Source organism: Mycoplana sp. MJR14 (assembly GCF_029210525.1).
GTDB lineage: Bacteria > Pseudomonadota > Alphaproteobacteria > Rhizobiales > Rhizobiaceae > Mycoplana.
Genome location: NZ_JARGEO010000001.1, coordinates 113,737 through 169,353, shown reverse-complemented (window position 1 = coordinate 169,353; position 55,617 = coordinate 113,737). Strand labels below are relative to the sequence as shown.

Below are 55,617 nucleotides of genomic sequence, written 5' to 3'. Positions count from 1 at the left end.
GCTTCTTCGACTGCCTGCACGACATGGGCGACCCGGTGGCTGCGGCGCGGCACGCGGCCGAGGCGCTTTCGCCGGACGGCACCGTGATGCTGGTGGAGCCCTTCGCCAACGACCGCGTCGAGGACAACGTCTCGCCGGTGGCACGGATGTACTATGCCGCCTCGACGACGATCTGCTGCGCCCACGCGATCTCCGATGGCGGGCACATGGTACTAGGCGCACAGGCGGGGCAGGCGCGGCTGGCGGACGTCTTCCGCAAGGCCGGCTTCACCCGCTTCCGGCGCGCCCTGCAGACGCCCTTCAACCTCATCCTCGAGGCGAAGCTGTGAACGGCGGGGAGAATGCGTGGAGGCGGCCTCAGGCCGCCTCGCTTTTCGCATAGGGATCGAAGCGGCCGTAGAAGGTCTCGCCCTTGGCGGCCATGTCGAGCAGCAACGGCGTCGGCTTGAAATGGTCGCCGTATTTCGAAGCGAGCTTCTCGCACAGCGCCACGAAGGTCGAGACCCCCATGCCGTCGATGTAGGAGAGGGTGCCGCCGGTGTACGGGGCAAAGCCGAAGCCGAGGATCGAGCCGACGTCGGCCTCGCGCGGATCGGTGACGATGCCCTCCTCGACCGTGCGCGCCGCCTCCAGCGCGATCGTCACCAGGAGCCGTTCCTTCAGCACGCCGACGTCGATCTCGTCTGGCCTCTGCTGCGGATAGAGGTCCTTCAGGCCGGGCCACAGCTTCTTTTTCTGCGGCTTCGGCGGATAGTCGTAGAACCCCTTGCCGGCCTTGCGGCCCAGGCGTCCGTCTTCGACCATCTTGGTCACCAGCGCCATATGACGCGGATCGACCGCCTGCGGGCCGAGATCGGCAAGGGCCGCCTTGAAGATCTTGTAGGACAGGTCGACGGCGACTTCGTCGTTCAGCGACAGCGGTCCGACCGGCATGCCGGCCATCTTCGCCGCATTCTCGATCATCGCCGCCGGCACGCCCTCGATCAGCATGTCGTAGGCCTCGCCGATATAGCGGAAGACGCAGCGGTTGACGTAGAAGCCGCGCGTGTCGTTGACGACGATCGGCGTCTTCCTGATCGCCGCGACGTAGTCCAGCGCGACGGCCAGCGCCTTCTCGCCGGTTTCCTTGCCGAGGATGACCTCGGTCAGCATCATTTTCTCGACCGGCGAGAAGAAGTGGATGCCGATGAACTGGTCCGGACGTTTCGTGTTCCGGGCAAGCCCGGTGATCGGCAGGGTCGAGGTGTTGGAGGCGAAGATCGCGCCGTCCGGCAGCACCGCCTCGATCTTCTCGGCGACCGCCTTCTTCACCTCGCGGTCTTCGAAGACGGCCTCGATGACGAGGTCCGCGTCGGACAGCGCCGCATAGTCGGTCGTCGGCGTGATCAGCGACAGCAGCTTCTCGCCGTCTTCCTTGCCGATGCGACCCTTCGAGACGCTGCCGGAGACGAGGCCTTCGCAGACCGCCTTGCCCTTGTCGGCCACCTCCTGGTCGCGGTCGATGAGGACGACGGGGATGCCGGCTGCCGCCGTCACGTAGCCGATCGAAGCGCCCATGAAGCCGGCGCCGACGATGCCGACCTTCCTGAACGCGGTCTTCGGCACGCCCGCCGGGCGCCGCGCCCCCTTGCCCAGCTCCTGCATCGAGATGAAGAGCGAGCGGATCATCGAGAAGGCCTCGGTGGTCTGCAGGATATGGGTGAAATAGCGCTGCTCGATCTTCAGGCCCGTGTCGAACGGCACCTGCAAGCCCTCATAGACGCATTTGAGGATCGCCAGCGCTGCCGGATAGTTGCCGGCGGTCTCGCGGCGCAGGATCGCGGGCGCTGCCGGCCACAGCTGGGCCGAAGCCGGCGTCCAGATGCCGCCGCCCGGAACCTTGAAGCCCTTCTCGTCCCACGGCGCGACCGGCTTCAGCCCGTCCTTGATCATCTGTTTCGCCGCCGGGATCAGCTCCTCGGGGGCAACGACCTGGTGCACGAGGTTCATCGCCTTGGCGCGCGCGCCGGTCAGCGACGATCCGGTCGTCATCATCTGCAGCGCATCCTGCGTGTTCGCCAGCCGCGGCACGCGCTGGGTGCCGCCGGCGCCGGGGAAGATGCCGACCTTCACTTCTGGCAGCGCGATCTTGACCGACTTTGCATTCGAGGCGACGCGGCCGTGGCAGGCAAGCGACAGCTCGAAGGCGCCGCCCATGCAGGTGCCGTTGATCGCCGACACCCAGGGCTTGCCGCAGGTCTCGAGCTTGCGGTACAGGCCGCCCATCCGTCCGGTCAGCGCGAACAGCTTCTCGACGGCCTGCGCCGGGTCCTTCGCCTTCTCCTCGGCCTGGAAGCCGAACATCGCCTTGATCATCGAAAGGTCGGCGCCGCCGGAGAAGGTCGACTTGCCGGAGGTGAAGACCACGCCCTTGACGGCGGCATCGGCGACGGTCGCATCGATGATGGCATCGAGCTCGTCCATCACCTCGACGGTCAGCACGTTCATCGACTTGCCCGGCATATCCCAGGTGACAAGCGCGATGCCGTCGGCATCGGTCTCGATGGTGAAGTTCCTGTAGTTCATGATGGGATTCCTCTTCCCTCAGAAATCTTGCAAATGCGGCTGGTTGCCCCTCATCCGCCTGCCGGCACCTTCTCCCCGTGAACGGGGAGAAGGAACAAGCCGCGACGTCGCTTACTCCCCTCGCCCCGCTTGCGGGGAGAGGGTGCGCCGAGCGAAGCGGAGGCGGGGTGAGGGGCTTTCATGCGCTTTCTACACCCGCTCGATGATCGTCGCCGTGCCCATGCCGGCGCCGATGCAGAGCGTCACCAGCGCGGTGTTGAGGTCGCGGCGTTCCAACTCGTCCAGCACCGTGCCGAGGATCATCGCGCCGGTCGCACCCAAGGGATGCCCCATGGCGATGGCGCCGCCGTTGACGTTGATCCTGTCGTGGCCGATCTCGAAGGCCTGCATGTAGCGCAGCACGACGGCGGCAAAGGCCTCGTTCAGTTCGAACAGGTCGATGTCGGACAGTTGCATCCCGGTGCGCTTCAGCAGCTTCTCGGTCACGTCCACCGGCCCGGTCAGCATCAGCGCCGGATCGGAGCCGATATTGGCGAAGGCGCGGACGCGGGCACGCGGCTTCCTGCCCAGGATCGCGCCGCCTTCCTTCGAACCGAGCAGGACGGCACCGGAACCGTCGACGATGCCGGAGGAGTTGCCGGCATGGTGGACATAGTTGATCGCCTCGATCTCCGGATGGGCCTGGATGGCGACGGCCTCGAAGCCGCCCATCTCGCCCGGCATCTGGAAGGAGGGGGTGAGTTGCGCCAGCGCCTGCATGTCGGTTCCGGGCCGCATATGCTCGTCGCGGTCGAGGATGGTGAGCCCGTTGATGTCCTTCACCGGAATGACGGAGCCTGCGAAGTAACCCTTCTCCCAGGCGTTCGCCGCGCGCCTCTGGCTCTCCACCGCGTAGGCGTCGACGTCGTCGCGGGAGAAGCCGTACTTCGTGGCGATCAGGTCGGCCGAGACGCCCTGCGGCATGAAGTAGGCGGGAAAGTTCACGGACGGATCCATGAACCAGGCGCCGCCGGACATGCCGAGGCCGACGCGCGACATGCTCTCCACGCCGCCGGCGATGACGATGTCGTCCGCCCCTTGCGCGATCTTGCCGGCGCCGAAGTTGACGGCATCGAGGCCGGAGGCGCAGAAGCGCGAGATCTGCATGCCGGGTGCCCTGGTCGAATAGCCGGCCTCGAAGGCGGCGGCCTTGGGAATGACGGCGCCGGCATCCATCACCGGGTCGACGCAGCCCATGATGATGTCGTCGACCCTCTCCGTGTCCAGCCCGTTGCGGTCGCGCAGCGCTTCCAGCACCTTCGCGGCGAGGCGGACGGACGGCACCTCGTGCAGCGCCCCGTCCTTCTTGCCGCGCCCCCGCGGGGTGCGCACGTGGTCGTAGATGAAGACGTCGGTCATGTTATTTCTCTTCTCCCTGGGCGACGCCGAAGCGTCGTCAATCATCTGTCTGCCGATCTCTTGGCGCGTCGGCCTGCCCCTCATCCGCCTGCCGGCACCTTCTCCCCGCAAGCGGGGCGAAGGGACGATGCCGCGGCGACTGTACTCCCTCTGCCCGCTTGCGGGGAGAGGGTAGGGGTGAGGGGCCATGTGCGACGTGCAAGACGCGGACCGCTCTCAGAACGCATCCGCCGCCATCGCCATCATCGTCTCCGCGCCGCTCTCGATCCGTGCCTTGCGCAGCGCCGTCTCCGGCATGATCCGCTCCATGAAGAAGCGGCCGGTGATCAGCTTGTTGCGCAGGAACGGCTCGCGCTCGCCGGCTCCGGCCGCGAGCCCGGCCTGGGCGGCCTTGGCCATGCGGGCCCACATGTAGCCGACCACGACGAGGCCGAAGAGGTGCATGTAGTCGGTCGACCCGGCGCCGGCATTGTCGGGCTTGGCCATGGCGTGCTGCATGAACCACATGGTGGCGGCCTGCAGGTCGTTCAGCCCCTTCTTCAGGTGCTTGGTGAAGAAGGACAGGCTCTCGTCGCCGCGGTTGTCCTCGCAGAAGTCGCCGATCTCCTTGAACAGCGCCATCACCGCGCGACCGCCGTTCATGCCGAGCTTGCGCCCGACCAGATCGAGCGCCTGGATGCCGTTGGCGCCCTCGTAGATCATGGCGATGCGGGCATCGCGCACGAACTGGCTCATGCCGTGCTCCTCGATATAGCCGTGCCCGCCATAGACCTGCTGCGCCATCACCGCATGGTCGAAGCCCTTGTCGGTCAGCACGCCCTTCAGGATGGGTGTCGCCAGCCCCAGGAGGTCGTCGGCCGTCTGCCGCTCCTTCTCGTCGGATGCGCGGTGGGCGATGTCGGACTGCAGGGCCGTCCAGAGCAGGAAGGCGCGCCCGCCCTCATTCCAGGCCTTGATCGTCAGCAGCGCCCGGCGGATGTCGGGATGGACGATGATCGGGTCGGCGCGCTGGTCGGGCGCCTTCGGCCCGGAGAGCGAGCGGCCCTGGATGCGTTCGCGGGCATAGTGTGCGGCGTTCTGGTAGGCCGCTTCGGCGACCGCGAGCCCCTGCAGGCCGACGCCCAGCCGCGCCTCGTTCATCATCACGAACATGGCGTTGAGGCCCTTGTTCTCCGCACCGATGAGAAAGCCGGTCGCCTCGTCGTAGTTCATCACGCAGGTGGCGTTGCCGTGGATGCCCATCTTGTGCTCGATCGCACCGCAAGACACGCCGTTGCGCTTGTCTGGCTCGCCATCGGCGCCCGGCAGGAATTTCGGCACGATGAAGAGCGAGATGCCCTTGGTGCCTTCCGGCGCGCCCTCGATGCGGGCCAGCACCAGGTGGACGATGTTCTCGGCCATGTCGTGTTCGCCGGCCGAGATGAAGATCTTCTGGCCCGAGATCCTGTAGGAGCCGTCCTTCTGCGGCACCGCCTTCGTCCGCAGCAGGCCGAGGTCGGTCCCGCAATGCGGCTCCGTCAGGTTCATCGTTCCGGTCCAGGTGCCGTCCACCATTTTCGGCAGGTACTCGCGCTTCTGCGCATCCGAGCCGTGCACCAGGATCGCCGCGATCGCGCCCTGGGTCAGGCCCGGATACATCATCAGCGACATGTTGGCAGACGACATGTATTCGCCGACGGCGGTGTGCAGCACGTAGGGCAGCCCCTGTCCGCCGAACGCCTCCGGCACCGCCAGGCCCAACCAGCCGCCTTCGCGGTAGAGGTTGAACGCCTCCTTGAAACCTTTCGGCACGCGGACCGAGCCGTCCTCGCCGCGCGTGCAGCCTTCCTGGTCGCCGGAAAGATTGACGGGGAAGAGCACCTCCTCCGAGAGCCTTGCCGCCTCGCCCGCGATCGCCTCGACCATGTCCGCCGTGGCATCGGCAAAGCCCGGCAGGTTGTTGTAGCGTTCCAGTCCGAGCACGTCGTTCAGCACGAACATGGTTTCGTTCACGGGGGCCTTGTAGATGGGCATAGTCTCGAGTTCCTCGCCTTCTCGATGGGACGACCGTCCAGTCAGTGGCCGTGATACTAGAAAACTTTGACGTTTGCGTAAACGTCAAAAAGCATTTCCGCGCGATTTTCCGCAGGCGGACGCCGATCGATCATACAGGTGGGGGCGGGCGGCGGAAAACCGGCCGCCCGTTGCGGGGTCCGGGTGCGTCAGCCTCGCGCCGCTTTGCCGCTGTATGAGCAAATCGTTAAAAAAGTTCGGCGCGGTTAACGGCTTGTTTACCATGTTACGTGAATTGTGGCGCCTGAGGGCAGTCCACGAAATAGTCTGATCGTTCCACTTTTCGCCTGCCAATCGTTTCGTCAGGGCCGGAGGAGATGCGCCGCATCGGTGTGTTCCCGGTCTGCACGTGACCACCGAACATGCCGGCGCGCGTCTTGCCGGCTCAATGCAGCAACAGGACGCCACGCCGCATGAGCGGCAGGCGTAGTGCGGGTTCTCCGGCGAGCCGACGGGCTCCCAAGCGAGGCGAAGAACATGAGCGGATCGCGAGAAAATCCTCCACGTTTTGGCGACAGGTCGTCGTTCGATGCACTCAACCGCACGATCGAGGGTCTCGAGGCCCGGATAGAGGGCCTGATGGGCAGCCGCGAACGCGGCCGCGACGGCACCTACGGGCGCGCCGAACCGCCGCGCTCCGAGCCGGCCCGCACCGGCGGCCTGCGCGACGACCCGGTCGGCGAGATCATGCAGCGCCAGCGGGCCATCGACAGCGTACGCGAACGCGCCGCAATCCGTGGCGAACGGCGCCCGCACGGCTTCGACCAGCCCGTCGCCGCTCAGCAGTCCGCCGCGCGCGGCACCCCCGATCATGCCGGAGCGGATTTTGCCGCCCGGGAGATCGCCCAGGCGCTCGTCGGCCTGCGTCAGGATCTCAAGCGCGACATCGCCGAAGGTCTCGGCCGGGAGATGGACGTGCTGCGCAGCGAGATGCGGGCCATCCGCCAGGCTGCGGAGGTCCGTGGCCACGACGACGACATCCGCGCCGACCTGCAGCGGCTGGCTCAAGGCATCAGCCAGCTCGGCCACCAGTCGGGCCGCCCGGAGACCGACAGCCTCCGGGTCGAGTTCGACGAACTGCGCTCGGTCCTCGACGGTCTTGCCCGCGAGGATTCGGTGCGCCGCATGGAAACCCGCTGGAGCGGCGTGGAGGAAAAGCTCGTCGCCGCCGACCAGAGCCGCGACGATGAACTGCTCGCCCTCGCCTATCGCCTGGACGAGCTGAAGGCGCAGATCCAGTCGGCGAGCCCGACGCCGGCGCTGCGCGACCTGGAAGACAAGCTGCATGCGATGGGCCAGGCCGTGGAAGCGCTCGGCCGCAGCGTCATGCCCGACGATCGCCGCCTCGCCGGCCAGTTCGAGGGCCTCGACCTGCGCCTCGACGAGATCAGCCGCGCGATCGCCGCAGGCGCCCGCAGCCAGGGATCCGCCGCCGATGCCGCCATGCTCCAGCGCCTGGAAGGCCGCATCGCCGATCTCGCCGGCCAGATCGACGCGATCTCGCACCGGCCGTCTCCCGAGCAGGGGCTCGGCCAGCGGCTCGAAATGCTCGCCTACCGCATCGAGGAGATGGCCAATGAGAAGGCGGCCGTCCGTCTCGAAGAGCGCCTCGACCAGTTGTCTTCCATGATCGAGCGGAGCCAGCGCGCGCCTGCCGCGGGCGCCGACCTGGCGAACTATCTCACCGACATTTCCCGCAAGATCGACGCCCTCGACCAGGGCGCCGTCAACGACGTGCTGGCCGAGCGCCTCGACCTGCTCGCCCGTCGCATCGAAGATCTGGACGTGCCGTCCGCAGCCCCGATGTCCGGCGAGCGCTTCTCCTCCATAGAGGGCCGGCTGCAGGCGATCGCCGACCGGCTCGACCGGACCAGTGCCGCGCCGGCGGGCGACAGCGCCGCCCTGCAGAGCCTCGAGGCCCAGATCGCCCATCTGTCGACCCTGATCAGTGCGCCGCAGGCGGCATCCGCCGCCGCCCTTCCCGCCGACTTCGACAGTCGCATGGCAACGATCGAAGACTACATGGCGACGAACGACGAATACATCATCGAGGCGGCCCGCCAGGCCGCGGAAGCGGTGATGCAGGCCTATCAGCGGGCCGAGACCGGCGGCGCATCCTCCTCCGACATGGCGGCGATCTCCGCCCTTGCCGAGGATCTGCGCACGCTGGAGGACATGATGCGGTCCAGCGAGGAGCGCACCGCGCGCACCTTCGACGCCCTGCACGACACGCTGGTGCAGATCGCCGGCCGCCTGGAACAGCTGGATGCGCCGCGGGACGGTTACCGTTCCGAAGAGCGGCAGGCATCGCCGGCGATGCCGCGCACGGCCGAGGTGGCCCTCCACGACGACGAGTATCCCTTCGTCGACGACGGCTTCGATGCCGGTGCGGCCGACTATCCGCAGCGCCCGGTCGAGGCGGATGCCGAGGCATCGGCCTTTGAAGACGAGGCCACGGCCGAAGGCGAGGGAGAATCGCCGCTCGTCGTCGCGGAAGCCGCCGGAACCGCAACCGTCGAGAAGAAGGCCAAGGGCGGGCTGATCTCGGGGCTCGCGCGCCGGTTCGCGCCGGCCCGGAAGGAAGCGCCGGCCCCCGTCGAGCGCCAGCACATCGATCCGGCGCCGTCGCTCGATCCGGGCGACGAGATCGCGCCCGAAGTGGCCAACCAGCTGCTCGAGCCGGGCTCCGGCGCCCCCGACGTGCGCAAGATCCTGGAACGGGTCCGGGCCAGCCAGGCCGCCGACGGCCGCGGCAAGCCGAGCGATGCCGGCAAGTCCGACTTCATCGCCGCCGCCCGCCGCGCCGCACGCATGGCGGCGGAGGAGACCGACACGCTCGCCCGCCTCGCCCCCGAGAAGAAGGCGACCGGCTCGGGCGCCGCCGCCTCGACGTTCGGCCGCCACCGCCGGCCGATCCTGATGGCCGTCGGCGCGATCCTCCTGGCCATCATGTCCTATCCGCTCGTTAACACGCTCGTGCGCGGCGACAAGGCGCCTTCGACCGCTCCCGTCGAGCAGGCCGGCATGGCAGCGCCGGCCACCGCGGCGCCGGCGCCGAGCGATGCCGTCGCACCGCAGGCCGCCCCTTCGGCACCCGCTGCCGCCACTGATGCCCCGGCCCGGACCGCCCAGGTCGAGGTGATCGAAGGCGACGAACCCTTGCCCGATGGGGTCACGGCACCCGCCGACGATATTCCCGCGCCGACCGTCGAGGACACCGGGCTCGATACCGGCGAGCCCGCTCTCGCCGTGACCGGTGCGGAGCAGATGACGCGCCCGGCCGATGCCGCGGCGGAGACCGGCGGCTTCGAGCCGATCGTGACGAACGAATCCGCCGAGGGCGCCAAGGACGTTCCGGTGACAGACGGCGGCACGACGGAATCGGTCGTCGGCGCCGGCGATCCCGGTCAGGACGTCACCGAGGCGATCGCCGTGCCGGCTGCGATCGAGCCGCCGTCGCTGACCAAGTCCGCAGGCGAGGGCGACCGCCTGGCGCTGTTCGAACTCGGCGCGCGCTTCACCGACGGCCGCGGCGTCGCGGTCGACATGACGGAAGCGGCGAAATGGTACCGGATGTCGGCCGACCGGGGCTTTGCGCCGGCGCAGTATCGTCTCGGCAGCCTCTACGAAAAGGGACAGGGCGTCGAGCGCGACCTCGACAAGGCGCGCGCGCTCTACGAGCAGGCCGCCAGGCAGGGCAATGCCAACGCCAGCCACAATCTCGCGGTCCTGCTTGCCACCGGCGGCGGCAAGGCGCCGGACTTTGCGGCCGCGGCCGAATGGTTCAAGAAGGCAGCCGAGCTCGGTGTCCGCGACAGCCAGTTCAATCTCGCCATTCTCTATGCCCGCGGCAACGGCGTGAAGCAGGACCTCGAAGAGTCCTACAAGTGGTTTGCGATCGCCGCCCGTGACGGCGACCGCGACGCGGCCGAGAAGCGCGACGAAGTCGCCAACGCCATGAAGCCGGAGCAGTTGGCCAGCGCCAAGGCGAAGCTCGAGCTGTGGAAGCCGCAGCCGCTCGACGACAAGGCGAACTCGACCGACCTGCCGGACGAATGGGTCGGCAAGGGCACGAAGACCGCCTCGGTCGACATGAAGAAGGCGATCCGCAACATCCAGGCGATCCTCAACAACAACGGCTTCAACGCCGGCAACCCGGACGGCGCGATGGGGCCGAAGACCGTCGAGGCGATCAAGGCCTTCCAGAAGTCCATCGGCCAGGCGGAGACCGGCAAGATCGACGACAAGCTGATCAACGAGTTGCTGAAGCGCAACAAGGGGCAGGGATGATCCCCGCCCGGCTTCGCCACGCCGCATAAAGCCCGAGCCAGAACCGTTCAGCTGTTGACGGGGCGCAACGCTTGAGGGCAAGACGGACCTTGAAAAAACCACAAGCCGCTCAGAATGATACGGGGCGGCGGGTCGGGCCGATCCAGGTTTGATCGGTCTGTCCGGCCCGATATTTTGGCGGTGTCCGCGGTCTTCCTGCGACCGTACGGGCTCACGCCGATGACGTGCTGAGGGACTGTCGAACGGGCATGCGATCCGCCTGCCTGGCGCTTACCCGTATGCCGAGCCTGAAGTGCCGGATCCGGCCAACCCGGGTCCGGGCGAGAGTTTGCTGAGAGGCGGCGACAGGGGCGCCGCGGATTCCGGGCCCGTGGCCCATCGGGGTAATGCCGTGACAGTGTATCTGCCGATCGCCGAGATTTCGGTGAACATCTTCATCATCCTGGGGATGGGCGCGGCCGTCGGCTTTCTGTCAGGCATGTTCGGGGTCGGCGGCGGCTTCCTCATCACCCCGCTCCTGATCTTCTACAACATCCCGCCGATCGTTGCCGTGGCGACGGGTGCCAACCAGGTCGTCGCCTCGTCGATTTCCGGCGCCATCACCCATTTCCGCCGCGGCTCGCTCGACATCAAGCTGGGGACGGTCCTCCTCATCGGCGGTCTGCTCGGGGCCTCGGCCGGCATATGGCTGTTCGCGCTGCTGCGCCGCGTCGGCCAGCTCGATCTCGTCATCTCGCTGCTCTATGTGATCCTGCTCGGCGTCGTCGGCGTGCTGATGCTGTTCGAAAGCGTCAAGGCGCTCAGGCGCGCGGCCAACAACCAGCCGGTCAGCCTGCGCAAGCCCGGCCACCACAACTGGGTGCACGGGCTGCCGCTGAAGATGCGGTTCAAGAAGTCCAAGATCTATCTGAGCGTCATTCCGGTCGTCGTGCTCGGCTTCTCGATCGGCATCCTGACCTCGATCATGGGCGTCGGCGGCGGCTTCATCATGGTGCCGGCGATGATCTACCTGCTGCGCATCCCGACCAACGTCGTCGTCGGAACCTCGCTGTTCCAGATCATCTTCGTCACCGCCTACACCACCGTCATGCAGGCGACGACCAACAATTCCGTCGACATCGTGCTGGCCTTCATCCTCATGGTGGCCGGCGTCATCGGCGCCCAGTACGGCGTGCGCGTCGGCCAGCGCCTGCGCGGCGAACAGCTCCGCGCGCTGCTGGCGCTGCTCGTGCTCGCAGTCGGCATGCGCCTTGCGGTGGACCTGGTGCTGACGCCCGACGAGGTCTACTCGATCGTCAGCGAGGGGGTACGGCGATGAGAGCCGTCCTGCATACGATCCTCGCCGCTTGCGTCCTGGCAACTGCTGCGCCGGTAGCGGCCCAGGAGGACCGGCGGCCCGAGATCAGCGAGCGGCTCGAGATCGGCATGTCCACCGACGAGATCGCCATCGCCTCCGATTTTCGCGGCGCCGACCTGACCATCTTCGGTGCCATCGAGGGCTACGATCCGAACCTGCTGGCTCAGGGCAAGTATGACGTGGTGGTGGCGCTGGAAGGGCCGAAGGACAACCAGACCGTCCGGCGCAAGGAGCGCGTGCTCGGCATCTGGGTCAACCGCCGTTCCATGACCTTCGAGCTCGCCCCGGAGTCCTATTCGCTGTCGAGCACGCGCGACGTCGAGGACATCGCCCCCGCGGCCGTCCTCAATAGCATCGGCGTCGGCCTGCAGCACATCCGGCTCGATCCCATCGGCTTCTTCGGCGACGGCAGCAACATCTCCGAGTTTCGCGAGGCCTTCCGCCGGCTGAAGGAAACCGGCGGCTACTATCAGCGGGATCCGGGCGGGGTGCAGTTCATCAGCGCCAGCCTGTTCAAGGCGACCGTGAAACTGCCGGCAAATGTTCCGAACGGCACCCATGTCGTGCGCGCCCAGCTCTTCCGCGACGGCGTCTTCATCAGCGAGAAGGCGATGCCGCTGCGGGTGGTCAAGACCGGTCTGGAGCAGATGATCTCGAACGCGGCCTTCAACAATCCGGTCTCCTACGGCATCCTTTCCGTCATCCTGGCCGTCCTCACCGGCTGGATCGCGAGCGTAGTCTTCCGCAAGGACTGAACACCGGGCCTTGCCGGCGCTGTCACCTATGCCGGCTGTCTCGCCTGCTGGCGCGCCAGCACGGCCTCATAGGCGGCCCGGAGTTCGCCGAAGACGGAGCGGGCCGGCCGTGGCGCGCCGAGATGGATGGCGCGCAGTTCCGCCATGAAGGCCTCCCACAGCGCCGGCCCGCCCTCTTCGAGCAGTTCGGCGCGGATGCTCAATTCCTCGCTCACCGGCAGGTGGCGCCGGCCCCAGGCGCCCATGTGGGCGAACAGCGGCACCAGCCCGATCGCCATGTCCGTCAGGCTGTAGACCGCCTTCTGCTTGTGGCTGGGGTCGTCCGCCCGCGTGATCAGCCCCTTTTCCAGGAGCCGCTTCAGCCTGTCGGCCAGGATGTTGGAGGCGATGCCTTCCTCGGACTGCGTCAGGAGCTCGCGGAAATGACGGCGATTGCCGAACATCATGTCGCGGATGATGATCAGGCTCCAGCGGTCGCCGAGAATTTCGAGCGTCAGGTTGATCGGGCAGCCCGAGCGGTGGTCTTCCTTCATCGCGGTCTCCGGAGAATCTGCTTGCATTTTGCCATCGGTTCTCATAGCCTTCAACCGCTTTCATTATGCAACTGGTTTGGCAAAGCATCGGGAGGATGAAATGAGCAAGGTGATCGTCTGGAATCTCGTCACCCTCGACGGCTTTTTCGAAGGGACGCAAAAGTGGGATCTCGCGTTTCACGGCGACGCCTGGGGCGAGGATCTGGAGCGGATGAGCGAGGCCTTCGGCGACCGCGCGAGGATGCTCGTCTTCGGCCGTGTGACCTACGAGGGCATGAAGGCCTACTGGACGACCGCCGAGGGCGAGACCGTGGTCAAGGGTTTCATGAACGCGCTTCCGAAGCTGGTCGCCTCGCGCACGCTTCGGAGCTCGGACTGGAACAACACGCAGGTGACGGCCGATATCGCCGGCGAACTGCGCCGGCTGAAGCAGGAGCCGGGCAAGGACATCTTCGTCTTCGGCAGCGCCGAGCTCACGGATTCGCTGCTGAGGGAGGGGCTGGTCGACGAGGTGATGCTCGGTCTCGTGCCGACCCGGCTCGGCCAGGGCACGCCTTTCTTCAAGGACAGCGCCGCACAGCAGCGCTTCGAACTGCTCGAGGCGCGGCCGCTTTCGAACGGTACGGTCATCCTGCGCTACGCGCCCAGGGCCGCCTGATCCGCCCGGTCAGGCCAGAAGGTTGGCGAAACGCACCGAATAGACCCGGTCGCGGCCGAGCAGGTGGGCGACGAGGGTCTCGCGCTCGAACAGACCCGCCATCGCGCGGTGGCGCAGGTCCAGCCCGCCGGTCGTGACGCCGAAGGCCGGCATCAGGAGGCGTCTGCCGTCGGTGGCAAAGCAGGGCCGGCGCACGGATTTGTCCCGCCGCCGCACCGTCGCCGACGGGTGCAGGTGTCCGGCGATCTCGCCCGGCGCCGCCTTCGCCGAAGGCTCGTGGCGGAAGGCGAGCCCGCCATAGTGCAATTCGTCGGCGGACTGGCCGGGCAGGCCGACGGTGCCGTCCGGATCATGATTGCCGTTGATCCAGATCCAGTCGCGACCGCGCGCCATCTGCTCGATCCGGGCGCGGAAACTCTCCGGCAGATGCGCCGAGCCGACACGGTCGTGGAAGTTGTCGCCGAGGCTGACGACGATGGCCGGGTCGTGCCGGGCGATCACCGCCTCGAGGATCTTCAGCGTCGCCAGCGTGTCGTAGGGCGGCAGCAGCATGCCCCGCCTGGCAAAGGCCGCCCCCTTCTCCAGGTGCAGGTCGGAGACGACGAGGAGCCGCATGGCCGGCAGGTAGAGCGCGCCGAACGGATCGCACACGGCCTCGACGCCGGCGATGACCGTCCGGGCCGACAGCGCGCCGAAATCCTCGATCTCCATCGCGGCGAGCGCGAGCCTGTTCATCGACACTCCATTCTCATTCCTGGTCGCGGCCGTCGATCGCGCGGCGGCCGGCTTCGGCCTCGCGCATCGCCGCCTCGCCCATGGCCTCGGCGATCAGGTCTTCCGCCGCTTCGGCCAGGACCTGGTCGTGCGCCTCGCCCGAGACCGGTTCCTTGCCGATCTCCAGCATCACCGGCACGGCGAGCGGCGAGATCCGGTCGAGCGCGCGGTGGGTGATATGGCCCCTGATTCGTTCCAGCATAGCGCCGAGCCGGGCGATGTCCAAAAGTCCGGCCGCCGCATCCTCCCGCGTCGCCTGCAGGAGGATATGATCCGGTTCGTGGCTGCGCAGCACGTCGTAGATCAGGTCGGCCGACACCGTCACCTGCCGCCCGGTCTTCTCGCGGCCCGGATGGCGCTGGTCGATAAGCCCGGCGATCACGGCGCAATTGCGGAAGGTGCGCTTCAGCATCCAGCTTTCGTCCAGCCAGGCCTCCAGGTCGTCCCCGAGCATGTCCTCGTCGAAGAGGTCGGAAAGCGACGGGCGCCCTCGTTTGAATGCCGCGCCGAGGTCGTCCAGCGCCCAGACGGCCAGCGAGTAGTCTGTCGCCACGAAGCCGAGCGGCTTCAGGCCCGCCCGCTCCAGCCGTCGGGTCAGCAGCATGCCGAGCGTCTGGTGCGCCAGCCGCCCCTCGAAGGCATAGGCGACCATGTAGTGCCGGCTGCCGCGCGGGAAGGACTCGATCAGAAGTTCGTCGCGCTTCGGCAGCGTCGAGACGTCGTGCTGGATCGACAGCCAGTCGCGCACCTGCGGCGGCAGCGCCCGCCAGCGCTCCGGATCGGCCAGCATCGCCCGCACCTGATCGGCGAGGTAGGTCGACAGGGGAAACTTGCCGCCGGCATAGGTCGGCACCTTGGGATCCATCGAAAACGCCTGGCTGACGAGACATTCGTTCTCACGGATGCCTTCGAACCGCAGCACCTTGCCGGCAAAGAGAAACGTGTCGCCCTGCGTCATCGTCTCCAGGAAATATTCCTCGACCTTGCCGAGCGTCGCCCCGCCGCGGCCGAGCGAGCCGCGCGCATTGCGCTTGACGAGGCGCAGGTTCAGCATCGGCATCTCGACGATCGTGCCGAGGTTCATCCGGTATTGCTGGGCGACCTGCGGATTGGACACGCGCCACAGCCCGTCCTTCGTCTTGCGGATCTTGGCGTAGCGCTCGTAGGTGCGCAGCGCATAGCCGCCGGTGGCGACGAAATCGACGACGCGGGAAAAGGTCTGGCGCGACAGGCGCGCATAGGGCGCTGCCGACGTGATCTCGGCAAACAGCGCGTCCTCGTCGAACGGGTGCGCGCAGGCCATGCCGAGCACATGCTGGGCCAGCACGTCGAGCGCGCCGTCCGTCATCGGCGGCGTATCCTGCGCGCCGACATAGTTGGCGTCGAGGGCCGCCTGGCATTCCATCACCTCGAAGCGGTTGGCCGGCACCAGGATCGCCCGGCTGGGCTCGTCCATGCGGTGGTTGGCGCGGCCGATGCGCTGGGCGAGCCGCGAGGCGCCCTTCGGCGCACCGACATGGATGACGAGATCGACGTCGCCCCAGTCGATGCCGAGGTCGAGCGTCGAGGTGGCGACGACCGCGCGCAGCCGGTTCTGCGCCATCGCGGCCTCCACCTTGCGGCGCTGGGCGACGTCGAGCGAACCGTGGTGCAGCGCGATCGGCAGCGTCTCCTCGTTGATGTTCCAGAGCTCCTGGAAGAGCATCTCCGCCTGGCTGCGGGTGTTGACGAAGAGAAGGGCGGTGCGGTGTTCGCGGATCGCCTGGTAGACCTCCGGCATGGCGTAGCGTGCCGAATGCCCGGACCAGGGGATGCGGTCCTCGCTCTTCAGGATGGTGATGATCGGCCGCGCCCCTTCGGGCCCGAGCACCAGGCCCGCATGATGGTCCGTGCCCGGCACCTGTGCGACCAGCCATCGCCGCAGGTCCATCGGTTCGGCCACCGTCGCCGACAGCCCGATGGTGCGCAGGCCCGGTGCAAGCCTTCGCAGCCGCGCCAGCCCGAGCGAGAGCAGATGGCCGCGTTTGGAGGTGACGAGCGAGTGCAACTCGTCGAAGACGACGAACTTCAGGTCCTTGAAGAAGCGCTCCGCCTCGCCGTTGGCGATCAGCAGCGCCACTTGTTCCGGCGTGGTCAGCAGGATGTCGGGCGGATTGAGCTTCTGGCGCTGGCGCTTGGATTGCGGCGTGTCGCCCGTGCGCGTCTCGATCGTGACCTGCAGGCCCATCTCCTGCACGGGCACCGTCAGGTTGCGTTCGATGTCGACCGCGAGCGCCTTGAGCGGCGAGATGTAGAGCGTGTGGACACCGGTGAAGCCCGATCCCGGCGGGATCCGCCCGCGGGCGAAAAGATCGGTCAATGACGGCAGGAAGCCGGCCAGCGTCTTGCCGGCGCCGGTCGGCGCGATCAGGAGCAGGCTCTCGCCGGAGCGCGACCGGGCGAGCAGTTCCAGTTGATGCGCACGGGGCGCCCAGCCCCGCGCCGAAAACCAGGCGGCAAAGGGGCGGGGGAGGAGGGCATCTTGCCCCGGATCGGTGGAATCCGTCGCGCTCACGGCGCGAAGCTAACCCATATCACCGGCGGACGAAATCGATTTTCGCGTCGCAAGTGGCGCAGATTCAAGATGTTACGGCGATCCGGATCACAGCGCGTGCGACGCCTCCGAAGAATCGCTTGACGTGAAGGCTAATCATGGATAAAAAATATCCACGATTTAGGAGAGGCACCGTGAAGCTGAGCGAAGGCGTTGAACAGGCAATCCACAGCGTGGGGATGCTCGCAGGACTTTCCAGCGAGGGTGTGCTGTCGGCGGCGGCGCTTGCGGAATTCCACGGCGTCTCGACCAGCTATCTCCTGAAGCATCTGCAGGCGCTTTCCGGTGCCGGAATCCTGCAGACCGTTCCCGGACCGCGCGGCGGCTATCGGCTGGCGCGCAGGACCGACGAGATCACGCTTCTCGACATCGTTCTTGCGGTCGAAGGCCCCGAGCCGGCGTTCCGCTGCAAGGAGATCCGCCAGCGCGGCCCGAACCCGCTGCCGCAAACGGCCTTCACGCGCCCGTGCGGGATCAATGCGGCGATGCTGCGGGCCGAGAGGGCCTATCGCGCCGAACTGGCCAAGACCAGCATCGCCGACATCCTCGGCGGTCTGGCACAGGAAGACAGGGATGGCGCGATCGCAGCCCGCGGCTGCGCCTTCCTCGAGCACAACGAACGCAGACCCCACTGAAGTCACCAAACCGACCCCGAAAGGAAAGACCATGCAGCCGCGTTTCAACTTCTTCAAGGCCTCCCCGGACTCCTACAAGGCTGTCGTGGCGCTGGAGGAATTCGTGCAGAATTCGGGCCTCGAGCGTCGCTTCATCCATCTGATCAAGCTGCGCGCCTCGATCATCAACGGCTGCGCCTTCTGCGTCGACATGCATGTGAAGGAATCCCGCCATGACGGGCTTTCCGAGCAGTGGATCAACCTGATGTCGGTATGGCGGGAATCGCCGGTCTACGACGCCCGTGAACGGGCCCTGCTCGGCTGGGTGGACGCCGTCACGAACATCGCCCAGACCGGCGCACCGGACGCGGCCTACGAGGAACTGAAGGCACACTTCTCCGAAGAGGAGATGACCAAGATCACGGTGGCGATCGGCACCATCAACATCTGGAATCGCCTGGCCGTCGGCTTCCGCTCCCTGCATCCGCTCGACAAGCCCGCCCAGGCGGCCTGAGACGGACGACTGCTGTAGTTGCCAGCAAGGGGCGGCGGAAACGCCGCCCTTTCGCTATACGGCCACGTATCGGTCGGAGCGGTGGTTGATCGTCAGAAACAGGTTCAGCACCACAGCGCCGATCACCGAGCAGAGCACGATGAAGGGAGCGGCGACCGCGAAGGCGGCGGCCAGCACCACCATGTCGAAGGCCAGTTGCACCAGCCCGGCCCGCCAGCCGAACCGGTCCTGCAAATAGACCGCGAGAATGCCGAGCCCGCCGAGGCTCGCGCGGTGGCGGTAGAGCGCCAGCAGGCCGAAGCCGAGCAGGATGCCGGCGAGCAGCGCCGTCCAGACGGGATCGTGCGTCTCGATCTTCAGGTAGCGCGGCTGGATCTCCGTGATCAGCGACGTCAGGCCGACCGCGATGAAGGTCTTGAAGGTGAAGGCCTTGCCGAGCCGGCTCAGCGACAGCGCGTAGAAGGGCAGGTTCAGCACCGTGTAGAAGAAGCCGAAGCCGTAGCCGGTCAGGTACTGCAAGATGAAGGCCACGCCGGCGATCCCGCTCGTGACCAGTCCGGCGCTGCCGATCAGCGAGAGCCCGAGGGCGGCGACCATGCTGCCGGTGAAGATGCCCTGGGTATCCTCCAGTGGCGAATGGCGCGTAGGCGCAGGATTCCAGAACCCGAATCGACGCTTGTCGCCGCTCATCGACGTCTCCGCTGCAGAAGGAACCTCGTTCATATATTGCGCTGCAGCAAATGCAAGCGGGTCGGGCGAGGCATCCGGCCCGGCGGCTTCAAGGATCATCGGGACTTTGGTGTAGGCTCAGCCGAGCCGCCGTGCGAGGAACAGCCTGCCGGTCACCGGCGCGCCGGCATCCATGCGGATGACGGTTTGCCGGCTAGTCAGGACGGCGAATCCGGCTTCCGCCGCCCGTTCGCGCACATAGCCCTCGCCGTGGGCGTAGCGCAGCGACGGGCGCAGCACGTAGGTTTCTTCCGTTCCCACATCCTCGACCGAGAAGGCGAAATGCCCGCCGGCCGCGACGAGTTTCGCCGCGATGACGAAGACCGGCGTGAGATCGCCGAGATACATCAGTACGTCGGCCGCGCTGGCGAGATCGGCGCGGCCGGTGGGGCACGCGGCATCGAACACGCCGCAGTCTTCCGGGGAAAGCGACAGATCCGCCTGGGCCAGGCGGTCATAGACTTGCTTCTCGCGTGCCTTCGCCAGCATGTTGGCGGAAAGGTCGAAGCCTTCGAGGAAGCCCGCGCGATCGCGGATGCGCTCGCCGAAGAGCCCGGTTCCGCAACCGAGATCGGTCACGGTCCCGAAACGGCCGGCGCTGACGCCCTCGTCGACCAGGGCGGCGAGCTTCTGCGGCACGCTGTAGTCCAGCCTGTCGACCAGCGCCGTGTCGAAGCGCTGGGCATAGTCGTCGAAGAGTTGCTCGACGTAGCGGCTCGGCGGGCTGACGGGAACCGCGCCCGCGCCGAGGACGGCGAGCCTGAGCGTCGCGCCGAACGGGTCTTCGGGCGCAAGTTCCAGCACCCGGCCGAGCGCCGCTGCAGCCGCCTTGCCGTTTGCCGCCTTCTCTGCGAATTCGGCAAGACGGAACCAGCCCGCGGCCCAGCCCGGGCAAATCTCCAGCGCCTGTTCCATCAGCTCGGCGGCGCCCGAAAAATCGCCACCTTCGGCGAGCATGCGGGCGTAGTCGGCGCGGCGATCGGCGAGCAGGTCGCCGGAGGAATGCTGCGAGGCGATGGTCATGGTTGCGTCTTCTTGCGTGAGGTGGCATCGCTATTCGGCAAGCGCGGCCAAAACGCAAGCAGATTCGGCGAGTGCCGCAGGCCCCGCGGGCGTGCGTTGCGGAATCCGCCGGCACGTCCTAAGAGAGAGCGCCCGAAGAGGCAGGCACGAAACAGGAGCAGGCAGCATGTCGGATGGCGTCAACAGGTTCCTCGGCGATACGCCGCTTCGGATCGTCGTGAAGCTCCTGATCCTGTCGGTGGCGCTCGGCTTCGTGATGTCGGTGCTCGGCCTCTATCCCGACGACATCCTGCGCGCCGTGCGCGACTTCATCGTCAATCTCTGGGAAACCGGCTTTGCGGCGCTCGGCCGCGTCGGAGACTATCTCGTGCTCGGCGCGGTGATCGTGGTTCCGGTCTTCCTTCTCATCCGTATCCTGAGCTACAGACGCTGACATGACACTGAAGACGACGAACCCGATCCGCCGCCGGACCCTTCTTGCGACAACGGTCGGCGCAACGGCCGCGATGATCTCCGGCTGCACGAGTGTGGGCGTGATCGACACCGCTTCCGAGACGAGCGACCAGACCGGCACCACCCTTGCCATGATCAACAAGCTCAGGGCCGATCGCGGGCTGCAGCCCCTGTCGCGCGAAACGGCCGCCGCCAATGCGGCGCGCGACCAGGCGAGCCGCATGGCGGCTGCCGGCAAGATGCAGCACAACATCGGCCTCGGCGCGGATTTCGCCAAGCGGATGAAGGGCATGGAAGTGCCGCTGCCGGCGGCCGAGAACATCGCCGTCGGCCAGGACGACGCGGCCAGGGCGTTCCAGGCCTGGGTCGATTCGCCCAAGCACCTGGCGAACATGCTGGGCCCCGGCTATCGCGGTCTCGGCGTCGCCGAGGCCCGCAACCCGGCCTCCGGCAACCGCCCGTACTGGGCCATGGTGCTGTCGAGCTGATCGGCACCTGCGCCGTCGGCGGCCATATCCTCGATCCTGCCCGCAGCCCGCATCGCTGGCCTTGCCGTCACAGGCTCCGGTCGGCCCAGTGGTTCGTGCGCGTTCCGCGGATGTCGCGGATCGAGGCGAGCCGTTCGCGGTCGCAGAGCTGCGAAAGCCCCCGGACGATCGTGGCCGGAAGGCCCGGCCCCGCATAGACCATGCAGGAGTAGAGCTGGACGAGATCGGCCCCGGCGCGGATCTTTTCCGCCGCCGTCTCCGCCGAGTTCACCCCGCCGACACCGATGATCGGCAGCGCCTCGCCGACGCGCCTGCGCATCTTCGCGAGCACGGTCGTCGATTTGGCAAACAGCGGCTTGCCCGAAAGCCCGCCCGCCTCGCCCGCATGCGTCCGATCGGTGAGGCCATCGCGCGACAGCGTGGTGTTGGAGACGATCAGCCCGTCGAGGTCGTGGGCGAGCGCCACTTCGGCGATGTCGTCCAGCCCCTCCTCGGTGAGATCGGGCGCGATCTTGAGGAAGACCGGCACGCGCCGGCCCGCGCGCGCCGACTGCCCGTCGCGTGCCGAAAGCACCGCCGCAAGCAGGGCGGAAAGGCTCTCGCGCGCCTGCAGGTCGCGAAGGCCGGGGGTGTTGGGGGAAGAGATGTTGGCGGTGAAGTAGCGCGCCACGTCGTAGAAGGTGCCGATGCCGGCGACGTAGTCGGCGATCCGGTCGTCGCTGTCCTTGTTGGCGCCGATGTTGACGCCGATCATCGCTTGCCGCGAGCAGGCCTTCAGGCGCTGAAGCGCTGCGGCATGGCCCTCGTTGTTGAAGCCGAGCCGGTTGATGACCGCCTCGTCGGCCGTAAGCCGGAAGATGCGGGGCCTGGGGTTGCCGCTCTGCGGTCTCGGCGTGACCGTGCCGATCTCGGCAAAGCCGAAGCCGAGCCGGATCAAGGCTTCGGGCACCTCCGCGTTCTTGTCATAGCCGGCCGCCATGCCGAGGGGGTTTGCGAAGTCGAGGCCGGCGACCGTCTGGCGCAGCCGCGGGTCGGCGCTGAGGCCGCAGGCGGGCACCAGCCCGCTGCGCAGTGCGGTGATCGACAGCCCGTGCGCGGTCTCGGGATCGAACAGAAACAGCCCCTTGCGGGCGAGATCGGCGAGCGCCATGTCAGTTCATCTCCGGAAAGAGGTGCGCGCCGTCGGGGCCGAGCGGCAGCGGCTTCTCCCAGAGCACGGCATCGAGCGGCAGCGACCCGTAGAGATGGGGAAAGAGCTGCCCGCCGCGGGAGGGCTCGTAGACGAGCGCGTCGCCGAGCGATGCACCGTCGACCGCCACCAGCAGCAGGTCCGTCTGCCCGGAAAAGTGCTTTTCCGCCGTCTCCTTCGCCTGGGCCGCGGTGGAGAAGTGGATGAAGCCGTCGGCAAGGTCTACCGGCGCACCCTCGAAGCTGCCCTTCTGTCGGGCGGATTGCCACAGACTCGCCGGAACGATCTTGTATACTGTATCGGACATGGGCGTGCTTTTCCTCTTCGCGGGGCGGCCGTTTCGGACCAAGCGCTTGCCGCATTGCGGCGGGAATGTCACGGACAAATTCGTTTGCCGGTATCGTTTTCGAGGAGGATGTCGCATGCGCAAACTGGTCGCCGGCCTGGCCTTCCTGTTGCCGGTGCTGCTGTCGGGGTCCGCTCTTGCCGAAGGGGAGGGGCGCTATCAGATGGAGCGGACGGGGGAGGGCTTCGTGCGTCTGGACACTGTCACCGGCGAGGTGTCGCTTTGCCGGGAGACCTCCGGCCAGATCGCCTGCCGCATGGCCGCCGACGAGCGGGCGGCGTTCGAAGAGGAGCTCGATGCGCTCTCCAGGCGTGTGGAAGCGTTGGAAAAGGCGCAGAAATCGCCGCTTTGGGACGACAAACCGCGCCTGCCCACGGACGAGGAGATTGACCGGACCATGGGCATCATGGAAAGAATGATGCAGCGCTTGATGGCGATCGTGAAGAACCTGGAGGGCGAGGAGGAGAAGACCGCCCCCCAGGAGCAGCCGCTGCCGGAAAAGACCTGAGCGCTGATGCGCCTTCTTGTGGCGCGGCGCGTGCCGGCGGAGCCATCATGACAGTGCTCTTGGGAGGGAGCCCGCATGACAGGATTGACGATCATCATCGCAGATGACCATCCCCTCTTCAGAGGGGCGCTCCGGCAGGCGCTGCTCGGATGTGGCAGTGAAACTGTGATTGTCGAGGCCGGGGATTTCGATGCGGCCCGGACGTCCGCCACCCAATGTCCCGATGCCGACCTCATGCTGCTTGACCTGTCGATGCCCGGCGCCAGCGGCCTTTCCGGCCTGATCACGCTGCGCGCCGAGCATCCGGGGTTGCCGGTGGTCATCGTTTCCGCCCGCGACGATGCGGCTACGATCCGGCGTGCGCTGGATCTCGGCGCGTCCGGCTTCATTTCCAAATCCGCCTCGATCGAGGAGATCCGCGAGGCGATCGCGGTCGTTCTCGAGGGCAATATCTACACGCCCGGCGGCTACCAGCGCGGCCCCGAGCAGGATGCGGAGATCGGCGACCTGATCAACCGGCTGCGGACACTGACGCCGCAGCAGTCGCGCGTGCTGTCGATGCTGGCCGAGGGCCTGCTCAACAAGCAGATCGCCTACGAGCTCGGCGTGTCCGAGGCCACCATCAAGGCGCATGTGTCGGCGATCCTCCTGAAGCTGAACGTCGACAGCCGGACACAGGCCGTCATCCAGCTCGGCAAGATCGGCGCGACGCCGGCGGCCGCCGCCTGACGCCATTTCCGGCGGACGTCTGATGAAGGCGGTCCGCCGTCGTTCCACGCTCGCTTGCACCTGATATCGGCGCGCCGGCCGAAATCGGCTATTCGGCCGCCACTTTTCCGAGGTTAGCCAGTCGCGTCAGCCAGGCCCGCATCGAGGCGGGGCGGACCGGCTTGTTCTGCACGACGATGTCCTTCCCTTCCGCCAGCGCCCGCACCTCGGCGGACCGGTCGGCGGTGACGAGCAGGCTCGGCAGTTCCGCGCCGAGGGCGGCCCGCACCCGGTCGATCGCCTCGATGCCCGTGCCGTCGCCGAGATGGTAGTCGGCGATGACCCCGTGGAAGGCCGGCCGCGCCTCCTCGAGCAGCGCCGTCACCGCGGCGATGGAATCGGCCGTGACGACTTCGCAGCCCCACCCCGAAAGCAGCAGCCGCATGCCTTCGAGGATCTTCGGCTCGTTGTCGATGCACAGCACCTTCAGGCCGCGCATGGGCTTTACGGCTGGCGCGGCCGGCCCCGGCGCCGAGCCCTTGCGGCCGGCAGCGCTGGTATCGATCGCAACCCCCACCTTGAAGCTCGTGCCCCTTCCCGGCGTCGACTGCAGGTCGACGGGGTGGCCGAGGACGCGTGCGATGCGATCGACGATGGAGAGCCCGAGCCCGAGCCCCGGCGCCGTCCGGGCGCCCTCGTCGAGCCGGGCGAACTCCTTGAAGACGGTGCGGAATTTCGACGAGGGAATGCCGATGCCGGTGTCGTAGACCTGGATGGAGGCGGTGTCGCCCTGCCGGCGCACGCCCACCAGGACCTTGCCGCTGTTGGTGTACTTGATCGCGTTCGAGACGAGGTTCTGGACGAGCCGGCGCAGCAGGTTGGGATCGCTGCGCACCGCGACCGATGTCGGCATGATCTTGAGCGTGAGGTTCTTGGCGCGCGCGATCGGCGCGAAGTCCGTCTCGATCCGCCGAAGCAGATCGTCGAGCTGCACCGCCTGGAACCGTGGCTTCATCGCTCCCGTATCCAGTCGCGAGATGTCGAGCACCGCCCCCAGGATCGCCTCGACCGAATCCAGCGAGGAATCGATGTTGTGCACCAGCGCGCCGTTGTCGGAATCGCCGAGCCGCTCGACGAGGGACGAGGAATAGAGCCGGGCCGCGTTCAGCGGCTGCAGGATGTCGTGGCCGGCCGCGGCGAAGAAGCGGGTCTTGCCGAGATTTGCCTCTTCCGCCGCCGCCCGCGCCTCCGCCAGTTCCCGGTTGACCCGGGTCAGCTCCGCGGTGCGCTCGGCCACGCGCATTTCCAGCGTCTCGTTGGCGAGCTTCAGCGCCCTATCCGCCTCCACGCGCTCGGTGATGTCGGTGAAGGTCGCCACGAACCCGCGTTCCGGCATGGCGTTCGACAGGACCTCGACGATGCGCCGCCCGCCGGAGAGCACCAGCTGGAACGGCTGTTCGAAGTTGCGCACACCGTCCAGGATCGCCCGTCGCTCGCCTGATGCGATGTGCCGCTCGGCAACGAGGATGTCGATCATGTCCGTGAGCGCGAACCCGACCTGGCCCACCTGTTCCGGCAGGTCCAGCAGTTCCCGGAAGCGGCGGTTCCAGACGGTGAGGTTGCCGGAACTGTCGAAGACGGCGATTCCCTGGTCCATCTGCCCGAGCGCGGTCTGGAGCATGCCCTGGTTGTACTGCAGAGCCTCGCTGGCCTGATCGAGCAGCCAGCTCGTGTCGGCGGAGGTCTCGTCGATCCGCTGCAGCGTCAATGACAGCACGAGGCGGGCGGAGGAGGAGCCGATGGCGCTGCCCAAAACCTGCTCGGAGAAGTGCACCAGCGCGATGTCGGCCGGCGCATGGTCTTCGAGCCAGCGCCCCGCCTGGCGCTCGTAGCTGTGGAAGGAGCGCTCGGTCCGTTCCTCGCCGAGATAGGTGGCGACCGTGCTCTTCAGGTCGCGCACGGTCACCTTGGTCTTGCTGCCGCGAAAGGCCCGTTCCAGCTGCGGCCGCGAGCGGATGAAGATATTGGCCTGCAGGCGCTCGATGTTGGTGGTGTTGCGCGACAGCGAGCCGATGACGAAGGCTGCGACGTTGACGAGCAGCGACAGGACGGATGCCGCGACCAGCGGGTCGGCCTGCGGGCCGGAGAGCACGCTGGCGCCCGGCACCAGGAAGCCGAGCACCGCCGACGCGATCCCGGAATTGTCGCTGACGCCGAGGCTCGGCAGGAAGAGGAGGTATGCCCAGACGACGAGCCCACAGATCATCCCGGCGATCGCCCCGCGCGCGTTCGCATGGCGCCAGACGAGGCCGCCGATGAGGGCGGGGGCGACCTGGGCGACGGCCGCAAACGCCAAGAGGCCGATCGAGGCGAGACCGGCACTGGAGGTCGAGAACCGGTAGTAGGCGTATCCCAGGAGCAACACGAAGAAGATCGCCAGCCGCCGGATGCGCAGCAGCGTCTTTGTCAGGTCCTCATGCGGCTCGCCGCGTCCGATCAGATTGCGGCGGAGCACCACGGGGATGACGATGTCGTTCGAGATCATGATCGAGAGCGCCACGCATTCGACGATCACCATCGCGGTGGCCGCCGAGAAGCCGCCGATGAAGGAGACGAGCGTCAGCGTCGGCTGCCCCTGCGCCAGCGGCAGCGCCAGCACGTAGAGGTCGGCATCCCCGAGGCCCTGGAAAGCGATGACGCCGCCGATTGCGACCGGCAGCACGAAGAGGTTGATGGCGATCAGATAGAGCGGAAAGAGCATGCCGGCGGTGCGCAATTCGCCCGCGGTCCGGTTCTCGACCACGGTGACGTGGAACTGGCGCGGCAGGATGACGATGGCAAAGGCCGACAGCACGATCAGCAGCAGCCAGCGCGCGATCGGCGTCTCGTGCGTCAGGGCCGCGGTCACCTGCGCGCTCTCGGCCGCCCGCAGCCACAGGTCTCCGAGCCCGTCGAACATGAAATAGACGACGTAGATGCCGACGGTGGCGAAGGCGAGCAGCTTGACGACCGATTCCATCGAGATCGCCAGGATCAGGCCGTCCTGGTGCTCCGTCGCGTCCGTGTGCCGCGTGCCGAAGACGACGGCGAAGCAGGCGAGGAACAGCGACACGATCAGCGGCAGGTCCAAGAACGTCTGGCTGTCGTCGAAGCCGTAGTCGTAGAAGTCGACCACGACCTTCACCGAACTCGACACGGCCTTCAGTTGCAGCGCGATGTAGGGGATCGCGCCGATCAGGGCGATCAGCGCGACGATCGCGGCAACGCCCGGGCTCTTGCCGTAGCGCGCGCCGACGAAGTCGGCAATCGAGGTGAGGCGCTCGGACTTTGCCAGATCGACGATCCGCCGGATCAGCGGCAGGCCGAGCGTGAACATCAGGATCGGGCCGATATAGATGCCGAGGAACTCCAGACCGTGGGCGCTCGCGAGCCCGACGCCGCCGAAATAGGTCCAGGACGTGCAGTAGATCGCAAGGCTCAGCGCATAGACAAGCGGCCGCCCGCGACCGGTGGCGTCCGAGCTGCGCGCCTTGCGGTCGCCGTAGGTCGCCACCGCAAACAGCAGCAGGAGATAGGCGAAGGCCGCGGCGAAGATGGTCCAGCCTGGCAGCATGCGTCCTCCGGAAAACGACGGCCCCCTCCCGGCCGCCAAAAACACCATAGGCCATTAAAACGACAAAGAAAATCGGGGGCGGGTCTTGACTTGAGCCTCATTGCGGAAAGGTGGTTGCGGTATGGTGGAGGAACGCGTCCGGGTGGTTCCATTCGCCGAAGATCTAAATTACGCTGGCATTGTCATCCAGCAGGAGGAGAAGGGAATGCTCAACGAGTTCAAGGAGTTCATCGCCCGCGGCAACGTGATGGATCTCGCCGTCGGCGTGATCATTGGTGCAGCCTTCAGCAAGATCGTCGATTCGGTCGTCAACGACCTCGTCATGCCGATTGTCGGCGCCCTGACGGGTGGCGGCTTCGACTTCTCGAACTACTTCCTGCCGCTGTCCGCCAACGTCACGGCGAGCACGCTGGCCGCCGCGCGCGAACAGGGTGCGGTCTTCGCCTATGGCAGCTTCATCACGGTGCTGATCAACTTCCTCATTCTGGCATGGATCATTTTCCTGATGATCAAGGCGGTGAACCGCGTGCGCGCAAGCGTCGAAAAGAAGAAAGCCGCCGAGGCTGCGCCGCCGCCGGCCGACGTGGCCCTGCTGACGGAAATCCGCGACCTCCTGAAGTCCCGGCCGACGGTCTGACACCCTCCGGGCCCCGGCATATATCGCCGGGGCCGGCCCCCTTCCATCACCGAAATCGATCAGAACGTCAGAGAAACTGGCGTGATCGGGCCATCGAATCCCGCTAAGGGTTGCCCGAACGGATGGCGCGCCGTTGCCGGCGCTGCCACGGCTCTGATGGAGACACGATGGACATTCTCGGCAATCTGAGCCCGCGCGCGCTGAATGCGCCGGAAAGCGGCATCGTCGAACTGGTCAACTATGCCCGCGGCCGCGACGGCCTGATCCCGCTCTGGGTCGGCGAAGGGGACCTGCCGACACCCGGCTTCATCTCCGACGCGGCGATGGCGGCGCTCGAGGCCGGCGAGACCTTCTACACCTGGCAGCGCGGCATCCCGGAGCTGCGGCAGGCGCTGTCGCGCTACTACGAGCGCCATTTCGGCCACGCACTGTCGCCCGAGCACTTCTATGTGGTCGGTTCCGGCATGCAGGCGATCCAGCTGACGCTGCAGGCGATCGCCTCGCCCGGGGACGACATCGTCTATCTGACGCCGGCCTGGCCGAACCTCGCCGCCGCAGCGGAGATCGCGGGCGTCCGGCCGCTCGCCGTTCCGCTCCGCTTTTCCGAGGGGCGCTGGCAGCTCGACCTCGATCGGCTGGAGGCGGCGATCACGCCGAACACGAAGGCCCTGTTCGTCAACACGCCGTCGAACCCCACTGGCTGGACGGCGACCCGGGACGATCTGCGCGCGATGCTGCGGATCGCCCGGAGGCGGGGCCTCTGGATCATGGCCGACGAGATCTATGCGCGCTATTTCTACGCCGGCGGCAGGGCACCGTCCTTCCTCGACGTGATGGAGGACGGCGACCGGGTCATCTTCGTCAATTCGTTCTCGAAGAACTGGTCGATGACGGGCTGGCGCGTCGGCTGGATCGTGGCGCCGCCGCAGATGGGGCAGGTGATCGAGAACCTCGTGCAGTATTCGACGTCCGGCGTCGCCCAGTTCATGCAGAAGGGGGCGATCGCCGCGCTCGACGAAGGGGACGCCTTCGTCCAGGCCAATATCGACAAGGCGGCGCGCGCCCGCGACCTTCTCTGCGACGCCCTGATCGCCACCAACCGGGTGGAGACGCTGAAACCGGACGGCGCCATCTACGCCTTCCTCAAGATCGACGGCGTCACGGACTCGCGCCAGGCGGCGCTCGACATCGTCGACAAGACGGGCGTGGGCCTTGCGCCGGGCACGGCCTTCGGCGAGGGCGGCTCGCTCTTCATGCGCGCCTGCTTCCTGCGCAACACGGCGCACGTGGAAGAAGCGGCAGGAAGGCTGGCGCGCTATATCGCGGCCCTCTGATCGCCACAATTGCGTCTTCGTTACGATCACGCTCTTATGCGGCGGCATCAACAGATTCGGAGACAGCTGAATGGCGGTACTGGTAACGGGCGGAGCGGGCTACATCGGCTCGCACATGGTCTGGGCGCTTCACGACGCGGGCGAGGAGGTGGTGGTCGTCGACCGGCTGTCCACCGGGTTCCGCTGGGCGATCGCGCCGGAGGCCCGCTTCTACGAGGGCGATATCGCCGATCGGGAGCTGCTGAAGAAGATCTTCGCCGAGAACGCGGTCGACGCGATCATCCATTTCGCTGGTTCGATCATCGTGCCGGAATCGGTCGCCGACCCCCTGAGCTACTACGAGAACAACACGGTCAAGTCGCGCGCGCTGATCGCCGCGGCCGTCGAGGCGAAGGTGCCGCATTTCGTCTTCTCCTCCACCGCCGCCGTCTACGGCACGCCGCAGACGGCCGACCCGGTCGAGGAAACCGCGCCGCTGAGCCCGGAATCGCCCTACGGTTCGTCGAAGCTGATGACGGAGATCATGCTGCGCGACACCGCGCTCGCGCATGACTTCGCCTATACGGCGCTGCGCTATTTCAACGTCGCCGGCGCCGATCCGCGCGGGCGCACCGGCCAGTCGACCAAGGGGGCGACGCACCTGATCAAGGTCGCCTCGGAAGCCGCGCTCGGCAAGCGTCAGGGCATGGACGTTTACGGCACCGACTACGCCACCCCCGACGGCACCTGCGTGCGCGACTACATCCACGTCTCCGATCTCGCCAACGCGCACCTGAAGGCGCTGGAGCGCATGCGCGCCGGCGGCGGATCGATCGTCGCCAATTGCGGCTACGGACGCGGCTTCTCTGTTCTCGAAGTGCTGAACCGGGTCAAGGAAGTCTCCGGCGTCGATTTCCCCGTGCGCATCGCCGGCCGCCGCCCAGGCGATGCCGTCTCGATCGTCGCCAATCCGGCCGTCGCGATGAAGGAACTGAACTGGCGGCCGCAATACGACGATCTCGCCTTCATCGTGCGCACCGCGCTCGATTGGGAGGAGCATCTCGGCCGTCGCAACCAGGTCTGACGACGGCAGGGCAGCGGCGGGCGCGTCCCGCCGCGCAAGCATCTTCCGCCGGCGCTATCGGCCGAGCGTCTGTTCCTCGTGTTCGATCGAGTGGCGAATGAGCTGCGCCCAGAGCGTGTCGTAGAAGTCGCCGTCGAGACCGCGCGCCTGTGCGTTCTCGCGGGCATTGTTGCGGACTTCCTCGACCCGCGCGGGAATGTCGGCCTTCAGGCCCAGTTCGGCCTTGATCTCGGCGGCGCGGCCGATGAAGGTCCAGCGTTCGGCAAAGAGGTCCATCAGCGCGCGGTCGATCCGGTCGATGTTCTCGCGAATTTCCGCCATGGTCCGGCAATCGGCTGCTTTTTCGGGCATTCCCGTCTCCGCTTCCCTGCAAACGTCGGTCCGCCGCCGCGGACTTCGCGGTTGGCTGTAACAAAGCGGAGGCGGGGAGGAAAGACGAAAGCGCCACGGGGCGGCGCTGTGCCACATACGGGCCGCGCGAAATTCAGGGAGGGTGCGGTCCTGTTCCTGTCTTCCGGCGGTCCCGTATGCTGGCAAGGAGAGTTCTACGGCCTGAAGCTTGAGTGAACCTTAAATTAAAAATCGCTAATAGGTTGTGCCGGATTGAAGAGGCTTACCTTAGGTGAGGCGAGGCGGCGACAGCGCATTCGCCAGCGTCCGCGTGCCGTGGGCGCGAGGGTCATGAAGGGGGTAACGCCGCTGCGCCGCTATTTCCGCGCCTGCGGGAGGCAACGCCGTCCGTCGGGCAAGACCACGATGCGGCACGGCACGCGCCTGGCCTGCGCTTCGGCCTCGGACTGGAACAGGCTGGGGTCCGGCCACTGATCGACGCGGACGAAATGGGGCAGCCCGAAGCTGGCCGGGAACGCCATCGCCATCGTGGCCGACATCGCCAGGATGGCGGCGGAAAAGACAAGTGCTCTCATGTCGAGATCCTCGGATCAAAGGTCCCATTCGATCCTCAAGCCCACCGCCATATATGGGGGCCGATCTCGGTATTTTAAGATATGCTAATATAAATAGTTCAACCGCGATGGAGAGCGTATCGCAAGGCCGCCGCGGCACGCGCATTCGCGTTCCAGTCCCGGTCAGGCGCTGATGTCGCCTTTGCAGGGCCGATCGCCCGATATGTTTGCGGGAGCGGCACCGATGCCGCGATGAGGCGCTCCCCGCCTGACCGCCCGCCGCATGGGCGGTCATTGGGGGGATCGGTTGTTCGGGCTAGTCCTTGCGGATGCCCTCTTCGGTAGGCTTGGCGGAAGGGTCGACGCAACGCCGAACGGTCTTGACGCCGAACTTGCAAATTTGTGGCTCGACGGAACCGGTGACGGTCTGGTCGATCATGCTCTCATTGGACGCAACGATCGGATCACCGAACCGTGCGCGATCAAAGTTACCAAGGGCTGCGAATGCACTAGAGGCCGCAACGGCCATGACAGCGATCGATACAACGAATGTCTTCATCTTGAGGTCCTCTGATTGCGGGTAACATCGGACATCCTCGTGCATGCAAAAATATCATATGGGGCGCCGGGCCTGTGTGTTAAGTGGCCCCTGCCGAAAAATCGTCACATTTTGTTAATGGCTCGTTCGAGCACGCCGCAGCTGATTCGCTTCAGGCCGGCTTCAGGTAGCTTTCGGCCACTTCCGTCCAGAACGCGGCGCCGATCGGCAGCAGATCATCGTTGAAATTGTAACCCGGATGGTGGAGGGGCCGGTCCTTTTCGGAGGTCTTGGCGCCGAGGAAGAAGTAGCTGCCGGGACGCTCCTTCAACATATAGGCGAAGTCCTCGCTGCCCATGAAGGGGCGGGCGAGATCCACCACCTTGTCCGCCCCAGCAAATCGAATGGCGATGTCCCGCAGAAGGTCAGTCTCGGTCTTGTGGTTGATGGTGGCGTCGTAGCTGCGCAGGTAGTCGATGGTGGCCGACATCGCGTAGCTCTCCGCCTGGCGCTCGGCAATCAGGCGTATGCGCCGCTCCAGTTCGTCACGCACGTCCGGATCGAAGGATCGGATGCCGATGACCAGCTCGGCACGGCCGGGAATGATGTTGCTGGCGGTGCCCCCGTGAAAGGATCCGACCGTGACCACGGTCGGATCGAGCGGGTGGATGTTGCGGGAGACGATCGTCTGCAGGGCCATCACGATCGAGGCGCCGGCAACGATCGGGTCTGCGGTTTCCTGCGGCTCGGCGCCGTGTCCGCCGATGCCGTTGACCGTGATGCGCGCCTCGTCGACGGCGGCCATGATGGCGCCTTCGCGAAAGGCGAACTGGCCGAAGGGCAGGGCCGGCTCGTTATGGAGCGCGAAGACGGCGTCGCAGGGGAACCGGTCGAACAGACCCTCCTCCACCATGATCTTCGCGCCACCGAAATTCTCCTCGGCCGGCTGGAAGATCAGGTGCACGGTGCCGTCGAAGTTCCGCCGCTCGGCGATCGCGCGGGCCGCCCCCAGGAGCATCGTCGTGTGCCCGTCATGGCCGCAGGCATGCATCAGGCCGGGCGTCCGGCTGGCATAGGGCAGGCCGGTCTCCTCCAGGATCGGCAAGGCGTCGATATCGGCGCGAATGCCGATCGAACGCCGGCTGGTGCCGTTCGAAAGCGTTGCCACGAGCCCCGTCTTGGCCAGCCCCCGCGTGACCTTGTAGCCGTAGCCCTCGAGATGGCGGGCGATCAGATCCGACGTGCGCACCTCCTCGAGCCCCAGCTCCGGATGGGCGTGCAGGTCCTGGCGGATGGCGGCGAGCTCCGGCATGGCGTTGGTGAGGGAAGCGCGTACGGTCATGTCAGGCACCACGGGTTGGGATCTTGTTTTCGAGCGTGCGGAACGCCACGACGAGAATGGCGGTCAGGCACAGATAGATGAGCGCCAGAAACAGGAGCGGCTCGTAGGTCAGATAGGTCGTCTGCCGGATCTTCGAAATCACCGCGTAGACGTCGACGACGGTGATCGTCGCCACCAGCGGCGTCGATTTCAGCTGCAGAACCGTCTCGCCGTTCAGCGTCGGCAGTGCCCGATGGACCGCGCGCGGGAGCCAGATGCGCCGGAAGACCTTCCACCGGCTCATGCCGTAGGCCCGCGCGGCTTCGAGTTCGCCGGCCGGAACGCCGGCGAAGGCGCCGCGCATGACCTCGCCCTCGTAGGCGGCAAAGGAGATCGTCAGTGCGGCGACGCCGTAGGGCCAGGCCTCGCGCAGATAGGGCCAGAGGAAGGACTGGCGGATCTCCGGGTACTGCGGAAAGAGTGAGCCGAGGCCATAGTAGAGCAGCCACAGCTGCAAGAGCAGCGGCGTGCCGCGGATGACGGTGCAGAAGCCCTTGGCCAGCATCTTCAGCGGCCAGGGGCCGGTGACCTGCACCAGCCCCAGCGGGACGGCGAAGAGGAAGCCGAGGCTGGCGGTGCTGAACAGCATCAGGAGCGTCACCCAGACGCCCTGCGCCAGCCGGCCGGCATATTCGGGCAGCCAGTCCCAGCGCATGAACCAGGCGATGCAGAAGACCATGACGGCGGCGATGGCAATCAGCGCGATGCGGTGGGGCTTGAGAAGATCCCGTCCGCTCGGAAGGTCGGTCAGCGCGGTGACCTCGATGGTGCTGCTCTCGCCGCTCATGCCGCGGCCGCCATGCCGCGCCGGGCGCGGGCTTCGATGATGCGGATGACGACGTTCGAGACCAGCGTCAGCGCCAGGTAGAGCGCGCCGGCGGCGCAGAAGAAGAGAAGGTAGGCCTTGGTGCTGCCGGCCGCCTGCCGGGTCACCAGCGTCAGTTCGCTGAAGCCGACGACGGCGAGAAGGGCGGTGTCCTTCGTGGCGATCAGCCAGAGGTTGGACAGGCCGGGGATGGCATGCGGCAGCATGGCCGGCAGGGTGATGCGCCGCATGATCTGGGCAGGCGACATGCCGTAGGCGCGGGCAGCCTCGATCTGCCCGTCCGGCACGGCCTTGATCGCCCCGCGCAGCACCTCGGTCGAATAGGCGCCCTGCACGACGCCGATGACGAAGATGCCGGCCGCAAGGCCGCTGATGTCGACGGGGCCGTAGCCCATCGCCGCCAGCATCTGGTTGAGCAGGTCCGTCCCGGCATAATAGAGCAGCAGGATCAGGACGAGTTCCGGAATGGCCCGGACGAGGGTGGTATAGACCTCGAGCAGATCCTTCAGCACGGGTCCGCCATAGAGCTTGCCGAAGGCGCCGCCGGTCCCGAGCGCGAGCCCGACCGCATAGCCGCCGACTGCGATCTTGATCGAGTTCACAAGGCCGCCCAGGAGCACGCCGCCCCAGCCGGGCGGCGACAGCGCCAGGAGGCTCCAGTCGATCAAGGTTCCAGGATCTGCGGCCATGTCACTCTAGTCCGGAAGGGGATGAAGCCGGCGGGATCGCCGCCGGCCCGGCTCGAGGCGCGATCAGCCGCCGTAGATGTCGAAGTCGAAGTACTTCTTGGAGAACGCGTCATAGGTGCCGTTGGCGCGGATCGCCTTGATCGCGGCGTTGATCTTGTCCTTCAATTCGGTCTCGCCCTTGCGCAGCCCGACGCCCACGCCGGCGCCGAGGATTTCCGGGTCGTCCTTGACGTTGCCCTTGTGCTCGCAGCAGTCCTTGCCCTGGTCCGACTGTAGGAACGCGTCCAGCGCGATGGCGTCGGCCTGCACGGCGTCGACGCGGCCGGCGGCCAGGTCGTTGTTGGCTTCGTCCTGGGTCTGGTATTCCTTGACCGTCGCGCCGGCGCCGCCGAAGTACTTGTCGGCGTAGGCCTGATGGATGGTCGCGACCTGGACGCCGATGGTCTTGCCCGCAAGGCTCTCCGGCGTGGCGTCGAAGGCGACGCCCTTGGGGCCGATGATGCCGGTGGGCGTGTTGTAGTACTTGTCGGAGAAGTCGATCGTCTTCAGCCGTTCCGCGGTGATCGACATCGAGCCGACGATCATGTCGATCTTGTTGGTGGTCAGCGCCGGAATGATGCCGTCCCAGGCGACCGGGGTGATGACGCAGTCGAGCTTGGCCTCGGCACAGATCGCCTTCATGAAGTCCACTTCCCAGCCTTCCCAGTTGCCGGAGGCGTCGGGCGAGGCGAACGGCGGATAGGGCTCGGCGGCAAAGCCGACCTTGATCTGCTCGGCCATGGCGCCGGTGACACCGGCAAAGCCGATGACGGCGGCAAGTGCGATCGTCTTCAGTGCAGTCTTCATGTTTTTTCCCTCTGTTGGTTTTTGGTATTTTCAGTGGATGGAGCTGATGAACTTCTTCAGCCGCTCCGATTTCGGCGCCCCGAAGATCTCCTCCGGCGGTCCCTGCTCCTCGATGACCCCGTTGGCCAGGAACACGATGTGGTTGGCGACGTTGCGGGCGAACTTCATCTCGTGGGTGACGAGGATCATCGTGCGCTTCTCCTTCGCCAGGTCGCCGATGACGCTCAGCACCTCCCCCACGAGCTCGGGATCGAGCGCCGACGTGGGCTCGTCGAACAGCATCACGTGCGGCTGGACGGCGAGCGCCCGGGCGATCGCCGCGCGCTGCTGCTGGCCGCCGGACAGGAAGGCGGGATAGGCGTCGCGCTTCTCAAACAGGCCGACGCGGCGAAGGATCGTCTCGGCCCGCTCGATCGCCTCGGCCCTGGCCACGCCGAGCACGTGGACGGGCGCCTCGATGACGTTCTGCAGGATCGTCATGTGCTGCCAGAGATTGAAGCTCTGGAAGACCATGCCAAGGCGGGAGCGGATGCGCTGCACCTGCCGGCGGTCGGCGGGCATGAGGCCGCCACGGCCGTCCTTCTTCATGGCGATCTGCTCGCCATGGATGGTCACCGTCCCTGCGCTCGGCAGTTCCAGCATGTTGATGCAGCGAAGAAAGGTGGACTTGCCCGATCCGGAACCGCCGATGATGGCGATGACGTCGCCTTCCCGTGCGGTGAGGGAAACCCCCTTGAGGACCTCGAGCGGTCCGAAGCGCTTGTGCAGGTTTTCGACTGCGATTGCCTCGGCGCGATCCGTCATCGGATGGTCTGCTCCGACGCGCGGCACAAATGAGCCTGGCTCATGCCAATTCTTCCCCTGTTGTCTTCTGCAACCCGTCCTTGCGGCAGGCTGCTTTGCTTCGCGCGGCCATCTTCGCAGCCGTCGCTTCCTTCCATTGACACCATCGTTGCACTTGTGGCGTAGTTGTTCAAGCGTATAATAATACGACCGTCGGCTTTTTGTTCGGCCCCGTCAAAACACTGTTTGCAATCAAAGGAGTAGCGGATGTCCGCTTTCGGTTCCCAGGAGATGTCGGCTTCGTTGCTGCGCGTTTTGATGCGTCGTCCCGGCCCCAGCCTCGTATCGGCGGACCCGGCGAAATGGCACTACGGACCGACCTTCGACGGGCACAAGGCGGTGCGCCAGTATGCGGAATTCGCCCGCCTTGTGGAAAAGTCCGGAACCGAGATCATCTGGCTCGAGGACGACGGCGACGGCCTCGCCGACGCGATGTTCACGCACGACCCCTCGCTGATGTCCGACCACGGCGCCATCCTCCTGCGCATGGGCAAGCCGCTGCGCGTCAACGAGACGGAACTGCATGAGAAGGCCTATGCCGAGCGTCAGATTCCGATCCTCGGACGCATCGAGGCGCCCGGCACCGTCGAGGGCGGCGACTGCATCTGGCTCGATGCGAAGACGCTCGTCGTCGGCCGCGGCGTCCGCACCAACCAGGAAGGCATCGACCAGCTCTCGCGGATGCTCGCGCCGCACGGCATCTCCGTCTTGGCCTACGACCTGCCGCTCTGGCAGGGCGAGGAGGCCTGCCTGCATCTGATGAGCGTGATGAGCCCGCTTGCCGGCGACCTGGCGCTGGTCTTCGCGCCGCTCCTGCCGGCCGCCTTCTACCAGCTCCTGAAGGCGCGCGGCATCCGGCTGATCGAGGCGCCGGCGGACGAGTTCCATGCCAGCAACGGCCTGAGCCTCAATGTCCTGCCGGTCCGGCCGAACGAGGTGATCATGGTGGCGGGCTTCCCGAAGACGAAGGCGGCGATGGAGGCGGCCGGCTGCGCGGTGGAGACCTTCGAGGCGGACGCGCTCTGCATCGCCTGCGAGGGCGGTCCGACCTGCCTGACCCGGCCCGTCCTGCGGCGGGCGGCATGAGTCGCCGCTCCTTCCATCGCGCGCCCGAGGCGGAGCGCCGCCACGACCTCATCGAGGCGACGCTGGACTGCATCGCCGAGGCCGGGCTGCAGGGGGCGACGGTGCGCCAGATCGCGATCAAGGCGGGCGTCACGGCGGGGCTGATCCGGCACTACTTCACCTCCAAGGAGCAGATCCTGCAGGAGGCCTACCGTGTCGTGATCGCGCGGCTGACGGAGAAGGCCGAACGGGTGACGGGCACCCCCGACGAGCGCCTGCGCTCGTTCATCGTCATCAACCTGACCGAACCCGTCGCCAACAGCCGCAGCCTGTCGCTCTGGGCCTCGTTCATCAGCCGCGTCAGCGTCGACCCGGAACTCGCGGCCATCCATCGCGAGGGCTATCTCGGGTTCCGCAACGCGCTGGAAGGACTGCTGGCGGATTTCCTGGCGTCGAGGGGCCTCGATGCCGCGCCGGCGCGCTGTCGGTCACTGGCGATCGCCATCAACGGCCTGCTCGACGGTCTCTGGCTGGAAGGCTGCCTGGCCGGCGAACTGTTCGAGGAAAGCGAGCTGGTCTCGACCGCGCTTTCCTCCATCGAGGCGCTGATCGGCCAGCCGATCGCGCCGGCAGCATAAGAACGGGGAGAAGACTATGCGCTACGCATCCATCACCGAGAGACTGGCGAGCCTGGGGTCGGAGAAATGGGCCGTCCATGTCGAGGCGCGCCGGCGCAGGGACAGGGGCGAGCCCATCATCGAGCTGACGATCGGCGAGCCCGACCTGCCGCCGCACCGGAGCCTGCTCGAGGAGGCGACGCGTGCGATGCATGCCGGCCGCTATCGCTATTCGAACGGCCGGGGCGAGCCCCAGGTGGTCGACGCGCTCGTGCGCAAATACGCCAGGCGCCGCCCGGACGTGACGAGCGCCAATGTCCTCTGCTTTCCCGGCACCCAGACGGCCCTCTTCGCCGTCATGCTCGGGCTGGTGGAGAAGGGCGATGCCGTCCTGGTCGGTGATCCGCTCTATGCGACCTACGAGGGCGTGATCCGTGCCACCGGGGCGGAGCAGGTGACCGTGCCGCTGCGCCCGGAACGCGGCTTTCACATGCAGGCGGAGGATCTCGAGAAGGCGATCACGCCGCAATGCCGCGTCCTTCTCTTGAATACGCCGCACAATCCGACCGGAGCCGTGCTGACCGCCGCCGAGATTGCCGCGATCGGCGAGGTCTGCCGCCGGCATGACCTTTGGATCGTCTGCGACGAGGTCTACGAGGAACTGGTGTTCTCCGGTTCCTTCGCATCCCCCTTCGACGATCCCGGACTCGCCGAGCGGACGATCGTCTGCTCGTCGATTTCCAAGTCGCACGCCGCCCCCGGCTTCCGCAGCGGCTGGGCGGTCGGGCCGGCGGAGTTCGCAAGCCGGCTGCTTGCGGTCTCCGAGACCATGCTGTTCGGCGTGCAGCCCTTCATTGCCGACATGACGGCATATGCGTTGAACAATCCGATCGACACCTCGGCCCGGATGCGCCAGTCCTACCGGAGCCGCGCCGACAGGATCGTCGCCGGGCTGGCCGACGCACCCGGTCTGATGCCGATCCCCCCGGAGGCCGGCATGTTCATCGTGGTCGACGTATCCGGCACCGGCATGAGCAGCGAGGCCTTCGCCTGGGCGCTCCTGGACGAAGAGCAGGTCGCCGTCATGCCGGGTTCCGCCTTCGGCGACGGCGCCGACTTTGTCCGCATGAGCCTCACCGTGCCGGACGAAAAGATCGACGAGGCCTGCCGGAGAATGTCGGCGCTCGCCGGCCGCTCGGGCTTCAGGAAGGAATTGCGCGCATGAGCAGGGAAAAGACGGTCGGCGAAGCAATGGTCGATCTCCTCGAGGCCAACGGCGTCGAGGCGGTGTTCGGCATTCCGGGTGTGCACACCGTCGAGCTCTATCGCGGCCTCGCGGCCTCGAAGATCCGGCACATCACGCCGCGCCACGAACAGGGGGCGGGCTTCATGGCCGACGGCTATGCGCGGGTCACCGGCAAGCCGGGCGTGGCGCTGGTGATCACCGGCCCGGGCCTGACCAACACCATCACCGCGATGGCCCAGGCACGGCAGGATTCCGTGCCGATGCTGGTGATCTCCGGCGTCAACCGCCGCAACTCGCTCGGCCACGGCCGCGGGCTCCTGCATGAACTGCCGGACCAGGCGGCGATGATGAAGAGCTTCGCGCTCTATTCGCACACGCTGGCCGATCCGGGCGACCTGCCCTCGGTGATCGCCCAGGCCTTCTCCGTCATGGGCTCGGCGCGTCCGGGGCCGGTGCATATCGAGATTCCGACCGACGTCATGCCCCTGCCGGCAGGCGAGATCGCGCTGAAGGCGACGCGGGCGCCGCGCCCGAGCCCGGATCCGGCGACGCTGAAGGAGCTTGCGGCCTTGTGCGACCGCTCCAGCCGGATCGTCCTGATGTGCGGCGGCGGGGCTGCGTCCGCCGACGAGGCGGTGACGGCGCTCGCCGGGCGGCTGGACGCGCCGGTGGTCCTGACCACCAATGCCCGTGGCATGCTCGCCGGCCATCCGTTGCGCGTACCGGCGAGCCCGAGCCTGAACGCCACCCGCGCGCTGATCGCCGATGCCGATCTCGTCATCGGTCTCGGCACCGAGATGGGGCAGACCGACTACGACATGTATGCCACCGGCGCGCTGCCGGCGATGCGCCGCTTCGTGCGCGTCGACATCGACGCCCAGCAGCTCGCCCGCGAGCCGCGCGCCGAGCTTCCCGTGCTCTCGACGGTCGAGGCCGCCGCCGTCGCCCTGCTGCCGCTGGTGAAGGCCCATGACGGGGACGGCGCGGCGCGGGCGGGCAGGGCGCGCGAGGCCGCCTTCGAAGAGCTGACGCCGAAGATCCGCACCGAGATCGGCGTGATCGGCATGGTCTATGCGGCGCTGCCGGATGCGATCGTCGTCGGCGATTCCACCCAGGCGGTCTATGCCGGCAATCTCTATCTCGACGTCGCCCGCCCCGGCTCCTGGTTCAATGCCGCGACCGGGTTCGGCGCGCTGGGCTACGGCCCGCCGGCGGCGATCGGCGCTGCGATCGGCGCCCCCGATCGCCCGGTCGTCTGCCTGACCGGCGACGGCGGCTTCCAGTTTTCGCTGGCCGAGATCGGTTCCGCTGCCGATGCCGGCGCCAGGGTCGTCTTCCTCGTCTGGAACAATGACGGCTACCAGGAGATCGAGAACTACATGGTCGAGTGCGGGATCGAGCCGGAAGGCGTCAGGCCGTCCGCCCCCGATTTCCTCGATATCGCCAGGGCCTACGGCCTGCCGGCCGTGCGTCTCTCCGATGTCGGCGAGCTCGCCGAAGCCCTTCGCGCCGCGGCAAGCCGCAACGGCCCGAGCCTGATCGAGATCCATCAGACCCGCACCCGGGGCGCGACGGCCTGACAGCCCTCAGGTGCCTCCTGCCCCGTGGCGGCGGTTGCCGCCGGGCGGGCCGGCGCTATAGTCTGCGTCGGGTTCAGAGCCTGCCGAGCGGGCGGGCTCGCGGTGATGGAGATGGGCTGCCGATGGGACGAAACGGATCGGCCGCGCGCACGCGGATGCAGACCTGCGCCGTCTGCGGAAAGCTCTTTCCGTCCGGCAGGCTCTATCATGCATCCTCCATCCGCCCGGGCATTTTCGAGCTGATCCGCCGCGACGTGGGCGAGGGCTGGAACGCGGGCAGCCACATCTGCGGCCCCGACCTGTCGCGCTATCGCCGCCGCTATGTGGCCGACCTGCTGGAGGAGGAACGTGGGGAGCTCTCCGACCTCGACCGGCAGGTGCTCGAAAGCTTCGAGAGGGGCGTCTCCTCGGTGCATGCCAGTGCGGCCGGCCTTAAGAAGGACTTGGAGGGCGAGACGCTCGGCCAGCGCGCCGCGGACCGTGTGGCCGCCTTCGGCGGCTCCTGGGGCTTCATCATCACCTTCGTCGTCGTCCTTCTCGGCTGGATGACGATCAACGTCATCGGCATCCTCGGCGGCGGCTTCGACCCCTATCCCTTCATCCTGCTCAATCTCGTCCTTTCCTGTATTGCCGCGCTCCAGGCGCCGGTGATCATGATGAGCCAGCGGCGGCAGGAGGAGAAGGATCGTCTCCGGGCGGAGAACGACTACATGATCAACCTGCGCGCCGAGCTGGAGATCCGGCAGCTGCACGACATGATCGAGCACCAGATGGCGCATCAGTGGGAGCGCCTGGCCGAACTGCAGCAGATCCAGATCGAGCTTCTGGAGGATCGCCGGCCACCGAGGCCCTAGTCTAGGGGCTGTGTCCGTGGCGGTGGAACCCTATGGAGCGGGCTGCGTTCCCCTTGATCCGGCCATCATCCGGTCCGTCTCCAGGTCAGGCCCTACGGCAGGCATAAAAAAGCCGGCGGGCGGACCCGCCGGAATTGGCTCGGTCTCCAATCCGAGCAGGTGCAGTGACAAGCACCTGCAAATAGAACGTTCGGAGCCCCCTTTTTGTTCCGCAGGGCACTGCGGGAAATACTCACGTCTGCGTGAGGCTCGGCGGGATCGGCGCCCGGCCTGCCGGCTGCTGCCGGCAGCGGCAGGGCCGAAGCGGAGGCCGCCTGGCGCCGGCTCGGCGACGCCTTCCTCGAGTTGCCTCGCCATCCGGATCAGGGGACGCCCTGGGCGCTCGAGCAGTTCGGGCCGCCGTCGAGGGGAGTCGGGCGGCGATAGCTACTCACCATTCAGAGCTGCCACTGCCTCTGGAATATTCACGCCGGTCACGTTTTCCCCGACTGCGATCGCCATCAGGAAGCCTCACTGGGATGGCGAACGCAATGCGATTTGCTCTGCCTGCCTTGTGCTCACCTCCACCTTCAAGACCAACTCCGAACACCTTCAGATTAGCGCCGCCCTTTCCGGACGTCTCTGCTGATACGGCAACGTCAAACTCCACCAACGTAAACGTCCCGTAGGTTCCTGCCGCAAAAACATTCTTCCCTTCGGGAACTCCTAAATTCTCGGCGTTGATGTTGTCTCCGCCCTCCGCGGCCTGAGCTTGTTTCACTCCCTCAAGGATTTGCTGAAGGCTGGCTGCAACGAAGTCTTTGAGATCCACAATGCTTCTCCTTCCCTTTTCAAAGTGGGCTGCCGTCGACGTGCTCAGTTCATGAGGCCGAGCTTAAAAGTCAAATGAGAGTTGTCGCGGCACGGACCGGAAATGAGCACATACCTGTTCAAGACGGCCGAGCCTGAAGCGAACGTAAGCCCTCACTTTGACGACCTTGGACTTCAGCGTGCTTGACATGCCTTCGTCTCCTTTCTTTCAAAGCAGGAGTAAGCCTGCCACTCGCAATCCCGTGAATTCAGGATCGTGTCCCATTTGAGTGCGGCGCGAAGCCGATGTCAGAAAGTAGCCGACGGCAACCCATATGAACGATCACTGATTCGCGCTCCGATTGTCCAGCGCATGTGATTCTATTCGACCTTTCCACAAGGGGCCTCAATGAAATCGACCATCACAGCCTCGCGTTGGCCGGAGGATCGCCTACCGAGAATCGATTGCCTTTACCACCGCATTAGTCGCGATCGCGCCCAGTCGGTTCGCCTGAGCCCAGCGAATAAACGACGGCAACCAAGACAGATCGGCACCTGCAGCGGCGGCTAGGTGAAGGAAGATGTCGGGGCGTTCTTTAAAGAATAGCCACACCCTGTCGACGACCGATGTGACCATTGAGCTGCCGGCGAGAAAGGGTTGGCTTTCCAAGGTCAAATGCGTGCGCAAGCCGACCGACGCGCCGGAAGCCAACCGCCCGTGGTTGGATGCCGAACGGGAAGCGGTCTCTACGGCACTGCCAGCCCATATGCGGCTGCCTGTGGCGCTGATGATGTACTGCGGCTTGGATCCGCAGGACGCGCTCTCCTTGCCTCGTACAGCCGTTTCCGCTGGCAAGCTGGATACTCGGCGCGGAAAAACCGGCGTGCCTGTGTGGGTGCCGCTCTCGCAGCCCGTAGTGGATGCCATTGCAGTGGAACCGGAGCACAGTGCAATGACGCTGTGTGCAAACAGCTACGGCAAGCCATGGGCGGGGTCCGGCTTTCGCGCGTCTTGGCGTCCCATCCGCCAGAAGCTAGAGGAGGATGGCAGCGTGCAGCCGGGGCTGACGCTCAAAGGCTTGCGCCATACCGTGGCGACAATTCTCCGCGAGATGGGCAAAGACTACGGTGCCATCGCAGAGATGCTCGGTCAGAAGGCCAAGCACTATTCCCGTCGTGCAGACATGTCGAAGAAGATGGCGGAAACCATCGGCGACTTCGAGGCCGAAGTAAACAGAAGGAAAACGGGAAACGTCCAAAAGGCGTGAAAAGCGTCTAGGGAGTGACACTATGCAACGAAGACAAGGAGCTAAAACTTTAAGAATACCAAGCGGTGCCCGACCTGAGAGATAGGTGACAGAACGTACCGGACACATGGGTAACACTTCCCGCTTTGGGGAGGTGTTGATGCCGTGGAGAGAAAGTTCGGTGATGGAGGAACGTCTTCGATTTGTCGCCCGGCTTCTGGAGGGCGAGAGCATGAGCGATGTGTGCCGTTCGTTCGGCATTTCGCGCAAGACCGGCTACAAGATCTTCAACCGCTACAAGGACGATGGCCTGGAGGCGCTGACGGACCGGTCCCGACGGCCGGTGCGCTATGCCAACCAGTTGCCCGAGCCGGTCGAGGCGATGATCGTGTCGGCCAAGAAGAACAAGCCGCATTGGGGGGCCCGCAAGATCCGGGAACTTCTGGTGAGGCGCCTTTCCGGCGACGTGCGCATTCCCGCCAAAAGCACGGTGCACGCCGTTGTCGACCGGCACGGGCTGGTCGCCCATGCCCGCAGGCGGCGCCGCTTCCGGGCCGAGGGGACCGTCCTGTCGGAGGCGCTTCTGCCGAACGCGCTCTGGTGTGCCGACTTCAAGGGCGAATTCAAGCTCGGCAACGGGCAATACTGTTACCCGCTGACGGTCACCGACCAGGCCTCGCGCTTCCTGCTTTGCTGCGAAGCCTTCGAGTCAACCCGCGAGATGGCGGTCTTCGACGCCTTCCGCCGGCTGTTTGCCGAGCGCGGCCTGCCCGACGCCATCAGAAGCGACAACGGCCTGCCCTTCGCCTCGCCCAACGGCCTCTACAACCTCTCGAAGCTGTCGGTGTGGTGGCTCAGGCTCGGCATCGCGCTCGAGCGCATCAGGCCGGGCCGTCCGCAACAGAACGGCCGGCATGAGCGCATGCACCTGACGCTGAAGAAGGAGGCGACGCGGCCGCCCGGTAAAAACATTCTCCAGCAGCAGGCCCGCTTCGACGCGTTCGTCAGAGAATTCAATCACGAGCGACCGCACGAGGCGCTCAACATGAAGGTACCGGCCGATCTTTATGCCGCTTCGTCACGCCCCTATCGCGGCCTGCCGGAGATCGACTATCCCTTCCACGATCGGGACGCGCTGGTCACCAATTGCGGCCGCATCTGCATCTATCGCAAGAAGATCAACATCTCGACCGTGCTCGCCGGTCAGAAGCTCGGGATCAAGGAGGTCGACGACGGCATTTGGCTCATAAGCTTCATGCACTATGATCTGGGCTATATCGACCTGGAGCAGAGGACCTTGCAAACCATCGACAACCCGTTCGGCACGAGGTTGTCACCCATGTCTTAGGTACGTTCTGTTACCTATGTCTCCGGGTCGGACACGGTTAGGAATGGTGCCCGGAGGCGGATTTGAACCACCGACACGCGGATTTTCAATCCGCTGCTCTACCAACTGAGCTATCCGGGCATCCGGCTGGGTCTTCTTTGAAAAACCCGGGGGCGCTTGGTTTCGCCCCGGAAGCGAGCGGGGTTATAGCATCTTGCTCGATCGTGTCCAGCCCCCAAGGCGGATTTTCGACGGGAAAAAACGTAGCGCCTCAAGTGTCGGAAAATGCAGGCGTTTTCGGCAGGCGGCGCGTGGTCTTGCGGTTGCGGGCGGCAGATTGCGGGCCGTGCCGGCCGAGCCGGGCGGGCACGCAGTGCTCCGGGACAAGGCTGCGGCAGAGGGGAACGGCGGGTCTGGAAGTTGCCGGCGAGGGAGCGGGCGGTGGCGGCCCGGTCAGTCGTTCTCGCCGGCCTTCGCCTCGTCGTCGCTGACGGGAATGGCGTAGGAGCCGGAGAGCCAGCGGTTCAGGTCGAGGCTGCGGCAGCGGTCCGAACAGAAGGGGTAGTGCTCGCGGACGGACTGCCGGCCGCATTCGGGGCAGGGGCGGGTCTTGCGCAGGGGTTCCACCTTGGCCTTCGGCTTGTTCATGTCGCCGCTCATGGTCTTATGCCTCGGACCAGCGACGGTGGACGTCGTAGCCTTCGCCGACGAGCAGGGCCAGCGTCTCCTGCAGCGGCAGCCCGACGACGTTCGTATAGGAACCCACCAGCTTGACCACGAAGCTGCCGGCGATCCCCTGGATCGCATAGCCGCCCGCCTTGCCGCGCCATTGGCCGGAGGCGAGATAGCTCTCGATGTCGAGGCCGGACAGGCGCTTGAAGCGCACCTTGGTGTCGACGATGCGCTGGCGCACCTTCCTGTCCGGGGTGATCAGGCAGACGCCGGTGAAGACGCGGTGGCTGCGGCCGGAGAGCAGGTGCAGGGCGCTTGCCGCCTCGTCGACCATGTCGCACTTCGGCACGATGCGCCGCCCGACCGCGACCACGGTGTCGGCGGCGAGAATGTAGCTGCCTTCGGCGGCCGGATCGCCCTTGATCGCGGCAAGGGCGGCTTCCGCCTTGCCGGTGCACAGCCGCCGGGCCAGCGAGCGCGGGTGCTCGGATTTCTTCGGCGTCTCGTCGATGTCCATCGGCATCAGCCGGTCGGGCTCGATGCCCGCCTGCGCCAGAAGCTCGACGCGGCGCGGCGAGCCGGATGCCAGGATGAGCTTGTGGGCGAATTCCATGGAGCCTCGAGGGAACCGCTCGGCGGAGCGCTGCAGGATGAGCTTACTTGAAGCGGTAGGTGATGCGGCCCTTGGTCAGGTCGTAGGGCGTCATCTCGACGAGCACCTTGTCGCCGGCGAGCACGCGGATGCGGTTCTTGCGCATGCGGCCGGCCGTGTGCGCGATGATCTCGTGCTCGTTCTCGAGCTTGACGCGGAAGGTTGCGTTCGGCAGCAATTCCGTAACGACACCCGGGAATTCAAGGACTTCTTCTTTAGCCATATTGCGGTGGTGATCCTTCGTTGACGGGCGGCAGGATGCCGCCGGCCGAAATTTGGGCGGAAACTACACAATAGAGGGTGTTTTGTGAACACCATTGATCCGGCTTTCTTCACATGCCTGCGGCACGGACCGGATTTATTCAAGAGGAAACGGATATACCGGGTCCCAGCCGCCGCTCGATCAGTGTGGCCAGATGGTTGCGGACGTCGCGATAGGCCGACAGGATCTGCTCGCGCGTCCCCGTGGCGACGGTCGGATCGGGGGTCGGCCAGTAGACGACCTCGACCGCATTCGAGCGGGTCAGCTCGAGCGCGGCGTGATGCGCTTCCGGGGCGAGCGTGACGATCAGGTCGAAATAGTCGTCCTCGAGTTCCTCCAGCGACCGCGGCAGGTGCCGCTCGATCGAGAGCCCGACCTCCTCCAGCACCGCATCGACGAAGGGATCCCGCTCGCCGGGGCGGATGCCGGCGGACGCCACATAGGTGCCGGCCGGCAGCATGCTGCGGGCGATCGCCTCGGCCATCGGCGACCGCACGGCGTTCATCCGGCACATGAAAAGCACCGAGGCGGGGTTTCGCGCCTTTGCCTGCCCCTTGTCGATCTCCGGCGCGCTCATGCCGCTCACCCGCGCCAGTAGAGAACGCAGACCAGCGTGAAGAGCCGCCGCGCGGTGTCGAAATCGAGCTTGATCTTGCCGGAGAGCCGGTCCATCAGCGTCTGCGAGCCGTCGTTGTGAATGCCGCGCCGGCCCATGTCGATCGCCTCGATCTGGCTCGGCGTGGCCGAGCGGATCGCCTGGTAGTAGCTCTCGCAGATCAGGAAATAGTCCTTCACGATCCGGCGGAACGGCGTCAGCGACAGGATATGGGTAGCAACCGCTTTGCCGTCCTCCGTCGAGATGGCGAAGATCAGCTTCGAATCCATCAGCGACAGGTTCAGCCGATAGGGACCGCCGGTGTGGCCCACCGGCTCGAAGGAGTTCTCCTCGATCAGGTCGAAGATCGCCACCGCCCGCTCGTGCTCGACGTCCGGTGTGGCGCGGCCGATCGTCTCGTCCAGCACCACGTCGCACAGGCGGAAGGCGGGCATCCTCGTCATCCCAGTCTCATCTTCCTGTCATCCTCCGGGGTTGAGGCGGATGGCGACCGAGCGCGCATGCGCGCCGAGCCCCTCCGCCTCGGCGAGCGTCACCGCCGCAGGCCCCAGCTGCCGCAACTGTTCGGGGCCGAGGCGCAGGATCGAGGTCCGCTTCATGTAGTCGAGCACCGAGAGCCCGGAGGAAAAGCGGGCCGAGCGTGCCGTCGGCAGCACGTGGTTGGAGCCGCCGACATAGTCGCCGATCACTTCCGGCGTATGCCGCCCGACGAAGATCGCCCCCGCATTGCGGATCTGCGGCAAAAGCGCATCCGGATCGGCAGTCGCGATCTCCAGGTGCTCGGCGGCGATGCGGTTTGCGAGCGGCACGGCCTTGTCCAAGGCGGGCACGAGGATGATCGCGCCGAAGTCGCGCCAGCTGGCTTCAGCCGTCTCGGCGCGCTCCAGCGTCTTCAGCTGCCGCTCGACCGCCGCCTCGACCGCTTCGCAGAGGTCGGCGCTGTCGGTGATCAGGATCGCCTGGGCGCCGCGGTCGTGCTCGGCCTGGGCGAGCAGGTCGGCCGCCAGCCAGTCCGGATCGTTCTCGCCGTCGGCGATCACCAGCACCTCGGAGGGGCCGGCGATCATGTCGATGCCGACCGTGCCGAACACCTGGCGCTTGGCGGCGGCGACGAAGGCGTTGCCGGGGCCGGTGATCTTGGCGACGGGGGCGATCGTCTCGGTGCCGTAGGCGAGCGCTGCGACGGCCTGCGCGCCGCCGATCCGGTAGATCTCGTCGACGCCGGCGATCTTGGCCGCCGCCAGAACGGCCGGGTTGATCGCGCCGTCCTTGGCCGGCACCACCATCACGATGCGCGGTACGCCCGCGACCCTGGCCGGCACGGCGTTCATCAGCACCGAGCTTGGATAGCTGGCGGTGCCGCCGGGCACATAGAGGCCGACGGCATCGATCGCCGTCCAGCGCGAGCCGAGCCCGACGCCGATATCGTCCTCGTAGAGATCGTCCTTCGGCAACTGGCGGGCATGGTGCTTCTCGATCCGCCGGGCGGCGAGCTCCAGCGCCGCAACCACGGCCGCCGGCGTCTGCCGATAGGCCGCCTCGATCTCGTCGGCGCCGACCCGCATCGGCAGATTGCCGAAATCCAGGCCGTCGAAGCGCAGCGTGTAGGCCGCAAGGGCGGCATCGCCGTTCGCGCGCACGTCGTCGATGATGCCGCGCACCGTCGCGTTCACGTCCTCCGACACCTCGCGCTTGGTGGTCAGAAAGGCGGCAAACCGCGTTTCGAAGTCGCCGTCGCGAAAATCAAGCCTGATCGCCACTGTTCAATCGTCCTGTCGTGTCGCGGGAGTGTCCCGTCCTGCCTGGTCGGGGTGCGAGGGCCCCCTTTGCGTCCTGCGGCGCGGCGTTCAGCGCCGGCAGCCGATGCCTCAATGCTCTAGCTTGCCGGATGCTGCGGTTTCAAGCTCGTTTCCCACGCGCCGCCGACATCGGCGAACTGGCTCTCGATGCATTCGACGTCGAGTGCGAACTGGGCGTTGCCCGACATCACCAGTTCCACCGTGCCTTCCGGCCCCTCGCCCTCGGGGGCGAAGCGGATCGCCAGCAGCGAGAGCACCGCGTCACGGTCGTTCCGGTCGATGCCGATGGCGCGGACGGCGCGCACGCGCTTGAAGGTGATCATGGCGCGCCGCCGCTCGAATGCCTTACCGCGCGATCCGGCGGTTTCCCAGACGAAGCGATTGACGGCGAGCGTGAACACGCCGTGGCGGGCATCCCAGCTGACGTCGCCGATCTTGAACACGGCGTCCTGCAGATGCGCGGAGACGACTGCAAGATCGTCTCCGTCGAGGGCCAGCAACTTCAGACTGTCCATGATGCTCCTTTTCGGCAGCCGCCCGGCCGCGCCTGAATTTTCGGCATCGCGCCCGGCCGGCGATCCGACCGGCCGACACTGGCGCGGCGGCATGCGGCCGGGCCAGCGGCGATACCGCCTGTTTCCGTTCAGCTCAGGAAATAGGACGGGAAACGGGCGAGCGCAACAGGGCAGGGATACGGCCGACGGCGATCCCGTCGATGCAGCCCGGCAGCGGAAAGGGTCTGTCGCAGATCTGCGCCAATGCGGGCATCGATCATGCCTGCCCGCCCATCCGGCCGCCGGGCAGGCGCCTGCCAGGCCGTCAGTCGCTGACGCGTTCCACCGAGGCGCCGCAGCGGGTCAGCTTCTCTTCGAGACGCTCGAAGCCGCGGTCGAGATGGTAGACGCGCGAGACCATCGTCTCGCCCTCGGCGGCAAGGCCGGCGATGACCAGCGAGACCGAGGCGCGCAGGTCGGTCGCCATCACCGGCGCGCCGCGCAGCCGCTCGACGCCCTCGATCTTGGCGGTCTGGCCGGAGAGCGAGATCTTCGCGCCGAGCCGGGCGAGTTCCTGCACGTGCATGAAGCGGTTCTCGAAGATCGTCTCGGTGATGTGCGAGACGCCGGAGGAGCGCGTCATCAGCCCCATGAACTGCGCCTGCAGGTCGGTTGGGAAGCCGGGATAGGGATCGGTGACGATGTCGACCGGCTTGATGCCAGCCCCGTTGCGGACGACGCGGATCCCGCTCTCGGTGGTCGTGATTTCCGCGCCGGCGCGGCGGATCGCGTCCAGCGCCGTGTCGAGCAGGTGCGCCTCGGTGCCCTCGAGCACGACGTCGCCGCCGGTCATCGCGACCGCCATGGCATAGGTGCCGGTCTCGATCCGGTCGGGAAGCACCCGGTGACGCGCGCCCGAAAGCGCGGTGACGCCCTCGATCGTGATCGTGCTCGTGCCGGCGCCGGTGATCTTGGCGCCCATGGCGTTCAGGCACTTGGCAAGGTCCTGCACCTCCGGCTCGCGCGCCGCGTTGCCGATGACGGTGGTGCCGCGGGCGAGCGTCGCCGCCATCATCATCACGTGGGTGGCGCCGACGGAAACCTTGGGGAAGGTGTAGCGGGCGCCGATCAGGCCGCCGTCCGGGGCCCTGGCGTCGATATAACCGCCGTCGATCTCGATCTGCGCGCCGAGGGCGGTCAGCCCTTCGATGAAGAGGTCGACCGGCCGCGTGCCGATCGCGCAGCCGCCGGGCAGCGACACGCGGGCCTTGCCCTCGCGCGCCAGAAGCGGGCCGATCACCCAGAAGCTGGCGCGCATCTTCGAGACCAGCTCGTAGGGCGCGGTCGTATCGACGATGTTGCGCGAGGTGAAATGGATCGTGCGCGAATAGCCCTCGCTCTGGCGCTCGCGGCGGCCGTTGACCGAGATGTCGGCGCCATGATTGCCGAGGATGCGGATCAGCTGCTCGACATCGGCGAGATGCGGCACGTTCTCCAGGGTCAGCGTATCGTCGGTCAGAAGCGAGGCGATCATCAAGGGCAGTGCCGCGTTCTTCGCGCCGGAGATCGGAATGACGCCCTTGAGCGTGTTGCCGCCTACAATCCTGATACGATCCATGTGTGCCTACGGGGCTGCGCCCGCCTTTCTCAATCTGCCGTCTCTCGGAGAAAGGCGCCTCCTTAGAGCATCGCGGCGTAAAAATGAAGCCTCCCGCAGCCGCGCCGACCTGCGCCGGTGCTGGAAACTGTGCATGAACCGTCCGGAAGAAGGGATGGAGCTTCTCTGTGCCGGGCCCCGCGCCGCCGGCGACGCAGCCGTCCGGATGCTTGCCGGTATTCCCTCAGATCTGCCTGTCCCCGTGCGCCGGAAGCGACGTTCCGGCACACTCTATGACTGTGATTCGTCCGATTTTGCGGCAGGCAGACCTTCGGTCTCGTCGGCCTCGCCCGCCCGGCGCGCGCGGGCCTGCTGCTTTCGGCGGGCCAGATTGTCGCGCAGCGTCCTGGCAAGCCGCGCCTTGCGCTCCTCGGCGCGCGCCCGCACCGCATCGCTCTCCGGCATCTGCGCCTTCGCCTTCCGCCCGTCGCGCTCGCCGCCGCCGCGACCCGTTTTCTCGTCCTTCTCCATGGCCCATCGATAGCGCGAAACGCCCCTATGCAAAAGCGTTCCCTGCTTTTGCCGAATTTGTTGTCCCCATGATGCGTTTGCGGCTTGCATAGGGGGTGAGACTATGGCAATAGGCGCCTCGCTTGACGCGAACGCAGGAAATCTGCTTCGCCGGATGCTGCTATAGCTCAGGGGTAGAGCACTCCCTTGGTAAGGGAGAGGCCGAGAGTTCAAATCTCTCTAGCAGCACCATTCCCCTCCTTTCTTGACGCGGCCTGACCTTGCTGCACATGGCATAGGTGGGCCTCCTTTGTCTCTCCACGCGACCCGGCTCGAAGCGTTCTCCGTCAATGGTCGCTGAGTGGCGGAAGGCCAAAACTGAACATTAGTGAAATTGCGGATGTCGGTGATCTGACAGATCTCCAGCGTTTCCTGCTGCAATGCAGCGACGAATGGCCCTTGCTATGTTGAGTGAATTGCGTATCACTAAACATGTTGCTCAACATGGCGGAGTGAGGGCCGTGCCGGGCATGACGATGCAGGGAGTTTTCCGAAGGGTGGCGTGGGGCTTCCTTTCGAATCTGGGAGGATTTCATGAAAACGATGTGCAGGCCCCTTCTCGGGGCAACGATGGTGCTTGGCCTTTCGACGGCGCTGCCGAGCCTGGCGCAGGCCGATGAACTGACGCTCTGCTGGGCCGCCTGGGACCCGGCCAACGCGCTGGTCGAGCTGTCCAAGGACTTCACCGCGCAGAGCGGCACGCAGATGAAGTTCGAGTTCGTGCCCTGGCCCAACTTCGCCGACCGCATCCTCAACGAGCTGAATTCGGGCGGCAAGCTCTGCGATCTCCTGATCGGCGACAGCCAGTGGATCGGCGGCTCGGCGGAGAACGGCTACTACGTCAAGCTGAACGATTTCTTCGACAAGGAAGGCATCAAGATGAGCGACTTCGCCGAAGCCGCCGTCAACGCCTATTCGACCTGGCCGAAGGGCACGCCGAACTACTGGGCGCTGCCGGCCATGGGCGATGCCAACGCCTGGTTCTATCGCAAGGACTGGTTCAACAAGCCGGAGATCCAGGCCGAGTTCAAGGCCGCCACCGGCCGCGACCTGGCGCCGCCGACCACCTGGGACGAGCTGCTGGAGACGGCCAAGTTCTTCAACGGCAAGGAGATCGACGGCAAGAAGGTCTATGGCGCGGCGATCTTCACCGAGCGCGCCTCGGAAGGCATCACCATGGGGGCGACGCAGGCGCTCTACCCCTATGGCTTCAAATACGAGAACACCCCCGGCAAGTATGACATGGACGGTGCGGTGAACTCGGAAGGTGCCGTCAAGGGGCTGGAGGCCTACAAGGAACTCTACAAGTGCTGCACGCCTCCGGGCTACACCGACGCCTACATGGGCGAGACGCTGGACGCGTTCAAATCGGGCCAGGCGGCGATGGCGATGAACTGGTTCGCCTTCTTCCCCGGCCTTGCCAAGGACGAGAACGTCGGCGGTGACCGGATCGGCTTCTTCGTCAATCCGAAGGAGGCGACGGCGGCCTCGACGCTCGGCGGCCAGGGCATCTCGGTCGTCGCCAACACCGACAACATGGACGGTGCGCTCGCCTACATCAAATGGTTCGCCCAGCCGGACGTGCAGAAGAAGTGGTGGCAGCTCGGCGGCTATGCGGTGCACAACGCCGTGCTGAACGATCCCTCCTTCAAGGACAGCCAGCCTTTCGCGGCCGACTTCCTCGTCGCCATGAACCAGGTGCAGGACTTCTGGCAGGAGCCCTCCTACGCCATCCTGCTGCAGGCGGCGCAGAAGCGGTTCCATGACTATGTCGTGGCCGACCAGGGCACCGCCAAGGAGGCGCTCGACGGCCTGGTCAAGGACTGGACCGAGATCTTCGAGGACGAAGGGAAGCTCTGATTTCCTCCCGGTGGGTCGTCCGGCGCCTGTCCGGGCGGCCCCGCCGCTAGCGTCGCTCCTCGAAGCCTCAAGGTAAAGTCCGTGATCAATTCCGATACGACCATACTGGAAAAGGAGCCGGAACGGGCCGCGGCATCGACGCCGGTTTCGCTCGTCCGGCGCATCGGCGGCCTGTCCGACCGCGCCATCGCCTGGCTCTTCATCACCCCGACGATCGCGCTGCTGCTCGCCATCAACATCTTCCCGCTGATCTGGGCGGTGCGGCTGTCCTTCACCAATTACCGGGCGAACCGGCCGAACGCGGTCCTGGAGACGGTCGGGCTGCAGAACTACCAGCGGGTGCTGACGGATAGCGACATCTGGATTGCGATGCAGACGACGGCGCATTTCGTCTTCTGGACGATCCTGCTGCAGACGCTGATCGGCTTCTCGCTCGCCTACCTGATCGACCGCAAGTTCCGCGGCCATGCCTTCTGGACGACCGTCATCCTCATCCCGATGATGCTGTCGCCGGCAGTCGTCGGCAACTTCTGGCGGTTCCTCTACCAGCCGCAGATCGGTCTCTTCAACTACATCGTCTCCTACATCACCGGCGTGCCGCCGTCCTCCTTCGAGATGCTCGGCTCGGTGTCGCTGGCGCCCTGGTCGATCATCATCGTCGATACCTGGATGTGGACGCCCTATGTGATGCTGATCTGCCTCGCCGGCCTTCGCTCCATTCCCGACTACATCTACGAGGCCGCCGAGGTCGATCGCGCCTCCGCCTGGCGCCAGTTCTGGTCGATCACCATTCCGATGGCGCTGCCCTTCATCATGCTGGCGGTGCTCTTCCGCGGCATCGAGAATTTCAAGATGTTCGACATGGTGATGCTGCTCACCGGCGGCGGGCCCGGCTCGACGACCGAGGTCGCCTCGATCACGCTGAAGCGCGAGGCCTTCGAGAGCTGGCGGACGGGGCGGGCGTCGGCCTTCGCCATCATCCTCTTCGTGGCCGTCTTCGGGCTCGCCAACATCTACGTCAAGGCATTGAACAGGGTGAAGCAGAGATGAGCAACGCCACCTCCGCCCATTCCGTCGTCGAGCCGAGTGCTGCGACAAAGCGCATCGCCGGCATCATCGTCGTGCTCTACGCGATCATTACCATGGTGCCGCTGGCCTGGATCTTCATGACCAGCTTCAAGTCGCCGCCGGACTCGATCAGCTACCCGCCGAAGCTCGTCTTCACGCCGACGCTGGAAGGCTACTGCAACCTCTTCACCACCCGCACCCGCCAGACGCCGGAATACATCCAGTCGCTCGGACCTCCGCAGTCGACCTGCGACGAGATCACCCGCAGCCGCAACATGGTGATCGCCGGCCCCTCGAACTACTGGCCGCGCTTCACCAATTCCATGGTGATCGCCTTCGGCTCGACCTTCCTCGCCGTCTTCCTCGGCACGCTCGCCGCCTACGGCTTCTCGCGCTTCCGGGTGCCGCTCGCCGACGATCTGCTGTTCTTCATCCTGTCGACGCGGATGATGCCGCCGATCGCCGTGGCGATCCCGATCTACCTGATGTACCGCGAACTCGGCCTGTCCGACACAGCCCTCGGCATGATCCTGCTCTATACGGCGGTCAACGTCTCGCTCGCCGTCTGGCTGCTCAAGGGCTTCATCGACGAGATCCCGCGCGAATACGAGGAGGCGGCGATGATCGACGGCTACACGCGCCTGCAGGCCTTCCGCAAGGTCGTGCTGCCGCAGGCGACGACGGGGATCGCGGCGACCGCCATCTTCTGCCTGATCTTCGCCTGGAACGAATATGCCTTCGCCGTCCTCCTGACCTCCGGCTCCGCCCAGACCGCACCGCCCTTCATCCCGACGATCATCGGCGAGGGCGGCATGGACTGGCCCGCGGTCGCCGCCGGCACGACGATCTTCCTCGTGCCGATCCTCGTCTTCACCATCCTGCTGCGCAAACAGCTTCTGCGCGGCATCACCTTCGGAGCGGTGCGCAAATGACAGTCGAGACCTCGCCCCTGCCCAAGAAGAAGCGCCCGTTCTTTCTCCGCCGCGGGCCGATGGAGAACATCGCCACCGCCCTGATCGCGCTGGGATTCCTGATGCTGTTCCAGCCGTTCGCGCTGGTGCTCTACACCTGGTCGCTGGT

General features: G+C 66.4%; 54 protein-coding genes and 2 tRNA genes (2 of these 56 cut by a window edge). 26 read left to right on the top strand and 30 right to left on the bottom strand.

The features are described 5' to 3' along the window. Positions 1-329, top strand: partial view of a class I SAM-dependent methyltransferase gene (locus P0086_RS00815; RefSeq protein ID WP_275782084.1) — the 3' portion only. The gene continues 748 nt to the left of window position 1, outside the view; 329 of the gene's 1,077 nt are visible here — the last part of the coding sequence; the start codon falls outside the window, past its left edge; the stop codon is at positions 327-329. 28 nt (positions 330-357) lie between these two features. Here the strand turns inward: P0086_RS00815 and P0086_RS00810 are convergent, their stop codons facing one another. The 3 genes from P0086_RS00810 to P0086_RS00800 form a co-directional block, all read right to left on the bottom strand. Continuing rightward, a complete protein-coding gene (locus P0086_RS00810) occupies positions 358-2,568 on the bottom strand; it encodes a 3-hydroxyacyl-CoA dehydrogenase NAD-binding domain-containing protein (protein ID WP_275782737.1) in 2,211 nt (736 codons plus the stop codon). Positions 2,569-2,754: 186 nt separating this feature from the next. Continuing rightward, positions 2,755-3,963, bottom strand: coding sequence for an acetyl-CoA C-acetyltransferase (locus P0086_RS00805; RefSeq protein ID WP_275782083.1), 1,209 nt, complete (start codon positions 3,961-3,963; stop codon positions 2,755-2,757). Between the two features lie 216 nt (positions 3,964-4,179). Further along, positions 4,180-5,976: an acyl-CoA dehydrogenase C-terminal domain-containing protein gene (locus tag P0086_RS00800; protein WP_275782082.1), complete on the bottom strand. Its 1,797-nt coding sequence runs from the start codon at positions 5,974-5,976 to the stop codon at positions 4,180-4,182. Between the two features lie 516 nt (positions 5,977-6,492). On the opposite strand from P0086_RS00800, the gene P0086_RS00795 reads away from it, so the two are divergent. From P0086_RS00795 to P0086_RS00785, 3 genes are all read left to right on the top strand, one after another. Next, a complete protein-coding gene (locus P0086_RS00795; RefSeq protein WP_275782081.1) occupies positions 6,493-10,305 on the top strand; it encodes a peptidoglycan-binding protein in 3,813 nt (1,270 codons plus the stop codon). Between the two features lie 391 nt (positions 10,306-10,696). Then, positions 10,697-11,623, top strand: coding sequence for a sulfite exporter TauE/SafE family protein (locus tag P0086_RS00790; protein ID WP_112596133.1), 927 nt, complete (start codon positions 10,697-10,699; stop codon positions 11,621-11,623). Next, the gene (locus P0086_RS00785) at positions 11,620-12,417 is read left to right on the top strand and encodes a TIGR02186 family protein (protein WP_275782080.1); all 798 of its coding nucleotides are present in this window, start codon (positions 11,620-11,622) and stop codon (positions 12,415-12,417) included. The genes P0086_RS00790 and P0086_RS00785 overlap by 4 nt, the downstream gene beginning before the upstream one ends. 26 nt (positions 12,418-12,443) lie before the next feature. On the opposite strand, the gene P0086_RS00780 is transcribed toward P0086_RS00785, so the two are convergent. After that, the gene (locus P0086_RS00780) at positions 12,444-12,950 is read right to left on the bottom strand and encodes a helix-turn-helix domain-containing protein (protein WP_112612261.1); all 507 of its coding nucleotides are present in this window, start codon (positions 12,948-12,950) and stop codon (positions 12,444-12,446) included. Positions 12,951-13,050: 100 nt separating this feature from the next. On the opposite strand from P0086_RS00780, the gene P0086_RS00775 reads away from it, so the two are divergent. Continuing rightward, entirely contained in the window at positions 13,051-13,608 is a 558-nt protein-coding gene (locus P0086_RS00775; RefSeq protein ID WP_275782079.1) for a dihydrofolate reductase family protein, read from the top strand. A 9-nt stretch (positions 13,609-13,617) separates the two neighbouring features. Here the strand turns inward: P0086_RS00775 and pdeM are convergent, their stop codons facing one another. Continuing rightward, entirely contained in the window at positions 13,618-14,343 is a 726-nt protein-coding gene (gene pdeM, locus P0086_RS00770; protein WP_275782078.1) for a ligase-associated DNA damage response endonuclease PdeM, read from the bottom strand. A 13-nt stretch (positions 14,344-14,356) separates the two neighbouring features. Further along, complete coding sequence (locus P0086_RS00765; protein WP_275782077.1) at positions 14,357-16,936, bottom strand: ligase-associated DNA damage response DEXH box helicase; 2,580 nt, start codon at positions 16,934-16,936, stop codon at positions 14,357-14,359. Between the two features lie 173 nt (positions 16,937-17,109). Between P0086_RS00765 and P0086_RS00760 the strand changes: the two genes are divergently transcribed. Together P0086_RS00760 and P0086_RS00755 are read left to right on the top strand one after the other, a co-directional pair. Then, positions 17,110-17,610, top strand: coding sequence for an Rrf2 family transcriptional regulator (locus P0086_RS00760; protein WP_112596151.1), 501 nt, complete (start codon positions 17,110-17,112; stop codon positions 17,608-17,610). Positions 17,611-17,641: 31 nt separating this feature from the next. Further along, positions 17,642-18,103, top strand: coding sequence for a carboxymuconolactone decarboxylase family protein (locus P0086_RS00755; protein WP_112609236.1), 462 nt, complete (start codon positions 17,642-17,644; stop codon positions 18,101-18,103). Positions 18,104-18,157: 54 nt separating this feature from the next. Here P0086_RS00755 and P0086_RS00750 read toward each other — a convergent pair whose 3' ends face one another. Both P0086_RS00750 and P0086_RS00745 read right to left on the bottom strand, forming a co-directional pair. Next, entirely contained in the window at positions 18,158-18,793 is a 636-nt protein-coding gene (locus P0086_RS00750; RefSeq protein WP_275782076.1) for a YitT family protein, read from the bottom strand. A 117-nt stretch (positions 18,794-18,910) separates the two neighbouring features. Then, complete coding sequence (locus P0086_RS00745) at positions 18,911-19,855, bottom strand: methyltransferase (RefSeq protein ID WP_275782075.1); 945 nt, start codon at positions 19,853-19,855, stop codon at positions 18,911-18,913. A gap of 166 nt (positions 19,856-20,021) precedes the next feature. Here P0086_RS00745 and P0086_RS00740 point away from each other — a divergent pair, with 166 nt between their 5' ends. Both P0086_RS00740 and P0086_RS00735 read left to right on the top strand, forming a co-directional pair. Beyond that, on the top strand, positions 20,022-20,288 hold the full coding sequence (locus P0086_RS00740; RefSeq protein WP_112596162.1) for a DUF6460 domain-containing protein: 267 nt from the start codon (positions 20,022-20,024) through the stop codon (positions 20,286-20,288). A 1-nt stretch (position 20,289) separates the two neighbouring features. Beyond that, on the top strand, positions 20,290-20,796 hold the full coding sequence (locus P0086_RS00735) for a CAP domain-containing protein (protein ID WP_275782074.1): 507 nt from the start codon (positions 20,290-20,292) through the stop codon (positions 20,794-20,796). A 67-nt stretch (positions 20,797-20,863) separates the two neighbouring features. Here the strand turns inward: P0086_RS00735 and P0086_RS00730 are convergent, their stop codons facing one another. Both P0086_RS00730 and P0086_RS00725 read right to left on the bottom strand, forming a co-directional pair. Further along, the gene (locus P0086_RS00730) at positions 20,864-21,946 is read right to left on the bottom strand and encodes a quinone-dependent dihydroorotate dehydrogenase (protein ID WP_275782073.1); all 1,083 of its coding nucleotides are present in this window, start codon (positions 21,944-21,946) and stop codon (positions 20,864-20,866) included. Between the two features lies 1 nt (position 21,947). Next, positions 21,948-22,292, bottom strand: coding sequence for a DUF952 domain-containing protein (locus P0086_RS00725; protein ID WP_112596170.1), 345 nt, complete (start codon positions 22,290-22,292; stop codon positions 21,948-21,950). A 115-nt stretch (positions 22,293-22,407) separates the two neighbouring features. On the opposite strand from P0086_RS00725, the gene P0086_RS00720 reads away from it, so the two are divergent. Next, positions 22,408-22,839 carry a hypothetical protein gene (locus P0086_RS00720; RefSeq protein WP_275782072.1) on the top strand — a complete coding sequence of 144 codons (432 nt, stop codon included), beginning with the start codon at positions 22,408-22,410 and terminating at the stop codon, positions 22,837-22,839. 75 nt (positions 22,840-22,914) lie between these two features. Beyond that, positions 22,915-23,568 carry a response regulator transcription factor gene (locus tag P0086_RS00715; protein ID WP_112596175.1) on the top strand — a complete coding sequence of 218 codons (654 nt, stop codon included), beginning with the start codon at positions 22,915-22,917 and terminating at the stop codon, positions 23,566-23,568. 88 nt (positions 23,569-23,656) lie between these two features. Here the strand turns inward: P0086_RS00715 and P0086_RS00710 are convergent, their stop codons facing one another. After that, complete coding sequence (locus tag P0086_RS00710; protein WP_275782071.1) at positions 23,657-27,160, bottom strand: PAS-domain containing protein; 3,504 nt, start codon at positions 27,158-27,160, stop codon at positions 23,657-23,659. Positions 27,161-27,365: 205 nt separating this feature from the next. Here P0086_RS00710 and mscL point away from each other — a divergent pair, with 205 nt between their 5' ends. The 3 genes from mscL (at position 27,366) to galE (ending at position 30,194) form a co-directional block, all read left to right on the top strand. Beyond that, the gene (mscL, locus tag P0086_RS00705; protein WP_112596181.1) at positions 27,366-27,797 is read left to right on the top strand and encodes a large conductance mechanosensitive channel protein MscL; all 432 of its coding nucleotides are present in this window, start codon (positions 27,366-27,368) and stop codon (positions 27,795-27,797) included. A gap of 167 nt (positions 27,798-27,964) precedes the next feature. Further along, the gene (locus P0086_RS00700; RefSeq protein ID WP_275782070.1) at positions 27,965-29,131 is read left to right on the top strand and encodes a pyridoxal phosphate-dependent aminotransferase; all 1,167 of its coding nucleotides are present in this window, start codon (positions 27,965-27,967) and stop codon (positions 29,129-29,131) included. A 70-nt stretch (positions 29,132-29,201) separates the two neighbouring features. Beyond that, entirely contained in the window at positions 29,202-30,194 is a 993-nt protein-coding gene (gene galE / locus P0086_RS00695) for a UDP-glucose 4-epimerase GalE (RefSeq protein WP_112596187.1), read from the top strand. Positions 30,195-30,248: 54 nt separating this feature from the next. On the opposite strand, the gene P0086_RS00690 is transcribed toward galE, so the two are convergent. From P0086_RS00690 to P0086_RS00655, 8 genes are all read right to left on the bottom strand, one after another. Further along, on the bottom strand, positions 30,249-30,545 hold the full coding sequence (locus P0086_RS00690) for a chorismate mutase family protein (protein WP_275782069.1): 297 nt from the start codon (positions 30,543-30,545) through the stop codon (positions 30,249-30,251). A 356-nt stretch (positions 30,546-30,901) separates the two neighbouring features. Beyond that, positions 30,902-31,120 carry a hypothetical protein gene (locus P0086_RS00685; protein ID WP_275782068.1) on the bottom strand — a complete coding sequence of 73 codons (219 nt, stop codon included), beginning with the start codon at positions 31,118-31,120 and terminating at the stop codon, positions 30,902-30,904. 295 nt (positions 31,121-31,415) lie between these two features. Next, positions 31,416-31,658 carry a hypothetical protein gene (locus P0086_RS00680; RefSeq protein ID WP_148149146.1) on the bottom strand — a complete coding sequence of 81 codons (243 nt, stop codon included), beginning with the start codon at positions 31,656-31,658 and terminating at the stop codon, positions 31,416-31,418. 151 nt (positions 31,659-31,809) lie between these two features. Further along, the gene (locus tag P0086_RS00675; RefSeq protein WP_275782067.1) at positions 31,810-32,979 is read right to left on the bottom strand and encodes a M20 aminoacylase family protein; all 1,170 of its coding nucleotides are present in this window, start codon (positions 32,977-32,979) and stop codon (positions 31,810-31,812) included. Between the two features lies 1 nt (position 32,980). After that, the gene (locus P0086_RS00670) at positions 32,981-33,805 is read right to left on the bottom strand and encodes an ABC transporter permease (protein ID WP_148178221.1); all 825 of its coding nucleotides are present in this window, start codon (positions 33,803-33,805) and stop codon (positions 32,981-32,983) included. Continuing rightward, positions 33,802-34,533 carry an ABC transporter permease gene (locus tag P0086_RS00665; RefSeq protein WP_275782066.1) on the bottom strand — a complete coding sequence of 244 codons (732 nt, stop codon included), beginning with the start codon at positions 34,531-34,533 and terminating at the stop codon, positions 33,802-33,804. Before P0086_RS00665 ends, P0086_RS00670 begins: the two co-directional genes overlap by 4 nt. A gap of 63 nt (positions 34,534-34,596) precedes the next feature. Further along, positions 34,597-35,379 carry a transporter substrate-binding domain-containing protein gene (locus tag P0086_RS00660; RefSeq protein ID WP_275782065.1) on the bottom strand — a complete coding sequence of 261 codons (783 nt, stop codon included), beginning with the start codon at positions 35,377-35,379 and terminating at the stop codon, positions 34,597-34,599. A 30-nt stretch (positions 35,380-35,409) separates the two neighbouring features. Further along, positions 35,410-36,183 carry an ABC transporter ATP-binding protein gene (locus tag P0086_RS00655; RefSeq protein ID WP_112609264.1) on the bottom strand — a complete coding sequence of 258 codons (774 nt, stop codon included), beginning with the start codon at positions 36,181-36,183 and terminating at the stop codon, positions 35,410-35,412. Positions 36,184-36,429: 246 nt separating this feature from the next. On the opposite strand from P0086_RS00655, the gene P0086_RS00650 reads away from it, so the two are divergent. From P0086_RS00650 to P0086_RS00630, 5 genes are all read left to right on the top strand, one after another. Next, entirely contained in the window at positions 36,430-37,308 is an 879-nt protein-coding gene (locus P0086_RS00650; protein WP_112596210.1) for an arginine deiminase family protein, read from the top strand. After that, positions 37,305-37,925: a TetR family transcriptional regulator C-terminal domain-containing protein gene (locus P0086_RS00645; protein ID WP_112596212.1), complete on the top strand. Its 621-nt coding sequence runs from the start codon at positions 37,305-37,307 to the stop codon at positions 37,923-37,925. Before P0086_RS00650 ends, P0086_RS00645 begins: the two co-directional genes overlap by 4 nt. A gap of 16 nt (positions 37,926-37,941) precedes the next feature. Next, positions 37,942-39,129: a pyridoxal phosphate-dependent aminotransferase gene (locus P0086_RS00640; protein WP_275782064.1), complete on the top strand. Its 1,188-nt coding sequence runs from the start codon at positions 37,942-37,944 to the stop codon at positions 39,127-39,129. Continuing rightward, positions 39,126-40,730, top strand: coding sequence for a 5-guanidino-2-oxopentanoate decarboxylase (locus P0086_RS00635; protein ID WP_275782063.1), 1,605 nt, complete (start codon positions 39,126-39,128; stop codon positions 40,728-40,730). The genes P0086_RS00640 and P0086_RS00635 overlap by 4 nt, the downstream gene beginning before the upstream one ends. A gap of 122 nt (positions 40,731-40,852) precedes the next feature. Beyond that, positions 40,853-41,584, top strand: a complete 732-nt coding sequence (locus P0086_RS00630) for a DUF1003 domain-containing protein (RefSeq protein ID WP_112596220.1) — start codon at positions 40,853-40,855, stop codon at positions 41,582-41,584. A 430-nt stretch (positions 41,585-42,014) separates the two neighbouring features. Here the strand turns inward: P0086_RS00630 and P0086_RS00625 are convergent, their stop codons facing one another. After that, positions 42,015-42,395, bottom strand: a complete 381-nt coding sequence (locus P0086_RS00625; protein ID WP_275782062.1) for a hypothetical protein — start codon at positions 42,393-42,395, stop codon at positions 42,015-42,017. Between the two features lie 559 nt (positions 42,396-42,954). Here P0086_RS00625 and P0086_RS00620 point away from each other — a divergent pair. Both P0086_RS00620 and P0086_RS00615 read left to right on the top strand, forming a co-directional pair. After that, complete coding sequence (locus tag P0086_RS00620; RefSeq protein ID WP_275782061.1) at positions 42,955-43,641, top strand: tyrosine-type recombinase/integrase; 687 nt, start codon at positions 42,955-42,957, stop codon at positions 43,639-43,641. A gap of 139 nt (positions 43,642-43,780) precedes the next feature. Further along, entirely contained in the window at positions 43,781-44,968 is a 1,188-nt protein-coding gene (locus P0086_RS00615) for an IS481 family transposase (RefSeq protein WP_275782060.1), read from the top strand. A gap of 44 nt (positions 44,969-45,012) precedes the next feature. Here P0086_RS00615 and P0086_RS00610 read toward each other — a convergent pair. The 10 genes from P0086_RS00610 to P0086_RS00565 form a co-directional block, all read right to left on the bottom strand. Further along, a tRNA-Phe gene (locus P0086_RS00610) sits at positions 45,013-45,088 on the bottom strand. A gap of 312 nt (positions 45,089-45,400) precedes the next feature. Then, on the bottom strand, positions 45,401-45,607 hold the full coding sequence (yacG, locus tag P0086_RS00605; RefSeq protein ID WP_112596226.1) for a DNA gyrase inhibitor YacG: 207 nt from the start codon (positions 45,605-45,607) through the stop codon (positions 45,401-45,403). Positions 45,608-45,611: 4 nt separating this feature from the next. Next, positions 45,612-46,232 (bottom strand): Maf-like protein, encoded by a 621-nt coding sequence (locus tag P0086_RS00600; protein WP_112596229.1) that lies wholly within the window; start codon positions 46,230-46,232, stop codon positions 45,612-45,614. 43 nt (positions 46,233-46,275) lie between these two features. After that, positions 46,276-46,494, bottom strand: a complete 219-nt coding sequence (infA, locus tag P0086_RS00595; protein WP_004435948.1) for a translation initiation factor IF-1 — start codon at positions 46,492-46,494, stop codon at positions 46,276-46,278. Between the two features lie 139 nt (positions 46,495-46,633). Beyond that, the gene (locus P0086_RS00590; protein ID WP_112596232.1) at positions 46,634-47,110 is read right to left on the bottom strand and encodes a low molecular weight phosphatase family protein; all 477 of its coding nucleotides are present in this window, start codon (positions 47,108-47,110) and stop codon (positions 46,634-46,636) included. Between the two features lie 5 nt (positions 47,111-47,115). Beyond that, the gene (locus P0086_RS00585) at positions 47,116-47,583 is read right to left on the bottom strand and encodes a UPF0262 family protein (protein ID WP_162702407.1); all 468 of its coding nucleotides are present in this window, start codon (positions 47,581-47,583) and stop codon (positions 47,116-47,118) included. Between the two features lie 27 nt (positions 47,584-47,610). Next, the gene (gene hisD, locus P0086_RS00580) at positions 47,611-48,909 is read right to left on the bottom strand and encodes a histidinol dehydrogenase (protein WP_112612283.1); all 1,299 of its coding nucleotides are present in this window, start codon (positions 48,907-48,909) and stop codon (positions 47,611-47,613) included. Between the two features lie 116 nt (positions 48,910-49,025). Next, a complete protein-coding gene (locus P0086_RS00575) occupies positions 49,026-49,463 on the bottom strand; it encodes a DUF2948 family protein (protein WP_275782059.1) in 438 nt (145 codons plus the stop codon). Between the two features lie 304 nt (positions 49,464-49,767). After that, positions 49,768-51,060, bottom strand: a complete 1,293-nt coding sequence (gene murA / locus P0086_RS00570; RefSeq protein WP_275782058.1) for a UDP-N-acetylglucosamine 1-carboxyvinyltransferase — start codon at positions 51,058-51,060, stop codon at positions 49,768-49,770. Positions 51,061-51,330: 270 nt separating this feature from the next. After that, on the bottom strand, positions 51,331-51,570 hold the full coding sequence (locus P0086_RS00565; RefSeq protein ID WP_162702385.1) for a hypothetical protein: 240 nt from the start codon (positions 51,568-51,570) through the stop codon (positions 51,331-51,333). A gap of 156 nt (positions 51,571-51,726) precedes the next feature. On the opposite strand from P0086_RS00565, the gene P0086_RS00560 reads away from it, so the two are divergent. The 5 genes from P0086_RS00560 to P0086_RS00540 all read left to right on the top strand — a co-directional run. Then, a tRNA-Thr gene (locus tag P0086_RS00560) sits at positions 51,727-51,801 on the top strand. A gap of 342 nt (positions 51,802-52,143) precedes the next feature. After that, complete coding sequence (locus tag P0086_RS00555; RefSeq protein WP_112609288.1) at positions 52,144-53,469, top strand: extracellular solute-binding protein; 1,326 nt, start codon at positions 52,144-52,146, stop codon at positions 53,467-53,469. An 84-nt stretch (positions 53,470-53,553) separates the two neighbouring features. Beyond that, positions 53,554-54,519: a sugar ABC transporter permease gene (locus P0086_RS00550; protein ID WP_275782732.1), complete on the top strand. Its 966-nt coding sequence runs from the start codon at positions 53,554-53,556 to the stop codon at positions 54,517-54,519. After that, positions 54,516-55,469, top strand: coding sequence for a carbohydrate ABC transporter permease (locus tag P0086_RS00545; protein ID WP_112596249.1), 954 nt, complete (start codon positions 54,516-54,518; stop codon positions 55,467-55,469). The genes P0086_RS00550 and P0086_RS00545 overlap by 4 nt, the downstream gene beginning before the upstream one ends. Beyond that, positions 55,466-55,617: the 5' portion of a hypothetical protein gene (locus tag P0086_RS00540; protein ID WP_097136535.1), read on the top strand. 55 nt of this gene lie beyond the right edge of the window; 152 of the gene's 207 nt are visible here — the first part of the coding sequence; it begins with the start codon at positions 55,466-55,468; the stop codon falls past the right edge of the window. The genes P0086_RS00545 and P0086_RS00540 overlap by 4 nt, the downstream gene beginning before the upstream one ends.

What these genes read in the sequence shown, in the direction of transcription:
- P0086_RS00745 (WP_275782075.1), bottom strand. Translation starts at nt 19,855, where the DNA reads ATGACCATCGCCTCGCAGCATTCCTCCGGCGACCTGCTCGCCGATCGC.
- P0086_RS00600 (WP_112596229.1), bottom strand. Translation starts at nt 46,232, where the DNA reads ATGGAATTCGCCCACAAGCTCATCCTGGCATCCGGCTCGCCGCGCCGC.
- P0086_RS00690 (WP_275782069.1), bottom strand. Translation starts at nt 30,545, where the DNA reads ATGCCCGAAAAAGCAGCCGATTGCCGGACCATGGCGGAAATTCGCGAG.
- P0086_RS00630 (WP_112596220.1), top strand. Translation starts at nt 40,853, where the DNA reads ATGGGACGAAACGGATCGGCCGCGCGCACGCGGATGCAGACCTGCGCC.
- P0086_RS00740 (WP_112596162.1), top strand. Translation starts at nt 20,022, where the DNA reads ATGTCGGATGGCGTCAACAGGTTCCTCGGCGATACGCCGCTTCGGATC.
- P0086_RS00620 (WP_275782061.1), top strand. Translation starts at nt 42,955, where the DNA reads ATGTCGGGGCGTTCTTTAAAGAATAGCCACACCCTGTCGACGACCGAT.
- P0086_RS00585 (WP_162702407.1), bottom strand. Translation starts at nt 47,583, where the DNA reads ATGCCCGCCTTCCGCCTGTGCGACGTGGTGCTGGACGAGACGATCGGC.
- P0086_RS00655 (WP_112609264.1), bottom strand. Translation starts at nt 36,183, where the DNA reads ATGACGGATCGCGCCGAGGCAATCGCAGTCGAAAACCTGCACAAGCGC.
- P0086_RS00785 (WP_275782080.1), top strand. Translation starts at nt 11,620, where the DNA reads ATGAGAGCCGTCCTGCATACGATCCTCGCCGCTTGCGTCCTGGCAACT.
- P0086_RS00545 (WP_112596249.1), top strand. Translation starts at nt 54,516, where the DNA reads ATGAGCAACGCCACCTCCGCCCATTCCGTCGTCGAGCCGAGTGCTGCG.
- P0086_RS00675 (WP_275782067.1), bottom strand. Translation starts at nt 32,979, where the DNA reads ATGACCGTACGCGCTTCCCTCACCAACGCCATGCCGGAGCTCGCCGCC.
- P0086_RS00670 (WP_148178221.1), bottom strand. Translation starts at nt 33,805, where the DNA reads ATGAGCGGCGAGAGCAGCACCATCGAGGTCACCGCGCTGACCGACCTT.
- P0086_RS00750 (WP_275782076.1), bottom strand. Translation starts at nt 18,793, where the DNA reads ATGAGCGGCGACAAGCGTCGATTCGGGTTCTGGAATCCTGCGCCTACG.
- P0086_RS00555 (WP_112609288.1), top strand. Translation starts at nt 52,144, where the DNA reads ATGAAAACGATGTGCAGGCCCCTTCTCGGGGCAACGATGGTGCTTGGC.
- P0086_RS00590 (WP_112596232.1), bottom strand. Translation starts at nt 47,110, where the DNA reads ATGAGCGCGCCGGAGATCGACAAGGGGCAGGCAAAGGCGCGAAACCCC.
- P0086_RS00635 (WP_275782063.1), top strand. Translation starts at nt 39,126, where the DNA reads ATGAGCAGGGAAAAGACGGTCGGCGAAGCAATGGTCGATCTCCTCGAG.
- galE (WP_112596187.1), top strand. Translation starts at nt 29,202, where the DNA reads ATGGCGGTACTGGTAACGGGCGGAGCGGGCTACATCGGCTCGCACATG.
- P0086_RS00615 (WP_275782060.1), top strand. Translation starts at nt 43,781, where the DNA reads ATGCCGTGGAGAGAAAGTTCGGTGATGGAGGAACGTCTTCGATTTGTC.
- P0086_RS00720 (WP_275782072.1), top strand. Translation starts at nt 22,408, where the DNA reads ATGCGCAAACTGGTCGCCGGCCTGGCCTTCCTGTTGCCGGTGCTGCTG.
- P0086_RS00665 (WP_275782066.1), bottom strand. Translation starts at nt 34,533, where the DNA reads ATGGCCGCAGATCCTGGAACCTTGATCGACTGGAGCCTCCTGGCGCTG.
- pdeM (WP_275782078.1), bottom strand. Translation starts at nt 14,343, where the DNA reads ATGAACAGGCTCGCGCTCGCCGCGATGGAGATCGAGGATTTCGGCGCG.
- P0086_RS00725 (WP_112596170.1), bottom strand. Translation starts at nt 22,292, where the DNA reads ATGTCCGATACAGTATACAAGATCGTTCCGGCGAGTCTGTGGCAATCC.
- P0086_RS00775 (WP_275782079.1), top strand. Translation starts at nt 13,051, where the DNA reads ATGAGCAAGGTGATCGTCTGGAATCTCGTCACCCTCGACGGCTTTTTC.
- P0086_RS00795 (WP_275782081.1), top strand. Translation starts at nt 6,493, where the DNA reads ATGAGCGGATCGCGAGAAAATCCTCCACGTTTTGGCGACAGGTCGTCG.
- P0086_RS00680 (WP_148149146.1), bottom strand. Translation starts at nt 31,658, where the DNA reads ATGAAGACATTCGTTGTATCGATCGCTGTCATGGCCGTTGCGGCCTCT.
- P0086_RS00645 (WP_112596212.1), top strand. Translation starts at nt 37,305, where the DNA reads ATGAGTCGCCGCTCCTTCCATCGCGCGCCCGAGGCGGAGCGCCGCCAC.
- P0086_RS00685 (WP_275782068.1), bottom strand. Translation starts at nt 31,120, where the DNA reads ATGAGAGCACTTGTCTTTTCCGCCGCCATCCTGGCGATGTCGGCCACG.
- mscL (WP_112596181.1), top strand. Translation starts at nt 27,366, where the DNA reads ATGCTCAACGAGTTCAAGGAGTTCATCGCCCGCGGCAACGTGATGGAT.
- P0086_RS00730 (WP_275782073.1), bottom strand. Translation starts at nt 21,946, where the DNA reads ATGGCGCTCGCCGATCTCGCCCGCAAGGGGCTGTTTCTGTTCGATCCC.
- P0086_RS00735 (WP_275782074.1), top strand. Translation starts at nt 20,290, where the DNA reads ATGACACTGAAGACGACGAACCCGATCCGCCGCCGGACCCTTCTTGCG.
- P0086_RS00650 (WP_112596210.1), top strand. Translation starts at nt 36,430, where the DNA reads ATGTCCGCTTTCGGTTCCCAGGAGATGTCGGCTTCGTTGCTGCGCGTT.
- P0086_RS00575 (WP_275782059.1), bottom strand. Translation starts at nt 49,463, where the DNA reads ATGGACAGTCTGAAGTTGCTGGCCCTCGACGGAGACGATCTTGCAGTC.
- P0086_RS00640 (WP_275782064.1), top strand. Translation starts at nt 37,942, where the DNA reads ATGCGCTACGCATCCATCACCGAGAGACTGGCGAGCCTGGGGTCGGAG.
- P0086_RS00805 (WP_275782083.1), bottom strand. Translation starts at nt 3,963, where the DNA reads ATGACCGACGTCTTCATCTACGACCACGTGCGCACCCCGCGGGGGCGC.
- P0086_RS00565 (WP_162702385.1), bottom strand. Translation starts at nt 51,570, where the DNA reads ATGGAGAAGGACGAGAAAACGGGTCGCGGCGGCGGCGAGCGCGACGGG.
- P0086_RS00800 (WP_275782082.1), bottom strand. Translation starts at nt 5,976, where the DNA reads ATGCCCATCTACAAGGCCCCCGTGAACGAAACCATGTTCGTGCTGAAC.
- P0086_RS00755 (WP_112609236.1), top strand. Translation starts at nt 17,642, where the DNA reads ATGCAGCCGCGTTTCAACTTCTTCAAGGCCTCCCCGGACTCCTACAAG.
- P0086_RS00715 (WP_112596175.1), top strand. Translation starts at nt 22,915, where the DNA reads ATGACAGGATTGACGATCATCATCGCAGATGACCATCCCCTCTTCAGA.
- P0086_RS00710 (WP_275782071.1), bottom strand. Translation starts at nt 27,160, where the DNA reads ATGCTGCCAGGCTGGACCATCTTCGCCGCGGCCTTCGCCTATCTCCTG.
- P0086_RS00700 (WP_275782070.1), top strand. Translation starts at nt 27,965, where the DNA reads ATGGACATTCTCGGCAATCTGAGCCCGCGCGCGCTGAATGCGCCGGAA.
- P0086_RS00780 (WP_112612261.1), bottom strand. Translation starts at nt 12,950, where the DNA reads ATGAAGGAAGACCACCGCTCGGGCTGCCCGATCAACCTGACGCTCGAA.
- P0086_RS00660 (WP_275782065.1), bottom strand. Translation starts at nt 35,379, where the DNA reads ATGAAGACTGCACTGAAGACGATCGCACTTGCCGCCGTCATCGGCTTT.
- yacG (WP_112596226.1), bottom strand. Translation starts at nt 45,607, where the DNA reads ATGAGCGGCGACATGAACAAGCCGAAGGCCAAGGTGGAACCCCTGCGC.
- murA (WP_275782058.1), bottom strand. Translation starts at nt 51,060, where the DNA reads ATGGATCGTATCAGGATTGTAGGCGGCAACACGCTCAAGGGCGTCATT.
- infA (WP_004435948.1), bottom strand. Translation starts at nt 46,494, where the DNA reads ATGGCTAAAGAAGAAGTCCTTGAATTCCCGGGTGTCGTTACGGAATTG.